Genomic DNA, 57470 nt, shown 5'->3' on the forward strand with positions numbered 1-57470 from the left:
AGTCACCGGGACCGCCCGGCAGGGGGTTAAACTGTGAGCCGCCATGCCCATCCGAATCGGTCGACCGGCTCATGATGACAGCGCAGTTCCAGCATCTCGGGTTCTACCTGCTGGCAGCCCTGGCCGAAATCGCCGGCTGCTTCGCGGTCTGGGCTTGGCTGCGCCGGGACGCCAGCATCTGGTGGCTGGTACCCGGCGTGGCGGCGCTGTTTGTGTTCGCCTGGCTGCTCACGCGCATCGACGTCGAGTTCGCCGGGCGCGCCTATGCGGCTTATGGCGGTATCTACATTGTGGCATCGCTGGGCTGGCTGTGGCTGGCCGAGAACACGCGACCGACGATGTGGGATCTCGGCGGTGCCTCGCTGGCCGTGGCGGGAACTCTGGTTATCCTGGTGGGAGCCCAGATTTCCCGCTGATCTGACGGCTGGAATCATGACCGGATGCTGTGACGAAAACGATGCTTCCCTGGCGGTCCTGCGGGAACGCCAGAGCCGGATGCTCTGGATCGTGCTGGGCATCAACGCGATCATGTTCTGCGTGGAATTCGGGGCCGGCTGGCTGGCGGGTTCCACGGCACTCCTGGCGGATTCCCTGGACATGCTGGGTGACACGCTGGTCTACAGCCTGAGCCTGATGGTGGTGGCCCGTGGCGATCGCTGGAAGGCGATTTCCGCCGCCGTCAAGGGCGTGATCATGCTGGCCTTCGGGCTGCTGGTGCTGGCCGAGGCTACCGGCAAGGCCTACGCGGGTGGCCCACCCGTGGTTGGCTTGATGGCTGGCGTGGGCCTGCTGGCGCTGGTTTCCAATTCCTTCTGCCTTTATCTGCTCACGCGCCATCGCGATGATGACGTCAACTTGCGCTCGTCCTGGGTCTGTTCGCGTAACGATCTGATCGCCAACTGTGGGGTGCTGCTGGCGGCCGGGCTGGTCCTTCTCTCGGGCAGCCGCTGGCCAGACGTGATCATTGGCGTGCTGATCGCCGGCGTGTTTCTACGCTCCGCTATCGGCGTTCTGCGTCAGGCCCGTCGGACTTATCAGGGTGCCGGTGTCGATGGCATATCGTCGACGGTGTCCCGCTGACATCCTGGCAGGCCGGCGTATCATCGCTGACTTGATGCCAGGCCGGAAGTGCTCACCTTGTTGCCTTTGCCACTAACCCGCGCGTTTGCCATGGCAGCCGTACTGCTGCCCTTCCTTGCCGCCTGCGACCAGACCCCCACCGGTCGTAACCAGCTGGCCCTGGTGCCCGAACCGATCATGCGGGATCTGGGGCAGGACGCCTTCGAACAGATGAAACAGGGGCAGACGGTGGTCACCGACGCAACCGTGCGTACCCGGGTGGAATGCATCGCCGGCCGGATCGTCGAGGCCGCCGGGCGGCAGTATCCGCAGAGCGACGCCCCCGGCGTATGGGAAATCGTCGTATTCGAGAACGACACGCCCAACGCCTTCGCCTTGCCGGGCGGGCGGATCGGTATCCATACCGGCGTTCTGGAGGTCGCCGAGACCTCCGGCCAGCTCGCGGCGATCATCGGTCACGAGGTGGGTCATCTGCTTGCCAATCACGGTAACGAACGCCTGACCCAGCAACTCGGCATCAAGGCCGGTATGGTGCTGATCGGCATGTTCGGGGAGATCGAAAGCCAGCAGTTGTTGCAGGCGCTCGGGATCGGTGCCCAGCTGGGCATCGTGCTGCCCTTCAGTCGCGCCCACGAGCGGGAGGCGGATCAGATGGGACTGCAATTGATGGCAGCGGCCGGTTTTCCGCCTGCCGAGAGCGTTGAGCTGTGGCGGAACATGGCGCGCCAGGCCGGCGATCAGCCAATGGAGTTTCTCTCCACCCATCCCGGGCATGAATCCCGCATCAACATGCTGAAGAGCCAGCTGGACACGGTGGATTCGCTTTATCGACAGGCACAACCGGCAGATTGTTGATATATCACGCGGGGATAGCGCGGCGATCTTCTGGCCTGATTCCACGCCGCGGCGTCGCCGCGCCTCACAATGACCGGTGCCGGTTAGAGAATGAATACCAGGGTCACGGGAATCACGATCAGCGCCAGCGCGTTGCCAATGGCCACGATGGCGGCAACCGCCGAGGAATCCCGCCCGGCCTGCTCCGCCAGCATGTAATTCATCACGGCCGGCGGCAGTGCCGCATAGAGAATGATCAGCGCGTCGAGCGGCGGTACCGGTTGGGTCCACCACACCCAGGGCACGGCAATCAGCAGACCGGTCAGCGGCGTCAGCAGACCGCCCACCAGCCCCAGCCGCCATTCATCGATACCGCCCTCGGACAGCCGCATACCCAGCGCGACCAGCATCAGCGGGATGGCCACATCGCCGAGCATGCGGACTCCGGGCTCGATCATCGCGGGCATGCGCCAGTCCAGCGCCAGCGCCACAAGTCCCGCCGCGGTGGCCAGCAGCATCGGGTGCCGGATCAGTCCCGGCAGGTCCAGCCGTCCCTGCAGCACCCACAACCCGACGGTGAACTGCAGGACGTTGGTGACCACCAGCAGCACCACGGCCGCCGGCAGGCTGTCCGCACCGAATGCCAGCACGGCCAGCGGCAGTCCCATGTTGCCGCTGTTGTTGAACATCGCGGGTGGCACCAGCGTTGACGGCTGCCACCCCGCAAGCCGAGCCAGCGGCCAGGCAATCAGACCGGAGCCGAGCACGATCACCAATGTGGCCAGGGTTAGCTGGGTAAAGGGCAGATCCTCGCCGGTCCGCTCGGTCAGAGCGTGGAATATCAGTGCCGGGATGAACAGGACGATATTCAGCCGGTTGGCCGTTGCCATCTCGGTGGGACGCCAACGGCCATAGGCGAAACTCAGCAGCACGATGCCAAATACCGGCACCGTGATTTCGAGTAGTTGGCGGATCATGCTCTGGCGGGTCCCCGCCGGCCGTCAACGACCATCCGGCGCGGCGGGTTGGTCGGACGTCCGGGATGCCAGTAATCGGCTCGCGGTTTCGAACGGCAGCAAAACACAGCCCAGGCGGCGGGGAAACTGCTGGAGCGCGGCAAAGGCGGCCAGCGACGGGAAGCCGGGCGGCGGCGCCCCGCCCTCGCCCGCCGCCAGGCCGCGCAGATAGGTGGCCGCATCGAGGATCGCGCCCAGGTCGGCACCCGGCGCGTCGCGCCGCAGGGCGCCCGCGGCGGCGCGGCTGAGCAGGCAGCCATGCGCCGTGGCATCACAACAGGCGATGCGACCGCCGTCGGTGGCCAGCCAGACAGTGGCCTGATCGGGGCAGAAACGGCCGTCCAGGCTCAGTTCGACCCCCTGCCCCGGCATCGGCGCCTGACCGGGCGACGCCTCGGCCAGCGTTGCCAGATCCGGCGCCGGAGATACCTCGCCGGCGGCCAGCCGCAGCCGGTGCTGAAGGTCGGCAGCGGCCTCGGCAGTGTCGATGTCGATCAGGACGCCATCGTCCGGTACAGCCACTTCGGCAACGCGGGCCTCGAGGCTGCGCAGCAACGACCTGGCGCCATGATCGCCGGTCAGCGCCTGCAATGCCGGAAAATGTCGCCGGTGCCAGAGCACCGGATTACCCCGCCGGCCAAGATGACTGGGCACGCAGGCGGCCAGCGCCGGATTGTCCCGCAGCGTCCGGCATAGTCGAATCAGCGACTCGGCAGACACCAGCGGCATGTCGCCCAGCATGATCAGGGCGCCGGTCACATCCTCCGCCAGACCCGACACGCCGGCGGCCAGCGAATGGGCCATACCTTCGTCGGCATGCAGGCTGACCACGATCTGCACCGGCCAGCCGGCCAGCGCTTGAGCCACCGGGTTATCCGCCGCCGCGACCACCACACGGACCGGATCGGCGCCGGCAGCCAGCGCGGCCCGCACGGCATGAACCACGCAGGGCTGGCCGTCTACCGTGAGCAACAGCTTGTCCAGCGGCCCCATTCGCCGCGACTGGCCGGCAGCCAGAACCACGGCCGCAATGCGCGCCTCAGTCACGGGCGCCCCGGCGCACGGCCACCAGTTCCGCGAGAATGGAAACCGCGATCTCTTCCGGCGTCAGGGCCTTGATGTCCAGCCCGATCGGGGCATGGATGCGGGCCAGCTGGTCCGCGTCGAAACCCTGTTCGCGAAGTCGCTCCAGCCGGGCGGCATGGGTGCGGCGGCTGCCCAGCGCCCCGATGTAGAAGACGTCATCGCTGGTCAGCGCCCAGTTCAGGGCCGGGTCGTCCAGCCGGGGTTCGTGAGTCAGCGTGGTTACGGCAATGCCGCCGCCGCCCGTCAGCCCGGCCAGGGCCTCGCCGGGCCATTCGCCGCGCACGTCAATGCCGCGCAGATTGTCGCTGTCAGCAAACGCGCGCCGAGGGTCGATCACCACGACATCCAGGCCGGCGATGGCTGCCATCCGGGCCAGGGGTTGCGCCACGTGCACCGCGCCCACAATCGCCAGCGTCGGAGCGGGCCGCAACGGCTGAATGAACCAGTCGGCCTGCTCGCGCGATTCCAGCCCTGCCCGGCCGCTGGTAAGCCGGTTGCGGAACTCGTCGGGCAGAGTCTCGGCGTCCGCCCACTCGACCAGGCGTGGCCGCATGGAAACCAGATTGGTCAGCAGCCCCAGCGGCTCGCGCCGGGTCAGCGCCTCGGCGCAGCGTTCGATGATGGCCGGGCTCAGACAGGCCGTGTCGTCGGCCACCGGCTGGACCAGTACCTGCAGGCTGCCCCCGCAGGTCAGCCCCGCCGACCAGGCGTCGTCGTTGTCGATACCGAAATCCAGAACTCGCGACGCGTTGGCGGCAATGGCCTCGGCCGCTGCCATTACCACCTCGCTTTCGATACAGCCGCCGGAGACGGACCCGGCAAAATCGCCCTCATCATCGGCCACCAGCATGCTGCCCACGGGCCGCGGCGAGGCGCCCCAGGTGCGGATCACGGTGGCCAGCGCGACCCGGCGGCCTTCCCCGCGCCAGCGGCTTGCCAGAATCAGCGGATTGATCGAGGCCTCTGCTCCCGTCCCGCCAGCCATCTCAGGGGGCGGGGCAATGGGCGCCGGCGTCGGCCCAGGCGGCAATCAGGTTGCCGAAGGTCTCCCAGTCGCCGGGCACGGGTTCGCGGTCGCCGCCGGGCTCCCAGCCCCATCCCACCAGGCTGTCTTCGGCCATGTGCTCAACCAGCTCGTCCATGCTCATGCCGCCGTTGCGCTCGGTATCCTTGATCTGCTCGCAGATTTCACCCAGCGACTTGCCGTACCAGGCCTGGGATTTTGGTGCCAGATGCCAGGCCGGATTGCCGGGCACGCCGCCGGCCGCCACGTTCTCCGGATTGTGGCAGGTGAAACAGCGCATGCCGGTGACACCAAAATTCGCCGGGCCCCGCCGGACGGGCGGTTCGTGCAGTTCCATCGCCATGCCTTGACGCGGGCTGTCACCCTTTGGATGACAGTTCACGCAGCGGGGGTGCTGAATCACCTTGCCAGCCTCGCCAAACATGGCCCGGGCCCGTTCGGTGTCGTCCTCGATATCGCTGAAGGCATCCGGGCCGCGTAGTTCAGTGTCGTTGTCGGCCGAGTTGGCGGGCAATGCGGTGACAAGAAACAAGCTCAGGACAATCGTCAAACCGAATGTTTTCATTGCTGAATCCTCAGGCCGGTTTGACGAAGGGAAGGTCCCGAACGGACTCGCCGGTCAGACGCCGCCAGGCGTTGGCCACGGCCGGTCCGATGGGCGGCGTGCCGGGTTCGCCGACGCCTGTCGGGTCTTCGTCGGACTTCACGATGGCCACTTCCACCTCGGGCATTTCGTGGATGCGCAGCGATCGGTAACTGTCGAAGTTGGACTGCCTGACGCGACCGCCCTCTTCCAGCGTGATGGCGTCGAACAGGATGGCGCCCAGCCCGTAGCCGATACCGCCTTCCATCTGGGCACGGATCACGTTGGGGTTGACCGCCACGCCGCAGTCCACCGCGCACCAGACCCGGTGCACGCGTGGGCCCTCGTCGCCGCGGGATACCTCGGCGATCTCGGCCACGTAGCTGGAAAACGACTTGTGCAGGGCTACGCCGCGGGCCCGCCCCTCGGGTGCGGGGCCGGCGGCCTTGGCCAGCTTCGCCACTTCCCGCAGCACGCCGGCGTGGCGCGGATGTTCGTCCAGTAGTTCGAGCCGGCCCTCGATCGGGTCTTTGCCGGCCATTTCCAGCAGCTCGTCGATAAAGGTTTCGGTGGAATAGGCCGTGTGCGTGTGCCCTACCGAACGCCACCACAGTACCGGCAGCGGCGACGCCGGGCTGTGCAGCGATACTCGCAGGTTGGGCAGTCTGTACGGCAGATTGCGGGCGCCTTCCACTGATGTGGGGTCGATGCCGTCCTTGATCTGGCCGGCAAATGCCGAGCCGGCCATGATCGACTGGCCGACGATGGTCTGGTCCCAGGCCACGATGTTGCCGTCGTCATCGACGCCGCCGGACAGGCGGTGCACGTTCAGGGGGCGGTACCAGCCACCCTGGATGTCGTCCTCGCGCGACCAGACCAGCTTGAGCGGCCGGGACTTGCCGTGGGCCTTCGCCACCTCGGCGGCCTCACGGGCCAGATGGCTGGCCTGCGTGGCCCGCCGGCCGAAGCTGCCGCCCGCATACATGGTGTGAATGACCACCTTGCCGGGCTCGATGCCGAATACCTCGCCGATTGCCTGCTGGTCCATGGTCTGGATCTGGGATCCGAACCAGGCCTCCACCGAATCGCCCTGCGCCTGGATCACGCAATCCAGCGTTTCCATCGGCGCATGAGCGAGGTAGGGAAAGCGGTAGACCGCATCCAGCCGTTTCGCCAGACGCGACTGCACGCCGGCAACGTCGCCGCGATCCGTGGCGATATCGCCGACTTTCTCCGACAACGTCTCGAAATCCGCCGTGATCTGCTTGGTCGAGCGCGTCTCCGCCCCGGTCTCGTCCCAGTCGATCTTCAACGCCTTGCGGCCCTGCATGGCAGCCCAGGTGTCGCGGGCATAGACCGCGACGCCGCTGGGAATGGTCTGCACGTCCGCTACGCCCGGCACCTTGCGGGCCGCGGCGGCATCCACGCCGGCCACGGTCGCCCCGAACTTCGGCGGGTGCGCCACCACCACCGTCAGCATGTCGTCGCGCATCACGTCGAGCGTGAACTGTGCCTGGCCGTTGCTCTTGATGCTGGTATCCAGCTTGGGCACATCGGTGCCGATCAGGCGGAACTGGTCCGGTGATTTCAGCGTCACGTCTTCGGGCGGCTCGAAGCGGCTCGCAGCCTCGGCAAATTCACCGAACGACGCGCGCTTCCCGCTACCCTCGTGCGTGATCACACCCTTGCTGACGGAGATTTCCCCGGCCGGCACCGACCAGGCCTCGGCCGCGGCCCGCACCAGCAACGCCCGGGCGGCGGCACCGGCCTTGCGCATCTGGTTGTAGGAATTGGCCATGGCGGTCGACCCGCCGGTTCCCTGCACGCCGAACGCCAGGTTCTTGTACAGCTCGGCATCGGCCGGCGCACTGCGGGCCCGCATCTGGCCCCAGTCGGCGTCCAGTTCCTCGGCCACCAGCGTGGCCAGGCCGGTGAACGGCCCCTGGCCGAACTCGATGTGCTTGATCAACACCGTCACCGTGCTGTCCGGGGCGATGCGCACGAAGGCATTGGGCGAAAAATCGGCCCCGCTGCCATCCGGTCGGAAGAAGGCCGCGGCGCCGGAATCGGGGTCAGGCACCTGGGCGCGACCGCGCCCGGGCAGCGTCATGCCGATGATCAGCCCCGCCCCGGCCAGCGCGCTGTGCTTGAGGAATTCGCGGCGTCCGGTATTAATGGGTTGCACGCTCATAGCCCTACCCCGCCAGCTTGTCGGCCGCGTCGTGAACGGCCTGCCGGATACGCACATAGGTAGCGCAGCGGCAGATATTGCCGGCCAGCGCGCCGTCGATGTCGTCGTCCGTGGGATTGGGCTTTTCCGTGAGCAGATTGGTCGCGGTCATCACCTGGCCGGACTGGCAGAAGCCACACTGCGGGACGTCGATGGCGCACCAGGCGTCCTGGATCGCCTTGGCCTGCGGGCTGTCGAGCCCCTCGATGGTGGTGATCTTGCTGTTGCCGAGAAACTTCACCGGCGTCACGCAAGATCGTTTGGGCTGCCCGTCCACATGCACGGTGCAGGCACCGCACTGCGCTACACCGCAGCCGAACTTGGTGCCGGTCAGACCGAGCCGGTCTCGCAACACCCAGAGCAGCGGCATGTCTTTCGGGACATCGACATTGTGAGCGGTGCCGTTGATATTCAACTTCATGGCAAGTCCGGTTAGATCGTCGGAAACACCACTCTAAGCATGGCATCGTCGCCGGACAACCGTGGAAAGCGGCGGCATGGCACCGCCATCTGCCGCCCACGCTGGGCCAATGGCTATTCCGGTGTGATACCGCTTGCCACCAAGACACGCGCGGCCATGTTGTAGGCGGCGATCAGCGCGACGATCTCGACCTGCTGGCGCGGTTGCGGCCAGTGCTCGCGCAGGGCCGCGAACGTGGCCTCGTCGATGGTCACGTGGCGGGTACTGACCACGGCGAACGCTATCAACGCACGCTGCCCGGCATCGAACAGTTGCGTTGCTTCCGCGGCGGCCGCGGCATCGGTCACCAGGGCGTCGAACTGTATCTGGCTGCCGCCGGCCTGCAGGAACAGCGCTTCGTGGTGATGCAGCTCGTAGTCGGCGCCAGTAAGCGACGCCACGGTGCAAATGGCCAGCTCTCGGGTCAGGGCCGGCAATCCGAATTCGCCGCGCACCGCGCCCAGCAGGGCGCCCCAGCCGCGGGCCAGCGGTGGGCTGTGCAACAGGATGCGATCCAGATTCAGCAGCTCGCCGCCGCGGCGCTCGCGGATGGCGGCGACCAGATCGGCCGGGCCGGCCGCGTCATCGTCCAGATAGGGGATACGTGGCATGCGCTTACGGCCAGGGCTTTTCCGGGCGCAGCGCGGCCAGGCGCTTTTCCGGGTCTTCTTCCAGCACCATGGGATCGTGCGTGGGCAAGACCAGGTCGCTACGCTGGCCGATGTCGCGCATGGCGCGCAGCATCTGCTCCAGGTCGTAGTACAAGCCGGGCGGGATGCCCTGCCCCACGTTGAGCTGCACCTTGCGCACGATGTCGCCGACGATGCTCACCACTCCGTCCGGTGTATTCACATAGATGCACTGGCTGCCGGGCGTGTGGGTGTCCGGATAGAGAATGCAGTCGATGCCGGGAAACGGTGTGACATCGCCCTCGATCAGTTCCACCCGTTCCCACAACGGATTGACCAGGGCGGCGATGTCCTCGCGGTCGTAGAACAGTTCGCGATTGCCGATCTCCAGGCCGCGCGGGCCGATCGGTGCGGCGGCGGCGGCGAGCTCACTGCGCTGGACGATGATGCGGGCATTGGGCAGGTCCTCGCAGCCGCCCGCGTGATCGTAGTGCAGGTGGGTGATCAGCACCGTCTTGATATCTTCCGGCCGGTAGCCGAAGCGGGCCAGCTGCGCGGCCAGGGTGTTGTCCTCGCCGATACTGTGCGGCCCCAGCTTGTGGATGTTCATAGCGCGGTCGGCGCTGCGCATGCCGGTGTCCACCAGGATTGGCTCCGAGCCACCTTCGATGAGGAAGGCCAGAACCGGCACCTTCACCGGCGCCGCGTTCTTGGTCAGGCTCCAGAAGATGTCCAGCACCGAGCCCACCTGGGCCTCACCCAGGATCAACGGATGGACCTGGTATTCCTTGGTCTTGCCGGCCTTGGTCATAATGGCGCTCCCTGGCTGCGTGCTGCGTCGATCGCCGCCAGAACCCGTTCCGGCGACAGCGGCAGTTCACTGAGGTGCACGTCGAGCGGCGACAGCGCGTCCTCCACCGCGTTCATCACCGCCGCCGGAATGCCCACCGGACCGCCCTCTCCCATCCCCTTGGTTCCCAGGGGCGTGTTCGGGGACGGACAGACCAGATGACCGATCTCGATGTTGGGCACGTCCGGCGCCTGGGGAATCAGGTAGTCCCAGAAGCCCTTGTTGAGCAGGTGGCCCTGTTCGTCGTAGCACAGTTCCTCGCCCAGTACCGCACCCAGGCCCTGCACGCAGCCGCCGTGCAGCTGGCCGTTGACGATGGTCGGGTTGATCACCGTGCCGCAGTCGTGGGCGGCGTACACCCGGTCCACGCGGATGGCGCCGGTGTCGGCATCCACCTCAACGATCACCGCGAAGCAGCCGCTGGGATGGGTGGCGTAGATACTCAGCGAGCCGGCGTCGTTGGGCACCCAGCGAACCACCGGATTTGTCCAGGTGGCAGTGGCTTCCAGATTCGGTTCCTCGCCTTCCGGCACGATGCCGTGCGGGCCCGGCCACAGCGATACGGCGTTGCCGATGTTTTGAAAGGCCAGGCTGGCCACCCCGTCGGTCCGTTGCACGGCGCCGTCGCGCAGCGTGACAGCGTCGGTGTCGCATTCCATCATGCGAGCGCCGATGGCCCGCATGCGCCGCGCCAGCTTGCGGGCGGCCTCCACGGCGGCGGATACGCCGAAGCTGGCGCCGCGGCTGGACCAGGCGCCCAGGCCGTAGGGCACGCCGTGGGTGTCGCCGAATACCACGTTGATGCGGTCCGGGGTCACGCTGAACTCGTCGGCCACCACCTGGGCCAGGGTGGTTTCCACCCCCTGGCCGATATCCTGCATGCCGGTGAGCAGCAGGAAGTCGCCCTGCGGCATCATGCGCACGGTAGCGGTTTCGTAGGCATTGAAGATGCTGTTGGGCACCGCCCCGCCGGCCGGCTCCAGCATCATGGCGAAGCCCACGCCCAGGTAGCGGCCGGCGGCACGGGCCTCGGCCTGGCGCTTGCGGAACGCGGCCAGATCCACGCCGGCTTCCGCCATCGCCAGCAGCTCGGGGTAGTCGCCACTGTCATAGATCGGACCGGTGAGTATCTCGTAGGGAAACTCGTCGGGCTGGACCAGATTGCGCCGGCGTAGCTCGTTGGCGTCCATGCCGAGCTGGCGGGCCGCGATATTCATGAAGCGCTCGATGCCGTGGTTGGCGATGTCCTTGCCATAGCCACGGTAGGCGCCGTACGGCGCCTTGTTCGAGACCACGCCCACCACGTCCGCGCTATAGGCCGGCACCTTGTAGTTGCCGGGAAAATAGAACGCCCCCACCAGGAGCTGCCCCGCGCCGGCGGCCCGGTTGGTGCCATCGCAACCGCAGTTGCCCAGCAGATGTGTACGCAGGCCCAGGATGCGACCGTCGTTGTCGAAGGCGCCTTCCATGGTCAGGCGATAGTCGCGGGCGTGGATGCCGGAAAGCAGGTTCTCCTCGCGGGTCTCGGCCCACAATACCGGCCGCCCCGTGCGCATGGACAGCAGGCAGGGAATGACTTCCCCGTCCACCTGCAGCTTGAGCCCGAAGCCGCCGCCCACGTCCTTGCAGATCACCTCGATGCGCGCTTCCGGCAGATCCAGGGTCTGGGCCAGCAAGGTACGGCACTGGTGCGGGTTCTGGGTGGACAACCGCAGGGTCAACCGGCCCTCGCTGGACCAGTAATGGGCCAGCGCCACGCGCCCTTCCATCGGTACAGCCGTATAACGGTGGTGGGGAATCTCGGCCACCACGGTATGCGCGGCCTCGGCGAAGGCCTGGTCGAGCGGACCATCGCTGAACTGGTATTCGAGGCAGCGGTTGTCGGGCCAGTCCTCGTAGAGTCGCGGCGCGTCGTCGGCCAGGGCTTGGTCGATGTCCACCACCGGTTCCAGGACCTCGTAATCCACGACGATTTTCGCCAGCGCGTCTTCGGCAATATAGGGGTCGATGGCTGCCACCGCGGCCACCGGCTCGCCGTGATAACGGACCTTGTCCACCGCGATGGCATGCGATTTGTTCATGCGCATGCCGATGTCGATGGTGGGCGGTAGCGGGTGCGAGAACTCGGCCGCCTCGGCGCCGGTGAGCACCTGGGCGACGCCCGGCATGGCGCGGGCCGCGCTGGTGTCGATGCGCCGGATGCGGGCATGGGCGTGCGGGCTTCGCAGGATGGCGGCATGCAGCGTGTCGGCATCGGCCAGGTCGGCCACGTAACGCCCCTGGCCGGTCAGCAGACGGGTGTCCTGAACCCGCTCGGTGGACCGCCCCACCCACTTGTCGCCGTCCGTAGCCGGCCGCGACTCGTCGGCAACCGGCGGCGCGTCGCCGCGCATTTCCGCCGCCGCATCGAGCACGGAGGCGACTATGTTCTGGTAGCCCGTGCAGCGGCAGAGATTGCCCACCAGCGCCGCGCGCACCTCGGCCTCGTCAGGCTCGGAATTGCGTTCCAGCAAAGCCTGGGCGGAGTTGAGCATGCCCGGCGTGCAGTAACCGCATTGCAGGCCGTGCCGGCGGCGGAAGGCGCGCTGCAGCACGCTCAGGCGGTCCGCCGTACCCAGGGCCTCCACCGTCTCCACCGCCCTGCCGTCGGCCTGGCGCGCGAGCATCATGCAGGACTTCACCGGCGCGCCGTCCACACGCACGGTGCAGGCCCCGCAGCGGGCATCGTCACAGCCGGTATGGGTGCCAGTCAGGCGCAGTTCCTGACGCAGATAATCGACCAGCAACAGCCGCGAGGGCACCAGCGCCTCGCGTGTCTCGCCGTTGACCTCCAGCCGGATCGGGGTGCTGTCCCCGGGATTGCCGGTCATGCCGCACCTGCCGTCGCGCGCACCGCGCGGTCCGCGATCACCGGGAGAATCCGGCGGCGATAGGCCGCCGAGGCGTGCGGCGTGTCGGGCGGGGTCAGTTCGCGGGCGAAGGCCTCCAGGGCGGTGCGCAACGCCGCCGAACCGGGCTCGAGGGCCGGCAATGCATCGGCCGCCGGGGCAAAGACATGTCGGTGCACGCCACCGAATGCCAGACCGGGCCGTGCGCCGAGGGTTGCCGCGGCACTGACGATGCCGGGGTCCGCTGCACGCCGGGAAAACTTGACGAAGCCACTGGCCGGCGCTGCCGGCACCCGGATGGCCACGATCAACTCACCCCGGTTGCCGGCCGTCTCCCCGGCCAGAAAGTCTGCCAGTTGCCGGCGATGCTGCTGCCCGGCGCCGGCCACGACGATTTCGGCACCTGCCGCCAGCAGGGCCACCGCAACATCCGCGCTGCCACCGGTGCAGAGGTTGCCCCCTACCGTGGCGCGATTGCGGACCTGCACGTCACCCACCGCGGCGGCGGCAGCGGCGAGCGCCGGACAGTGCCGGCGCACCGCGGCATCGGCCGCCAGCGTGGCCAGGCGGGTGATCGCGCCGATTTCCAGGACATCGCCTTCCGCCCGGATGTAGTCGAGTTCGGACAGTCCGGAGATATCCACCAGGCGTTTGGGGGTGAGCAGGCGCTGGCGCATGTCCTTGAGCAACGCCTGGCCACCGGCCAGCCAGTAGGTATCGGCATCGGGCCGGGCCAGGATCGCGTCGAGCTCCGCCCGACCGTGCGGCCTCAGCAGTTCGAATTCAGCCGGTCGCATGTGTCCTCTCCTCCGCGCCGGTTTTCCGGCTGTCATCGTTTTTTCTGTCGTCGTTACGGCCCACGAACCACATGGACCACGGACCCTAGGCAGCAATCAGTTCCCGTACCGCGGCGGCGATACCTGGCGCATCCGGGATCAGGACCGCCTGCAGGTCCGGCGATGCGGGAACGCGCGTATCCGGTGTAGTCAGCCGCCGGACCGGTGCGCTCAGCAGGGATTCATGCGCCTCGTGAATCCGGCTGGCCAGTTCGGCGCCAAAGCCGCCGCTGCGCACTGCCTCGTGCACAATCAGGACCCGGCCGCCGCCATCGGCCACCGCCTGAGCCACGGCGTTGTGGTCCATCGGGTTGAGCCAGCGTAGGTCGACCACGGTGGTTTCAATGCCTTCCCCGGCCAGCTGCTCCGCCGCCTCCAGCGTGCGAGGCAGCATGCTGCCCCAGGTGAGGATGGTGGCATCCCCGCCGCTGCGATGGCGGCGCGCGCGGCCCACCGGTTCGGCACCGTCGGTGAGCGCCACTTCGCCCTTGTTCCAGTACAGCGCCCGCGCCTCGATGACCACGCAGGGGTCGGAATCGGCCGCGGCTGATCGCAACAGGCTGTAGGCGTCGGCGGGCGTCGCCGCCAGTGCCACCTTGAGGCCGGGGATGTGGGTCAGCAGGCCCTCGATGCACTGCGAGTGCTGCGAACAGGAGCCCGGTGTGGCGCCCTGCTGCATGCGCACCACCATCGGCACCGACGACTGGCCGCGCGTGACATAGCGGATATTGGCGGCCTGATTGATCAGCTGATCGAAGGCGACGAAGACGAAATCCGCCCACATGATTTCGACGATCGGACGCAGCCCGGAAAGGGCGGCGCCGACCGCGGAACCGAGGATGGCATTCTCGGCAATCGGGGTGTCGAACACGCGATCGGCGCCGAAATCTCGCTGCAGCAGCTTGCCCACGCCGAAGATACCGCCGGCCTTGCCGACATCCTCGCCGTAAAAGACAGTGGCCGGCTGGCTTTGCAGCTCGTCACGCAAGGCGGTGTTCACCGCCTCGGCATAGGTCATCTCCCGGGTTTCGCGCACCGCCGGGGCCGGCGCATCGACCGGCGGCGCCAGGACATGATCGGTGGCGGTGGCTGGATCCGGGCGCGGCATGGCCAGTACCCGCTCGGCCAGGGCGTCCACCGCCGTCTCCTGTTCCCGGTGCAGGGCGTCAACTTCATCAGCGCTCATGGCGCCGGCATCGATCAGGCGCTGGCCCAGCAGCGCGAGCGGGTCCTCCGCGGCGGCCGCCTTCTTGTCGGCAGCCGGGCGGTAGTGTTCGACGTCCTTGTTGTAATGGCCCCAGAGGCGGGGCACGCGGCACTCGATGAACATCGGCCCGTCGCCGTCACGCGCACGCTGCGCGGCGACCGCCACGGTGTCGCGCACCACCGCCGGGTCGGTGCCGGCAATGGTGGTGCTCTGCATGCCGTAGCCGCCGGCGCGGCGGGCCAGGCGCGAAACCCTGAACATGTCCCCGGTCGGCGTGAGTTCGGACCAGCCGTTGTGCTCGCAAAGAAAGATCACGGGCAGGGCGCGGGCGGCGGCGAACGCCATGGCTTCATGGGTGGCCCCCTGGTTCATGGCGCCATCGCCGATCGACACCAGCACCACCCGCCCGTTGCCGGCGGCGAGATTCGCCAGGGCCACCCCGCAGGCCTGGGTGGTGCCGGCCCCGACAATGGAGTTCTCGCCGATGAAACGGGTGTGCGGCGCCAGCATGAAGGCCGACCCGGCCCGCCCGCCGTTGATGCCGGCCTCGCGGTGGCAGATTTCGGCGAGGACTGCCTCGTCGCTCAGCCCCGCCGCCAGGGCCCAGGCATGGCCGCGATAGGTGGCGATGACCGGATCATCGTCCCGGAGACCGGCGACCGCGCCATAGGCCACCGCCTCCTGGCCGGCGCAGAGGTGGACCGAGCCGGCGATTCCCGGGGGATCGGTGCGGGTCAGTGCCAGCACCTTCGCCTCGAAGGCGCGCACGAAGCTCGTCCAGCGCAGGGCCTGGCGTATCGCATCGTGATCGAATGGCTGCGGCGACGACTGTGGCGCCGTATCGGCAGTTGCTCTGACCTGACCCATGGTCCCTCCTGGCACCGGTTGGCAGCGGCGGGCGTCGTGCGCCGACCCACTGAGCGTTGATGCTAGCGACCTTGCCAGAATTGTCAAATTATAATGTTCTTCTCATATTATGATTATTCTGATGTGCCTTCATGGGCCGCCACGACGCCCCGCAGGCTGTGCAAATACGCCGCCTGACGCTCGGTCAGGCGGTCCGTGGGTGCAGAGATGCCCAGGGCGAAGGCCGCCGGCATCCGCCCGATGGGCACGGCCAGACAGGACAGGCCTTCGGCAAACTCCTCGCGGTCCATGGCGAAGCCCTGTTGGCGGATTTCGGCGAACTGCGTCTTCAGACCGCTGCGGCTGGCCACGGTATGGGCGGTGCGGCGTGTCCGGGGGTGCCGCTGCAGGTAGGCATCGACCTGGTCCTCCGGACTCATCGCCAGCAGCAGCTTGCCCGAGGCGCGGGCGTGGGCGTCGCCGGCGAAGCCGCGCGGAATTTCCGCTGCCTGTACCGGCAGGCCACCGCGGGCGCTGGCCAGCACCACGATTTCGCCCTCCACCCAACCGACGGCGTAGGCGGTCTCGCCGGTGGCCTCCGCGGCCTCACGGGCGTAGGGCAGCAGGAAATCCGGCGCCTGGAACTGGCGGTTGAAGCCCTGCGCCAGGGTGGCTACCCCCAGGCCCAGCAGATAACGGTTGCCGTTGGTCTTGCGCACCATCTGCAGCGCGGAAAGCGTGTGCAGCAGGTGATAGACCACCTGGCGCGATAAGCCGAGGTCGCGGGCCAGCTCGGTGGCACCGATACCGCCACCGCCGTGCGCGGCGATGGCCTGCAGCAGCGCAATGGCGCGGGCCGCCGACCGCACCCGCGGTTTGGGCTCGCCCGGGGAATCAGCGCCGGCCACGCCACGAATCTCCCGGGCCGCCTTGTTCCGGAGCGTGGCCGGTGGCGGCGTGCGGCGGGGAAAGTTGCATTGTGGTCGCTCCTCTTCTAATTTCGGCAATCTTTCTTTTACGAATTTCCGCGCAAGGGGTGACATCGCATGGCGGCAAAACCCGCCAGTCCCTACTATACGGCCGACCACGAGTTGTTTCGCGATCAGGTGCGGCGCTTCGTGGCCCGCGAGGTCGAGCCGCATATCCATGCCTGGGACGAGGCCGGCCGGGTGCCGCGCGAGTTTTTCAGAACCGCCGCGGAAGCCGGATTGCTCGCCCTAGGCTACCCCGAGGAATTGGGCGGCACCCCAGTGCCCGATTATCACTACCACATCGTGTTTCACGAGGAGATTGCCCGCGCGGGATCGGGCGGCATCATCCCCGCGGTCTGGATTCACGGCATTGCCTGCCCGCCAATCGTGGCCTTCGGTACCGACGAGCAGAAGAATCGCTTCGTCAAACCGGTTCTCGCCGGGGACAAGATTGCCGCGCTGGCAGTCACCGAACCGGGCGGCGGCTCCGACGTGGCCAACCTGCAGACCGTGGCCCGGCGCGACGGCGACTACTACATCATCAACGGCTCGAAGACCTTCATTTCCGGCGGCATGCGAGCCGACCACTTCACCGTGGCGGTGCGCACCGGCGAGCCGGGTCTGGGCGGCGTTTCCATGCTGATCGTCGAGGCGGATTCGCCCGGCTTTTCGCGCACCGAGCTCAAGAAGATGGGCTGGTGGTGCTCGGACACCGCCACCCTGCACTTCGACGACTGCCGCGTGCCCGCGGCCAACCTCATCGGCATGGAAAACGCCGGATTCGCGGCGATCATGCACAACTTCAATCACGAGCGGCTGGGGCTGTCGGCCCAGGCCTACGGGCTGGCGCAGTGCTGTCTCGATGAGGCCACCGACTGGGCAAAACAGCGCCAGACCTTCGGCAAGCCGCTGATCAAGCACCAGGTGATCCGCCACAAGCTGGTGGATATGGCCACGCGCATCAACGCCACCAAAGCCACGCTGGAGGCCCTGGCCTGGCGCGTGGACCAGGGCGAAACGCCGATCGCTGAAATCTGCATGCTCAAGAACCAGGCGACCGGCACGCTGGAATTCTGTGCCAACGAGGCAGTCCAGATATTCGGCGGCATGGGCTACATGCGTGAAACCAAGGTTGAGCGCATCTACCGTGAAACCAAGGTGATGAGCATCGGCGGCGGTGCCACCGAGATCATGAAGGACCTGGCCGCGCGCCAGATGGGTTTCTGAACACCTGACCAGCCATCCCCTCTCCCGCCTGCGGGAGAGGGCCAGGGAGAGGGTCTTCGTCAGAACGCCCCCTCACCCGGACCTTCTCCCTTGGGAAGAAGGCCTCGTACACACCAGATAAATAACGATTCGGAGAGGAGTGACCACCATGAATGCCACCGCCATGCGCGAGAACCCGCCCTGGGCTGCCGCCCTGCCCAGCACCGACATGCCGCCGATTCCCGAAGATTCGCTGGCCGACATCGTCGAGCGCCACGTGGCCGAGGCGCCGGCGGCGCCCTGTCTGGAATACCTGGGGGTATCGATCAACTACAGCGAGATGGACGCCTGGGCCAACCGCTTCGCCAACCTGTTGCGCGATCTGGGCGCGAAGAAAGGTGACGTCATTGGCGTGCACCTGCCCAACACGCCGCAGTACGTGATTGCCCTGGTGGCGGCCTCCAAGCTGGGTTGCGCAGCCTCGGGCGTATCGCCCCTGCTGACGGCCGATGAGCTGGCCTATCAGGTGGACAACGCCGGCATCCGGTTCCTGGTCACCCTGGATCAGCTGTTCAACGGCGCGGTGGCCCCCATCGACGGCAAGGTGCCGGGCCTGGAGGCGGCTATTGTCGCCGGCCCCATCGACTTTCTGCCCGGCTGGAAGAAATTCCTCGCGCGGGTTCTCAAGAAGGTGCCGCAAGTCGATATCCCCGCAACCAAACAGTTCCGCACTATCGACTACTGGCCGGCCGTCAACGGCGCGTCCGCGGATCGTGTTCACACCCAGGTCGCGCCCGACGACGTGGCGCTGATCCAGTACACCGGCGGCACCACCGGCAAGCCCAAGGGGGCGCAGCTCACCCAGCGCAACCTGCAGGCCAACGCCGTGCAGAGCGAGGCCATGGTGACCTACAACGTGGGTGACGAGACCTTCGCCTCGGTGTTCCCCTACTTCCATGCCGCCGGCCTGGCCGTGTGCCTGATGGGCCTGCGCCAGCGCGCCAAGCTGCTGGTGGCGCCGGATCCGCGTGATCTCAAGACCTTCTGCAAGGCCATGCAGGCCCATCCGCCGACGCTGTTCGGCAATGTGCCCACGCTCTACCAGATGCTGCTGGACGAGCCCGAGTTCAGGAAGGTGGATTTCTCGCGCCTGAAGATGGCCATGTCCGGCGCCGGGCCGATGCCGGCCGAGGTGATCCCGAAGGTGGAAGCGGTGGTCGGCGAAGGCAAGTTCTGCGAGGCCTACGGGCTGACCGAAACCAGCCCCATGCTCACCACCAATCCGCCGGGCCGCACCAAGCCCGGCACCGTGGGCGTGCCGATTCCGGGCACCGATATCCGCATCGTCGACGCCGAGAATGGCGACAGGGAAATGCCTTTCAACGAACCCGGCGAGCTGATCGCCAACGGCCCACAGGTGTTCGGCGGCTACCTCGGGCTGCCGGAGGAGTCCGCCAAGGCCCTGCGCGAGTTCGACGGCAAGACCTTCTTCTATACCGGCGATATCGCGAAAATGGATGAAGAGGGCTACATAACCATCTGTGATCGCAGCAAGGACATGCTGATCGTCGGCGGTTTCAAGGTGTTCTCGGTGGAAGTCGAAAACAAGCTCAAGGCGCTGGACGACGTCGAACTGTCTGCCGTGATCGGCACCCCGGACGAAAAACGCCCCGGCAACGACGTGGTGAACCTGTACGTCCAGCTCACGGAGGCCGGCAAGGCCAAGTCCCACGATCAGGTCAAGGACGACATCCTGGCCTTCTGCCGCGAGCACATGTCCGCCTACAAGGTGCCCAAGCACATCCACATCGTCGACGAGATTCCACTGACCCCTGTGGGCAAGGTGGACAAGAAGGCGTTGCGTTGATGGCGTTCGCATCCTGTTTGTAACCCGAGGCGTTACGGGTTGCAGTCATGAGAGATGATCCTTAGCTTCGCGCACAAGCGACTGGAGAAGTTCTGCTGATACACAACCCACCCCATCCGGGTGAAGTACTCAAGGGAATTATGCCTGGATCCGCTGGGGCTGACTGTGACCGATGCGGCCAGTGCGCTCGGCATCAGTCGCAAGACCCTGTCCGCTTTGCTCAACGGTCGGGCCGGCATCAGTCCTGAGATGGCGGTCCGGCTGTCGATCGCCTTCGATACCTCCGCCGAAAGCTGGCTGAGTCAGCAGTCCCAGTACGATCTGTGGCAGGCGGAGCAGTAGCGGGCCAACCTCAGGGTAAAACGGCTGACGCCGGCCTGATCTGCAACTGATGAGATTGATCAGCGACCAGCAAGGCGCCTGTTCACCTCTTCAAGATCGAAGCGTTCAGGATCGAAGTCACTGTCAATCCATTCGGCCAGTTCGTCATGGTCCGGATGACCCGGATCGTCGAGCGCGGCAAGAAATTCCTCGTAACCACCGATGCCCCCGACATCCTCGGGCGGGCATGCACCAGCGCCGCCAATGCAGAGCGGCAAGTCTTGCCGGTCGTCGCTGTCGGTAACATCTTCAAGTGCTATCCGGTGCTCCCACCCATCCCCGAAGTCGTATTCGTAGATCAGGGAGTCGCCAGCTCGAATCAGGAATCTCGCGATGGGCACTCCGACCTCGTCGCTGGTGCCGTCATCGAACTCGGGGTCCGGTATCCCGAACCGTTGCTCACCCGCGATGAACTGATGGAGATGCGAATCGGTCCAGCCCATGGCACGTTGAAGGATATCGTGCAGCGCGGCCAGATCGATGGCACCCGGAATCAGCAGCCTTCGCCAGGCCGATGGCTCCACGCCTTCCAGAACCACCCGGATCTGAAACACAGACTCGTTCGTGATTGTCATATCGTGCTGCTTTCTGGTCGCTTGAATGGACGGCAATGCCAGGCCCGGCCACAAGGTGCCCGACCTGATCCACGTTGTCGATCACGCCCGGCTAGGCAGCGGCACACATTGAGAGACTACTGAAAACCCCGTTTTCCGGCAGTGAGCGCCTGTGCGGTGCAGGGACGTACCGCCCCAGGTCTAATCAGGGCATGTACTGGAAGTACCCGATTCTGGGTAGCGAAACGATAAGCGCGTTTTCGCCTCGCGACGCTGAAAAAGGCCAGGGCAAGCTTTTCAGCAGCGCCTCGGGGGTTTGAACAATCAGGGATAGCCTGTTTATGCCCAGGTGAGCTTGAGATCGCGCCGGGTGGCGGCACAGTCCCGCAGATACAGGTTGATCAGGCTTTGATACGGAATGCCCTTTTCCTCCGCCAGACCCCGGAAATAAGCAATCGTATCCTCGTCCAGGCGAATGGTGATCTGCTTTTTCATCCGCCGGGCATAAGGATTCGGTTTGGACGCCGAGAAATCGTATCGATCACGCATGGATGAAGCCCTCATACTGTTTTCGTTCCTGACGGTCCGCCTTGCGGGCCGAAATGATCCGGATCAGGTCGGGGCCGCGCTCGCAATGGCAGACGATAAGCAGACGAAAACCATTGCTCATGCCGATAAGAATAAACCGCTCTTCATCTTCCGAGTGGTCCGGATCGGAAATGAGCCGACCGTGTTCGTCAGCGAACACGGTCTTCGCCTCCTCGAAGGAAACGCCATGCTTTCTCTGGTTGGCGGCATCTTTCGAGGCATCCCACTCGAAGCGCAGCATCGTCATGAGCGAAATATAACTACAATGTAATGCATTGACAAGCATACCCGCTGCACAGGTATGAAGTGACCATTGATCGAAGCCAAGGCCACTTGCCCACGTCGTGCAAACCATGACCGATCAGCGCCGCCATACGGCGGCTCATGACTTGCCCACTACCGGCAGATGCCACTGCCACCGAATGGCCACCAGCCGCAGGGCAACCACTACGGACATGCCGGCCACGAATGCCGGCGTCCGCGCCATCCCCACCGCGTGCAGGCCCAGATAGACGACGATGCCCAGAATGGCGGCGGTGGCGTAGATTTCCCGGCGCAGCAGCAACGGCACGCGGGCGGTGATCACGTCCCGCAGCACGCCGCCGGTCACGCCGGTCATGGTGCCCATCAACACCGCGATCAACGGCGGGCTGCCGGCGGCTTCCGCGAGTTGCGCGCCGGACAGCGCGAACAATCCCAGACCCATCGCATCGGCCACCATCATGGACGCCCCCGATGTGGATCGCAGTCGTAGCCAGGCGACCGTTGCCAGCGCCGCGGCGATGATGACGATCACGTACCAGATGTCCGAGACCCAGAAGATCGGATGCCGATCCAGCAGCAGATCCCGCAGCGTGCCGCCGCCGATAGCGGTGATTGCCGCGACCACCAGAATGCCGAGAATGTCCAGTTCCCGGTCACGGGCCGCCAGCACGCCGCTGGCGGCGAAAACCGCGACGCCGACGAGGTCGAGATAGTAAAGCAGCATTGCTGGTGTGCCCCGGGGTCGCTGATCACTGCGCGCAACATAACCGCGATGGGAATTCGTCGATAGCCGCCAGGTCAGGTGATATCATTTGATTATCAAACGATATTGGTCATGACATGGTCAGAACCATCATCAGCCTCGATCCGGAAGAGAAGAAATGGCTGGATCAGCAGGCGCAGCGCAGTGGTCGCACCATGACCGCGGTCGTCCGAGAGGCGTTGTCACAATACCGCGAGCGAGAGATCAGGCGTGGTCAACCTTCGCAGGCAGAACTTCTGATCCGCACGCAGGGGCTCTGGACCCGAGGCGACGGCCTCGAGTGGCAGGAGCAGTGGCGCGGGGAATGGACCGAACGTTGAAGGTGCTACCGCATTTCTGGAACAGCAGGCAGCATCCGCCGCAATCTCCGCAATTACCCGCGCTGAAGTCCTGGCCGGGTGTGATGACATGATTTTCGAGCCGGTATCCGCTCTGCTTGAGAGTTTTGTGTTCCTGCCCATGGATAAACCGATTGCCGATCAGGCCGCCCGGCTGCGCCGCGAGACAAGACTCAAGTTGCCGGACGCCATCCGGGCAGCTTCGGCGCTGGTCCACGGTATGCAACTGGCAACCCGCAACACGCGAGATTTCGACCCTGACGTCTTCGATTTCGTCCAGGTGCCCTACCCGTCCTGATGATCGAATCAAAAGCGCCAGCGAAAATCCCGCAGACGATGACGGAAATCGCGATCACCCGGCCGGGCGATGCCGATGTGCTGCAACCACGGGTGGTCGATGTGTCGACGCCCGGCCCCGGCGAACTGCTGGTCCGGGTGGCTGCCGCCGGCGTGAACCGCCCGGACGTCATGCAGCGCGAGGGCAAGTACCCGATGCCGCCGGGGGTGAACCCGACGCCCGGCCTGGAGATCGCCGGCGAGATCGTGGCGATTGGCAGTGAGGTCGCGGCCTACGCCACCGGTGATCGCGCCTGCGGCCTTACCGAAGGCGGCGGCTACGCCGAATATTGCCTGTTGCCGGCGACTCAGGCCCTGCCCGTCCCCGACGGACTGTCGCTGATCGAGGCCGCCGCCCTGCCGGAGACTTACTTCACCGTCTGGGCCAACCTGTTCGACACCGGCGGCGTGAAACGCGGCGATACCGTGCTGATTCACGGCGGCACCAGCGGTATCGGTACCACAGCGCTGGCCCTGTGCCGGGCCTTTGGCGTCACCGCCCTGGCCACCGCCGGTAGTGACGACAAATGCCGGGCCATCGAAAGCCTCGGCGGCATCGCGATCAACTACCGCGAAACCGACTTTAGCGAGGCTGTATCCACGCACACGAATGGTCAGGGCGTCGATGCAATCCTGGATGTCGTCGGTGCGAAGTACTTCAGTCGCAATCTGGCGGCGCTGGCCCGGGACGGCCGGCTGATCGTCATCGGCTTCATGGGCGGCACCACCGCCGAGCAGGTCGACCTGATCAGCCTCGTGCTCAAACGCGCTCACGTAACCGGCTCCACCATGCGGGCGCGCAGCCGTTCCGAAAAGGCGGCGATTGCCACGGCATTGCGCGACCAGGTCTGGCCGCTGCTGGCGTCGGGGGACTGCACCCGCCCGATCATCCACAAGACCTTCCCGCTGGCGGACGCCGCTGCGGCGCATCGTGAAATGGAGAGCGGCCGGCATATCGGGAAAATCGTGCTCGAGGTCAATGCCGAGGTTGCTGGCACATCGGACGTCGCATCTGTCCATCACGGTGCCGGGCAATGACTTGAGAGGCAACCAAAAGAAAACCATAATGCAACCGTCGACTCCCAGCGGTTTGCCGCCATGCCCGCGATCACCATCAAGAACATCCCGGCCGAGCTCTACGATCAGCTCAAAACATCGGCCCACGCCCACCATCGCAGCATCAACAGCGAGCTGATCCACTGCCTGGAAACAGCCCTCATGCCTCGACCGGCGAGCCCGCGGGAACGGCTTGCCGCGGCGCAGGCGTTACGGCAGCGGGTTCGAGCCGAGCGAATCGATGCGGATGACATCCAGGCTGCCAAGGAGCAAGGCCGCGCATGATCGTGGTGGATACCAACACCATCGCGTATCTCTACCTGCCCACGAATGACACGCCGGACGTGGAAAAGCTGCTTGCGCGGGAGCCGGAATGGGCCGCCCCGCTGCTCTGGCGCAGTGAATTCCGCAATATCCTGGCGCTGTACCTGCGAAAGGGGCTTGTTGATTTCGAGACTGCCTGTCTGATGCAGCGTCAGGCGGAGGCCCTCATGGCCGGCGGCGAGTACGAGGTCGATTCGCTTTCCGTGCTTGCCAACGCGGAGGAGAGTCACTGCTCGGCTTACGACTGCGAGTTCGTGGCCCTGGCGAAAAGTCTGAACACAACCCTGGTCACCGCCGACAGAAAGCTGCTGAAAGCCTTCCCGGGTCTGGCATCCACCGCGCGGGCGTACATTGCGAGCCGTTAACCGTCGGCCTATTCCGGCCAACGCTGCCTCCCATGCCTTCATACACCGGGCTCAAGAGAACAAGCCCCCTGGTCAGACGAGAATACCTCCCCGTTTATAGCGCTGCCCGAAACCGTCGCCGGTCAGGCATCACCAACCCAGTTGGCCAGCCGCAAGCGCGGCACGCGGCGGAACTCGCGTTCGTTATTTGTCACCAGCACCGCATCCAGCGCCAACGCGTGGGCGGCGATAAGCTGGTCCAGCGCACCGATGGGCTGACCCTGTCGCTCCAGATGGCTCCGGAGTTCGCCGTATTCCCGCATGGCGGTCTCATCAAACGGCAGAACCACCAGGGGCGCCAGGAACTTGTCCAGCGCGTCCCGGTTCTTCCGGGAGCCGCTCTTGGCTACACCGAAGGTGAGTTCCGCGCCGGTAATGCTGGAAATGGCAACCTCGCCGACTTCCCGACCGGCGAAGTATTCGAACACTTCCGGCGGGCGCCGATTGATGATGTAGATGCAGGTATTGGTATCCAGGAGCGAAACCGAGCGGCTCATTCCGGCCAATCCGGGCGGGTCTGCTGGGCCGGCTGCTCACGCTCGATCTCGAAGCCAGGCTCGAACTCGTCCAGCGCCTCCCGCATGATTTCCCAGGGCGCATCCAGCGGCAGCAGCAACACGCCGTTTCCGAAACGCTTGGCAATGACCTCCGTGCCCTCGAATCGCAATGCCTTGGGCAGGCGCACGGCCTGACTACGTCCCGATTTGAAGATTTTTGCCGCAGTCATGACTTATCCGACACATCAGTTGATAGCTACCAATGGTATTTATCGGCATAGCCAGCGTCAATATCCCGAATGCCTGTAAACAGGCCAGATTACGCCGACAATGGCGCCAAGAGGCTCCTCAAGCCAGCTTGTCATCCGCCACCCGATAGCGCGGGTCCTCGTGGTAATCCACGATGATCATGCGCCGGGCCTTGTCCATCAGCTCGGTGCAATCCCGGCTGAGATGGCGTAGCGACAGGTGCTTGCCGGCCCGTTGATAGCGTTCCGCCAGGGCATTCACGGCGTCGATCGCCGAATGGTCCATCAGCCGGGCGTTACGGAAGTCGATCTCCACCGTATCCGGGTCATCGCGGGGCACGAACTGCTGCTGAAAACCGGCGACCGACGCGAAGAATACCGTGCCCTCCACGTCGTAGATCTTGCGGCCATCCGGCCCCTCGCGGCTGCTCACACGCACCTGCTTGGCGTGCTCCCAGGCGAATACCAGCGCCGAAACGATCACGCCCACCACCACTGCCGCGGCAAGGTCCACTACGACGGTCACGGCCGCGACCAGCAGGCCCACCCGCACATCGGCCCGCGGCACCTTGCCGAACAGCCGGAAGCTGCCCCACTCGAAGGTCTTTTCCGCCACCACCACCATCACGCCGATCAGGGCGGCGAGCGGAATCGCTTCGATCAGCGTGGACCCGAACATGATGAACGACAGCAGGAACAGCGCCGTGGCCACGCCGGAAATCCGGTGCAGCGCGCCGTTACCCACGTTGATCATGCTCTGGCCGATCATCGCGCAGCCGCCCATACCGCCGAAGAAGCCCGTCACCACATTGGCCGCCCCCTGCGCTGCCGAGTCCTTGTTCGGCCGGCCACGCGTCTCGGTCATGTCGTCGATCAGATTCAGCGTCAGCAGCGACTCGATCAGCCCGATCGCCGCCAGAATCAGGGAATACGGCAGGATCACCCGCAGCGTCTCCAGATTCCACGGCACCTGCGGCAGATGGAAGCTGGGAAAACCGCCCGCAATCGAGCCGAGATCGCCCACCGTCCGGGTGTCGATGCCCAGGCCCAGCGTCAGCAGGCTCACCGCGACGATCGCCACCAGTGTGGCCGGCAAGGCCCGCGTCAGACGCGGAAACAGATAGATGATGGCCACGGTCAGCACCGTCAGCCCCACCATCGTGTACAGCGGCAAACCGGAAAGCCAGGTATGCCCGCCATCCGGTCCTGCCACCTTGAAGTGCTGGAACTGCGCCAGAAAGATCACGATGGCCAGTCCGTTGACGAAGCCCAGCATCACCGGGTGCGGCACCATCCGGATGAACTTGCCCAGCCGACAGGCTGCGAAAACCAGCTGGAAAAGCCCCATAAGCACCACGGCGGCAAACAGATACTCCACCCCGTGCGTGGCCACCAGACTGACCATCACCACCGCCAGCGCACCGGTCGCCCCGGAGATCATCCCCGGCCGTCCCCCGAACAGCGACGTGATAAGCGCCACGATGAAGGCCGCGTACAGCCCGGTGAGCGGCGACACCTGCGCCACCAGCGCAAAGGCCACGGCCTCCGGCACCATCGCGAGCGCAACCGTCAGGCCGCTGAGAACATTGATTCGGAACACGGCCGGGGAAATCATCCGGGTACTTTTCTCCAGAAAAAACGGCGTTGCCTCGGCGACGGGGGTCGTCGAGCCAGATGGAAAACGGGAATGGGATGGTTGGGTCAGCGCGCCGGCGCGTGGGGACGAACGAGTGTTGATCCATGCATCGCGTGCTGCGATGCACCATTATGCATGAGTCGTATATCTTTGTCTGTGGCGAAATCAGTGTGTTATGGCTTCATCGACAAACGACCAATGAGAAGAACGCAAGACCCGGCGATGAATCCTTGTCTAGGACCTTGACGGCACAATTTCTTATCATTGAGGTTCAAAGATTCGCCGAGGATCGGGAGTAGATTGATTAAGATATTCTTTCCTCTCTGACTTGGGAAACAGGCCTTTTACTGCTTGAGCACTGGCGATATTCTGGGTGAAATCACCTAAAATTTGATAGGTTTCTTTTAGATACTTCAATATCCGCACTGTCTTCTCGTCTAAATAAGGCTTCTGTCTACCAGTTATTTCTCGAAATAATGTTTGAGGCTTTGAGCTCGGCAATATCTCTTCACACCACTCGCCAAAAAACATTGTTCGCTTTCTCGTTAATAACTCTCGGATACAATCCATCTGAGCATAGAGCCGATTACTAATGCGGGCGGCCTTATTTAGATTGTTATAACTAGGGTTAATCTGAGATGATTGATATACTGGTAAGAAATTCTTGCAAATCTGCTCTCGAATATCAGAAATAAATTCCTCTAAATTCAATTGAATAATTCCAAGCTCACTGTCAAATGGTAGAAATTCATCGGCTTTTTGAAGCTCTTCATCGTTATTATCTATACATTCATATTCGGATCTGTCAAGAATATAAACGGGCTCAAATTTACCACCAATTAACACACGTGACTTGTCCCAACTCAATAATTTACTTCTCAAAGTCGGCGTGCTTGCATCATCAAATATCGGTAACGATGACCAATTATATTCCGACTCCTCGCCTATATGCGCCAGGTTGAGCTGTTCTTTTAAATCATCAAGGCCCGTAATCACGCCAGTATCAGAGAGCCGAAAATCGCTTACCATATCCATGGCGTTTCGGTTCGCTGTACCAGAGTATCGCTCGTAAATAATTGTTGATGCGCCGGAATCTGCTTTTTTTGAAAAAAAGTTTACGTAATGGAAGTCTTTTGACATCAGCATCATTATTTACCTTTATAAATTGACCATCTTACAACTCCATGTCTCCCGTTTGGAATGTGCAACATGCTGCGTTCTTCGTCGTCACTCCCTTATTATCCTAGCGTCTGCCGGGAAATGCCAATGCACAGCAGCGGCAGGTAAAAATACTGCCTTGTTCTATGGTCATTTTTATAGAAATTTATTTCAACTCCTCAAAAAGGTTGGCTAAAGCCTCTGTAGCAAATTTATAGTTGTTCTGTTCTTCACTCAGTTCTTTTGTGGCCCTGAACACTAACCATTCCCAATCCTTTCCATACGTGAGCTGAGCCGGGACAGATAGAAGTAACAGCACCTTGAATTTCGCCTCATTACTGAGATTTGTATTTATATACCAGCCATTGGAAAGCTTTCCATAGTTCGCTTGGCTCTCATGAAGGTGCGGCGAGTTAGGAAACAATAGCTCCGGATTTGGTGCAAAATAGTTTCTCTGCGTACCTCGCGCGAATCGCATGATATGGTTATCAACTCTTTGAAATACGTGTGGAATTAGATGGCTAATCTCCTCGGCAAGCCAGATAAAACCTTCTTTTGCTGATTGAAATTCTTTGGTCTTATTACCAATAACTGCTCGGTTATACTTCCGGCCACCTAATCCACCTTTTGGCTCGACGCCCCATCCAGGGAATTCGGTGTCAAGCCTTTCGAGGACGATATCCTCGAATTCGGGAGCATTTTTTTTTCGAACATTTTTGAGAAGCTTCAATAGCCCTGTCCTGTCTTCTCTCGCGACCATATTTTTAAAATTTTGAATATCCATGGTGAAAATTATTGTGGCCAGCTAACACTGATTAGATGGAATTCGCCTATATGGAGCGTATTTCTATGTAACAACTGTGTTTCCTATAACGGGGCATGGAGTGGTCTATGAACTAAATAAATACCAAAACCAAAGACAGCATAATCGTAAAATATCCCGTACTGCTTTGTCGGTTATCGCGCCACCCCAAACCATCCAAACCGTAAAAACACCGACGGCAAGATCAGCAGATTCAACACCGTAGACGATACCAGCCCGCCGATGATGATGGCTGCCATCGGCCCCATAATTTCGCGGCCGGGGTTATCGCTGCCGATGGCGATGGGGAGCATCGCCAGTGCCGTGACCAACGCAGTGACCAGGATGGCGGTGAGGCGTTCGCGGGCGCCGCGGCGGGCGGTTTCGGCGTTCCAGGGCAGGCCTTCGTCGACCACCAAATGACGGTAATGGGAAGCCAGCATGATGGAGTTGCGTACGGTGATGCCAAACAGGGTGACAAAGCCCACCAGCGACCCGATGGACAGCCAGCCGCCGGTCAGCCAGGCGGCCACCACCCCGCCGACCAGCGAGAACGGCAGGTTGAGCAGGACGAGCGCGGTGTTCCGCAGGTTGCCGAGCGCCACGAAGATCATGATCAGGATGGCGCCGCCGGCGAGCAGCGAATGCAGGATCAGCTCGCGCCGGGCCTCGGCCTGTTCCAGGGCCGCGCCGGTGAATTCGGGATAGGTGTCGGCGCTGAATGTCACGTCATCCAGCACCCGGTCGCGCAGGTCGTCGAAGAACGAGGCGAGGTCGCGGCCATCCACGTCCGCGGTGACCACCTGCACCCGCTGGGCGCCCTCGTGCAGCACGTTATAGCGGCCGGCGACCTGCTCGACCCGGGCGAGGTCGGATAACGGCCGCAGCCGGCCGTCGCCATCGGCGATCGGCAGTTCGGCGACGCTGGCCGGGTTGCGGCGGTCCTCCGGGGCCAGAATCAGATTGACCTCGCGCCGGCGGTTGCCTTCGTAGTAGTGGCCGACCACGTCACCGCGATAGGCCGTGCGGATGGCGGCCACTGCGTCCATCGGGGCGATGCCGTGCCGGGTCAGCCGGGCGTTGTCTAGGTCGACGGCCAGCAGCGGCACGTCGGCCGACGAGCGCACCTGTACCTCGGCGGCGCCGGGCACCTCGCGGATGACCTCGGCCACTTGCGCGGCCAGGCGGTCGAGTTCGCGCAGGTCGTGGCCGAAGATGTTGATCACCACCGGCGCGGTGTAGCCGGAAATGGTTTCGTCGATGCGCTCGGTGAGAAAGGTGTTGGACTCGTAGCTGATGCCGGGGAAATCGCGCAGCACGGCGTTCAGGGCGTCGATAACCGCCTGCTGTTCGGGGCCTGACAGGCCTTTTTCGAAGTCGATCTCGTATTCGCTGTAATGGGTGCCGTAGGTGTCGGCGCCCCGCTCTGCCCGGCCGGCCCATTGCGACACCGAGCGGATGCCGGGGATCTCCCGCCATTGTTCGGTCAGCTGCTTGCCGTGGCGGATGGATTCATCCAGCGACGTGCCCGGCAGACTGGTGGTATGGACGATGTAGTGGCCCTCGCGCAGTTCCGGCAGAAACGCCCCGCCGAACAGCGGCAGCAGGGCAATGCCGCCGGCACTGACCGCCAGGGCCACGCCAAGAGCCAGTCGCGGTCGGGTGCCGATGCGTGCCAGCGTCCGCTCGTAACGGGGTTTGAGCCAGCGGGTGACAGGCGGTTCGTCGCTGCGCTGGCCCTTTCCGGTCAGCAGCATGGCGGCCAGCGCCGGGGTGATGGTCAGCGCCACCACCAGCGATACCAGAATCGCCAGGATGTAGGCCATGCCCAGCGGGGCGAACAGCCGTCCTGCCACCCCGCCCAGCGTCAGCAGCGGCACGAAGGCCAGGACAACGATGAAGGTGGCGTAGACCACCGAGCCGCGCACCTCCATGGAGGCGTCATAGATCACGGCCAGGAACGATCGCGGCTGCGCCAGCGCCCGGTTTTCGCGCAGCCGGCGGGCGATGTTCTCGGTGTCGATGATAGCGTCGTCCACTACCTCGCCCAGGGCGATGGCCAGCCCGCCCAGCACCATCACGTTGAGGTTCACGCCGAAGGCCAGCAGCAGGATGGTGGCGCCCAGCAGCGACAGCGGAATGGCCAGGGCCGAGATTACCGCCGCCCGCCAGTTGTACAGGAACAGCAGCAGCACGATGACCACGAAGCCGGCACCAATCATCAAATGCCCGGCAATGCTGGCAAACGAGGCCTCGATGTAGTCCGCCGGCCGGAACAGGTGATCGTGCAGTTCGATGTCGTCGGCGGCCAGGGCCACGTCGAGATCATCCAGCGCCGCCTCGATGTTGCGGGATACGGTCAGGGTGTTGGCCTGGTACTGGCCGATGACCATCATCACCACCCCCGGCTCCCCCATGACCTGGGCGGCGCCGAAGGCCGGCTCGGGAGCCTCCTCCACGGTGGCGATATCCGCCAGTTGCAGGCGACGGCCGCCCGGGCCGGTCTGCACGGTCACCTCGCGCAGTGAAGCGGCCGTCTCCGGCGTGCCTGTAACGGTGATCGGTAACTGCTGATTCCGGTTGGCCAGAAAGCCGGCCCCCTGCACCCCGGTGGCGCGCATGGCGGCGGTCCGGACCTGTGCCAGGGAGACGCCCTGCGCCTGCAGCGCCTCGGGGTCGACCTGGATCTGTAGCTGGAGGATGTCGCCGCCGAATACGTTGACGTCGGCCACGCCGGGCACGCTGAGCAGCCGCGGCACCAGCGTGCCGTCCACGGCGTCCCGCAGGTCCATCAGCGAGCGGCTCGGCGAGGTCACGCCGATGGTCATCACCGTGGCCGACGACGAGGACAGCGGATTGATCACGGGCGCCGCGACGCCGGGCGGCAACCGGCTGTCCACCGTGCCCAGCCGCTCGGCCACGATCTGCCGGTTGCGGTAGATGTCGGTATGCGGCTGGAAGATCAGGGTGACCACGGACAGCCCCTGCATGGACTGCGAGCGGATCAGCTTGAGGTCATTGAGTCCGGCCAGGGCGTTCTCGATCGGCTGGCTGACCTGCACCTCGGCCTGCTCGGCGGTCAGGCCGGGGGCCTCGGTCTGGATCACCACCTGCTTGGGCGAGAACTCCGGGAAGATGTCCAGCCCGGCCTGGCTGAGCATCCAGCCGCCGTAGCCGAACAGCATCACCGCCAGAGCCAGCACCACCCCGCGCAGGCGCAGGGCCAGATCGATGATGACGCCCAGCATCAGGCCTGCCCTGCCCTGGCCACTCTATCCATCAATCGTCGTCCTCTTCCGGAATGCTGGCGCGCCGTTCCTGGGCCAGCATCAACTGGGCGCCGGATATGACCACCGCATCGCCGGCCGAGAAATGCTTCTCGACCAGCCAGTCGCCGCCCGGTCCGGCCCGGCCACTCACCGGCCGGCGCTCGAAATCGTCGCCACCGGCGTGCACGAAGGCCCAAGGCTGGCCGGCATCCCACACCACGGCCGCCGCCGGAATCCGGATGCGGCGTTGTTCGTCGCCGTTCACCGGCACGCTGGCGGTCAGGCGCATGCCGGTGCGTAGCAGCCCGGCGTCGGCGCGGGCGTACCAGGTGGGGCCGTTGCCGATGGCCGACAGGCCCGGGGCCGGGCCGATCAGCGTGCCGCCCAGTCTGTCGCCCTCGACAACGAGATCGATCGCCGCGCCGGTTTCCGGCCGGCCCGCGCGCCGCGGCAGACTGACCAGCAACAGTAGCTGGCGGCGAGACTGCAGCGTCTGCCAGGCGGCCGGGGGCTCGTCGGCCGTGGCCCACTCGAACAGGGTGTCGCCCCACTGGTCGCGGAATCCGGCCTCGCGACCGGCCAGGGTGGCCCGGGCGGCGTCCAGCCGGGCCGCGTCCGTGCGCTGTTCGGCCCGGGCGGCAGCCAGTTCGCGGGCGGCGACGTTGGCGTTGCCGCTCTGAAGCCGGCGCAGCCGCTGATAGTTCTCGTTGCTGACCTCGCTGCGTGCGCTGGCGGCGCGGACATCGGCGCGGGCCTGCAGCAGTTGCGCCTGTTGCGTCAGTAACGGCTGCAGGCTGAGCACTTCGGCGGTAGCCGTGACGGTGGGTACGCCCGCCTCTGCCGCCAGCCCGGTCAACTCGATGCCGGCCAGGGTCCGGACGTCTTCTTCCATCGTGACGCGCAGCGGCGTGTACTCACCAATCGGTGGATCGTCGTCATCGTCATCGGCGTGAACCGGGCCGATCAGCAGCACGGCCAGGGCGAATGCAGCGAGGGTTTTCATGGGCCGGACTCCGGTGGCCGGTCGGCGGCGGACTGATTGACGAAGCGGCGGATGGCTGGCTGCAGGTCGTCATCGCGGACCGGCAGGGTGGTTTGCGCGGTGGTTTCCAGCCGTGCCCGGGCCAGCAGGGCATTGCGCCAGGCATCCAGCCGGGCACGCCGGGCCGCCAGGGTCTCGATCTGGGCGGTTAGCAGATCCAGACGGTCGACATAGCCGGCGGCGTGGCGCTGTCGGACCTCGGATTCGTAACCCCGTTGTTCGGCCAGCAGCTTGTTGGCGGTTTCCAGCACTCGGCGCTGGCCGCGGTAATGGGCCACGGCCTGATCCAGGTCCCCGATTACCCGGGCCTGCAGCGCCCGGAATCGGGCGGCGGCGGCGTCACGACGCGCCCGGGCGGCGGCAATCGGACCGTCGTTGTAGCCGCGCAGCAACAGCATCCAGGAGGCTTCCAGCAACCAGACGGCATCGCCCTGATCGTAGATGAAACCCGGTGCCAGGGTGACGTCCGGATACTGGGCCGCCACCGCGCCGCGCAGGCCCGCATCGGCCGCGGCGAAGGCGGCCAGTTCCCGCTGCAGGTCGTAGCGGCCGGTCAGGGCACTGCGGCGCAGGCGGATTTCATCCACGGTCGGTAGTTCCTCGGCCGGCTTGCCGAGGCGGTTGCGGATGGCTTCGATGGCGCCCGTGGGCACGCCCATGGCGGCGGCCAGGCCCATGCGGGCGGTGATGACCTCGTTGCGGGCAGCTACTTCCTCTAGTCGGGCCCGCTGATCGCGCAGGCGCATCACGCTGACTTCAAGGCCACCCGTCACCCCGGCGCGCTGGCGTTCAACCAGCAGCGTGGTGGCCTGGTCGGCGGCCAGCCGCTGCAGGGCTGCCAGACGGACCCGCGTGCTGCGGTCCTGCCATTCGACGTAACGGCGAAGCACCCGCTCGCGCAGCTGCCAGGCGGAATGGCCCAGCTGCTGGCGGGCGGCATCGATGCGGGCGCGGGCGGCGGCGACCCGGGCATCGCGCTTGCCGGGGGCCTCGAAGGTCAGGTTGAGCAGTCCGCCCAACGACCAGTTCGAGGCGCCCTGCTCTTCCGGATCGGTATCGTATTCGGATTGCAGCTGAACACCCGGCGGGGGGCGTCGTTCGGCGGTCTGGCCGGCGGCCTGACGGGCCTGCCATTCGGCGCGCTCGACGGCGAAATCCGGGTGATGGAACAGTGCGGCCAGGAACAGCGAACGTTCGTCCCAGCGCGACGGCGGCCAGTCCGCCCGGTCGGGATTCAGTGCCGTAACGAACTCGGCCAGGGCCGGGGCATCCAGCCGCTTGTCCAGAAATTGCTGCGCGTTGTCCGCGGGATCGAGTGGCGCGGGCTCGTATTGCTGGGTGGCACAACCGGCCGCGAGCAGCGCCGAGACCGCAAGGCCGAGAAACCGTGCCGGAAGCTTCACCGCCGCCAAGCGCGCGGGGCTTCCATGACAAAACTGGGAAGTTTTCCCGACCATGCCGGCAGTATAGCGGTCGCGTTACCGCCCGCAGCAAATGGGGCGCAACCGGGACTCTCTGATTCATTCCGCGCGGCCTGCGCCGGAGTCCTTTGCGCGTGCCTGGCAAGGAATGAGGAGTGCAGTTTGCTAGATGCAAATAAGCGACGAATGACGCCGTCCAGGCGCGCGCAAAGGCCCGGCCCGAAGGGGTTTGGCCCAAGCCACGCCACACCGGCGTTGCGAGGCCCGTCCTTGGGCCTCGCCCTCCGGGCCGGCCTGCGGCCGTCTCGATTCGCTCCCGGCGAATCGATGCCCGGCTTGGCCGTGGGGCCTGCCACGGCCGGCGCCGGGCGCCTTGTTGTGACGCGGCTTGGGACGCACACGCAGGTCGCGGGGAATAAATCAGAGAGCCCTTACCGTCTCTCTGACGCCTCGATCCCAATTTCCCAGTGCTCGACGGATGTCTCGAGAATCTCGCCGGTCACGGCATGTACCTCGATCTTGCGTTCCACTCCGTCGCCGTCGCGGATGTCCAGTTCGAAGACCGGATCGCCGTTGGCGTCCACCTCGTACTCCACCTCCAGAATCCGCCCGGGGACCAGCGCCAGGGCCCGTGCTTCGGCGTCGGCCGTGGTCAGCTTGGCGGTGCCGGCAAAGCGGGGATCATCGGGGCCGGCGACCTCGCTTTCGATCTCGTAAATGGCGCCGGAACGGGCGTCGCAGCTCAGTTCCCACGAGTCGCTCGCCTCGTTGCGCACTTCGATGACGAAGGCTGGTACGCCTTCGGCCGAGGGGTCCAGATATTCCACCTTGGCGAATTCCCCGGGCTTTACCGCCGCGGCGGCGTCCAGGCACGTGGTGATGGGGACATTTCCGGCGGCGATGGCTGCCACCGAAGACAGCATCATTGCCAGTCCGGCCGAAACCGTACCGATGGTCCCTGCCTGACCTGGCGCGGCGCGAGCGCGAGCGGCCTGTGCAGTGGCGGCATCGGAAACGGGTGGCGGTTTCGGCTCGATCATGGGCCGAATGCTATCAGGCGGATCGGCGTCGGGCTCAGTCCAGTTCGCGGATACTGCGGGACAGTATCTGGCTGAGCACACTCAGAGGCTCGTCGGTTTCATCCGCCCAGTCATTGAAGATGATCTGAACCTCGCGCTGGGCGGTCTTCGACTTGAACGGCCCCGGGTGTGCCTGCCACTGGCGTAGCCCGGCCATCACCCAGTCGGTAAGCAGGAACGTGTCCTTGCCGGCCATGCGCAGGAAGGCCGGGCCGGAATTGCCGCCGAGCTGGGAAAAGCGCTGGTTCAACTCCAACCAGAGTTCCACGATTTCGTCCTCCGGCCAGCGTGCCAGCCAGACGCCGAAACTGCCGAGTTCCTCGCGGATGGCCTGCATGGCCATGGCGTTGCTGCGCACCGCAGCCAGCTTGCGCGGATGACGGATCAGGGATTCGTCCTGGGTCAGACGCTTGATATCGCCCTCGTCCAGCGCCGCGGCCTGATCGAGATCGAAATCGGCGAACGCGGCTTCGAATGCCGGCCAGCGGGCATCGACCATGCGGTGCTGCAGGCCGGCACGGAAGATACGACGCGTCATCAGCGACAGATAACGGTCATCGCCCACCATCGCCAGCCCCTCGGGCGGCTCCGGCTGTTTCAGGTCGGCCCGCAGTGCGGCCTCATCGCCGGCACGATCCACCGCGGCCGCGAGGATCGGGGCGAATGCGCTCATTGTCCGCCTCCGATGTCGGATTCGAGTGCTTCAACAGGCATACATCTGTCCTGCAACAACTTGTTTACCCACCTCAGACGCCACCTGGTCTGTTAGCGTGGCCGAAAGGCGTCAGGTCACCTCGACGCCCGATTTTCCCGATCATGGTTGAAATCCTGCTGCACCGCCTCAGAGTGCCACGATCATGCGATAAGGCATGGGTCGCGCCTCGCACCGCGTTCGGTGTGGTGAAGCAATCCATGCTCGGGCCTCACCTGGCGCCCGGTTCCTCCGAGGAGAGTCAAATATGTGGATCGATTGGTTCGCTCCGGCAGCGACGCCGGTGGTCTGGGTCGTACTGTCCACCCTGGGCATGTACATCACCATCCTGCTGTTCGCGCGCTGGTCCGGGGTACGCAGTTTCGCCCAGATGTCGGCCTTTGATATCGCGGTCACCATCGCTATCGGCTCACTGCTGGCGACCACCGTGGCCAGCCGTAATCCGCCGCTTATCCAGGGCATGGCCGCGCTGGTGACGCTGTACGGCATCCAGCTGCTGGTCTCGCGTCTGCGCAAGCGCTTCCGCGCGGTGGAACGGGTAACCGACAACCGACCCATCCTCCTGATGGGCCCCGGCGGCAAACTGAAACCGGCGAACCTGGCCGTGGCCCGTGTCACCGAAGACGATCTGCGAGCCCACCTGCGCGCCGCCAATGTGGAAGAAATCGCGTCCGTGCAGGCGGTGGTGATGGAGGGCACGGGCAGTATCAACGTATTGCATGGTGCCGGGCGGGTGGATCCGTGGCTGTTGCAGGGGGTGCGCGATCATGGCGGTCGGGCCTAGCCGCCAACCCGATTGCGTCTGCCGCCGGGTTTCGAATCTCACGCGGCATCATCCGCCGCTGCTGCTTTCCTGTTTCAAGGTCTCGATGCGGGCGTTCTTTTCCTGCCACAGAGCATCAACCCACTTCTTGAGTTCGCCCCGGAAGGCCGGATCACTCGCGTAATCACCTTCAAACAGAGGCGTGGGAATGCGCACCTGCTTCACCTCGATAATCACCCGCCGCATCTGTCCGGACATGAGCTGCCACAGTCCCTTTGGCGCCCCGTCCGGGTAGACAATGGTCACATCCAGCATGGCATCCAGTCGCGGCCCCAATGCCGACAGGGCGAAGGCAAAACCGCCGGCGCGGGGACGCAGCAACTGCGGATACGGGGATGCCTGGCGCTGGTGCTTGGCGGCGGTGAAACGAGTGCCCTCGAGGAAATTCAGAATGGTCACCGGCTGGTTGCGGTACTTCTCGCAGGCGCGTTTGGTGGTCTCCAGGTCCTTGCCGCGCAGCGACGGATTCTTCGCGATCTGGGCGGCGGAATAGCGTTTCATGAACGGGAAATCCAGCCCCCACCAGACCAGCCCCAGAATGGGTACCCAGATCAGTTCCTGCTTGATGAAGAACTTGAAGAACGGCGCCCGGCGGTCGAAGGCGGCCATCAGCATGGGGATATCCACCCAGGACTGGTGATTGGCGATCACCAGATACTGCCCCTCACGATCGAGGTCGGACACGCCGCGAATCTGCCAGTCGATATCCACTAGCCGGCGCCATACCCAGACGTTGATGGCCGCCCACTGCTGGGCGGCACTGGCGATCCACCGCGACACCCGATCCCGCGCCGCCCCGCGAACGAACAGCTTGACCAGGATCAGCGCGTAGACCGGCACCATCCAGACAAGCAGGTTGATCAGCAGGATCAGGGAGGTCACGGCGCCGAGAATCGGCGTGGGTAGCCACTGGAGCATGGGTCGGCTTCTGGTGGAAAACAGCGCGGATTCTAGCGTGTATTGGTTGCTGATCGTATTTGCAAGGCCGGATGAATCCGGCCCTACACGTAACCTCGTCATCCTACCGTGGGGCGGAATTCATTCCGCCGACTAGCGGAGCAGCGCGACACGAAAAAGGAAAGGTATAATTCCTGAATCATGCCTATGGACGCCGCCGTGCCCGCAACGCCCTACCCCAATCTTCTTGCCCCACTTGATCTCGGCTTTACACAGCTACGCAACCGCGTGCTCATGGGCTCCATGCACACGGGGCTGGAGGATTTCTTCTGGCACTACGACAAGCTGGCCGCCTATTTCGCGGAACGCGCGGCGGGCGGTGTGGGGCTGATCGTGACCGGCGGCATCGCGCCCAATCGGGCCGGCTGGGTATCGCCGCTGGCTGGTGAGATGTCGAAGCGCTGGCATGTGTGGCCGCATCGCAAGATCACCCGGGCGGTGCACGCCGAGGGCGGGAAGATCTGCATGCAGATTCTGCACGCCGGGCGCTACGGCTATCACCCGTTCGTGGTGTCGGCCTCGGCGAAGAAGTCGCCCATTTCCCCGTTTACCCCGAAGGCCCTCACCGCAAGCGGGATCGAACAGACGATCCGCGATTACGCCCGGTCCGCGGCTCTGGCGCGCGATGCCGGCTATGACGGCGTCGAGGTGATGGGCTCCGAGGGATACCTGATCAACCAGTTTCTGGCCCCGCGCACCAATCAGCGCACCGATGCCTGGGGCGGCAGCGCCGACAACCGCCAGCGGCTGGCGGTGGAGATCGTGTCGCGCATACGCGAGGCCGTTGGGCCGGATTTCATCCTGATCTACCGGCTTTCGATGCTGGATCTGGTCGAGGACGGCCAGACCTGGGAGGAAATCGTGTCGCTGGCGAAAAAGGTGGAAGCCGCCGGCGCCACCATCATCAATACCGGCATCGGCTGGCACGAGGCGCGTATCCCCACCATCGTTACCCGGGTGCCGCGGGCCGGATTCGCCTGGATCACCCGGCGGCTCAGGGACGAAGTCGCTATCCCGCTATGCACCACCAACCGCATCAATGCACCGGACGTGGCCGAGGGCCTGCTGGCCGACGGCGTGGCGGACATGGTGTCGATGGCCCGGCCGTTCCTGGCTGATGCCGATTTCGTGCGCAAGTCGGCCGATAATCGGGCCGACGAGATCAACACCTGCATCGCCTGCAACCAGGCCTGCCTGGACCATACCTTCAAGTGGAAGCATGCCAGTTGTCTGGTGAATCCCCGCGCCTGCCGGGAAACCGAGCTGGTCTACACGCCGGCCGAAACGCCGAAACGCATCGCGGTGGTGGGAGCCGGGCCCGCGGGGCTGGCCGCGGCCACGGTACTGGCCGAACGCGGGCACCAGGTGACGCTGTACGAGGCCGGCGCCGAGATCGGCGGCCAGTTCAACATGGCCAAGCGCATTCCGGGCAAGGAGGAATTCCATGAAACCCTGCGCTACTACGCCCGGCAAATCGAACTGACCGGCGTGGATCTGCGACTGAAACAGCCCGCCGTCGCGTCGCGGCTGGCCGGGGCCGGTTATGACGAGATCATCGTGGCCACGGGCGTGACGCCCCGCACGCCGCCGATCCAGGGCATCGATCATCCGATGGTGCGCAGTTACGTCGACGTCCTGCTCAAGGGTGCGGATATCGGGCCTCGCGTGGCGGTCGTCGGCGCGGGAGGCATCGGGTTCGACGTCAGCGAATTCCTCACCCATGACCGCTCGCCGGCCATGGATGCCGACCTGTTCAACGCCGAATGGGGCGTGGATGTGTCGCTGAACAGCCGCGGCGCGGTGGGCGAGCCGCAACCAGCCCCCTCCCCGCGCGAGATCTATCTGTGCCAGCGAACCGACGACAAGCCCGGACGCAAGCTCGGCAAGACCAGCGGCTGGGCCCACCGTGCCTCGCTACAGCACAAGGGCGTGACCATGCTGGCGGGCGTCGAGTATCAGGGCATCGACGACCGGGGCCTGACCATCGTGCGCAACGGCCAGACGCAGTGCCTGGCGGTGGATAACGTGGTGACCTGCACTGGGCAGGAGCCGCGCCACGAGCTTGCCGACGCCCTTACCGAAAGCGGTTGCAGGCCGCACGTCATCGGCGGTGCCCGACTGGCCACGGAACTGGATGCGAAACGGGCGATCCGGGAAGCCAGCGAGCTGGCGGCGCGGCTCTAGCGCGGCCTCACTCCACCAGCCCGAGGTGCTGCGCCGCACGAATGGCCGGCACCCGGCCGCTGACCCCGAGTTTGCGGTAGATGTTCTTGAGGTGAAATTTCACCGTGTTCTCGGATACGAACAACTCGCGCGCGATATCCGCGTTGCCGGCCCCGTCGGCCAGCCGTGCCAGCACCCCGCATTCCCGATTGGTGAGTACCGGCGTGGCCTCGCCGGCCGTCTCGGTATCCGGCGATTCGTCCGCTTCCGTTCGGCCGGCGACGAAGAAGCGCTCGTCCTGCAGGGCCCGCTCGCGCCACACGCTGGGCGGCATGCCGTGCCGGGCGCGAAAAATGTGGCTGAAGCGGGCAGCGTCGGAAAACCCGAACTCGTAGGCAATATCGGTGATGGTCTGCTGAACCCGCGCCGGATCGGCCAGCGCGCGCCGGCAACCGGCCAGCCGCATGTCGGTGATCAGCCGGGCGGGTGTCAGACCCTGACGCTCGAGCGCCAGATACAACCCGCGTCGGGACAGGCGAACCGCCCTGGCCAGGGCCCCGGGTGACAGATCCGGTTCATGCAGATGCCGCCGGATGTACCCGTAGATATCCGCAATGACGTCGCCGGCACTCTGGCGTATCGTTCCGGCATGTCGGCTGGCGGGTGCAGCCGTTCGCTGCAGGGAATCACAGAGCATTGTCTGCACCGAGTTCACGACGCCGTCGATCGCCGCCGCGTCGCCATTGCCTGGCTCGTGGCGCATCGCCGACATCAGCGCCGACAACGCAGCCCGGGCTGTGATTTCGTCCCGCAGGCGCGTGGCAACCAGATCGTCGGCGATGCCCGGCCAGCCGGGACAGGCATCGTAGGGAAGCAGCAGCACGGCGAAGTGGGCGTCGTCGCTTATCCGCAGGTCATAGCCCCGTGCGGTATCGCAGACGGTGGTGTCCCCGGGGTGCATGGTCACGCTCTGCCGGCCCTGCGCCAGCTCGGTCATGCCGGACAACTGCCAGAAGAACTTGATGTAGGCGTGGCCCTCCGCCTCGGCCCGGCGTTTCGGCCGCGTCACATGCAGGGCGTCCATCCGCAACTGCACTGCCAGATGTTGCGTACCCGCGTAGCCCGTGGCCTCGGCGGCAAAGTTCGTCCGCCGTGAGCCGTCGAATTCCAGCCACGGAAACGTGAGATTCACGAACTCCTTGAACGGGCTGAACCGGCGAAAACGATGGGTGGCGAGCGCGGTTTCAGCGGCCGGTCGATTGATCATCTCTGCCATGAGCCAGCCTCCGGAACGGGGTCCACGGTACGATGCCGGTCTTGCACTTCAAAGCAAATATCTGTGCACCGAAGCGCAAGCCAGGCGGGCCGTTTTTGACTACCCTTAAGTGTGGTGGCCCCCTGATGGGGCGTCAACAACAGAACCACCCGTGGAGGAGCAGCATGCACATTCGCAAATACGATTTCGACTACGGTCGCCGAATGCTCATGGAAAAGGCCGCCAAGGGCATCGGCTCGGCCGGCGTCCTGACCAGCCTCTGGCCCATGATCACACGGGCCGACACACCGGACATCAAGATGGCCTACCCGGAGGAGCTGACCTCCATCGAGGCCCACACCAAGGGCAAGATCAAGCCCGGTGACGTGATTACCGCCGATAATCTCGAGCACGTCGAACACCTGCTCGATCCGATCGAGGTCATGGAGATCCGCGACGACGGCCGTCGGATCAAGATCCAGGAAACCACCACGGACATGACCGACCTGTTCGAGGACCCGTTCCTCGAAGCCACCCTGCGCAACCAGGGTCGGGCGATGGTGGACAGCGACGGCAACGTCTGGGACCAGAAGAAAGGCAACCCCCTGCGCGGCGGCCTGCCCTTCGTGGAGCCGGATGACGGCTACCAGGCTCAGGCCAACATCAACCTGAGCTGGGGCCGGCACAATTACCAGCAGTATGGCGTGCGCGACTGGGATCTCGGCCCTGATGGCGAACTCCAGTATCAGTACGACCTGGTCTGGTGCGAACTGCAGGTCAACGCCCGGCCGGACGACACCAGCTGGAACGGCGAAAAGGACATGCTGCGTTACCAATCGGTGTTCTTCACCGCCCCCAACGAGCAGGCCGGCACCTCGTTCCTGAACACCTGGCCGTACGATCAGCGCCAGTTCCCGGGCCTGGTCGGCTACCTGCCGGCCTTCAAGCGCGTGCGTGAATACCCGACCAACCAGCGTTTCGAGCCGCTGGTGCCGGGCATTACCGTGTTCCTGTCCAATGCTTGGGCCGCTGGCGATCCGCTGGCCACCTGGGGCAAGCACAAAATCGTGGAGCGCAAGCCCATGCTGGGTGCCGCCCGTGACGCCTGGGTCAAGGACGACCCAAACTGGGAACCGGCCGTCCATGGCGGGCCAAAGGGGCAGACCTACTGGGACAGCGTGCGCGAGCTGGTGCCGGAGACGATCGTCGTCGAGCTGGAACCCACCGGTTACCCCCGCTCGCCGGTAGGTAAACGCCGCACCTGGCTGGATGCCCGCAACTTCACGCACGTGCTCAGCGTCGATTACGACCGCAAGGGCAAGGTGTGGAAGAACTGGGATGCCGGCTACTCGAAGTATGAAGGCATGAAGACGCCGGACGGCCACACGCCCTGGAGCTGGGCCTACGTAACCAGTCACGACATCCAGAGCGGCCGCATGAGCCGCTTCCATCAGGCCAAGGAAGTCACCGGCGGCTACAAGTCGGAATGGGGTACCGATGGCGATGCCGCCTACGACAAGTACCTGACTACCCAGGCGATGCGGCGGCTGGGTGCATAAAGCCTGACCCGGTTGAGCTGTTTACCGAGCCCGCGGCCATCCGGTCGCGGGCTTTTTTGCGGCCGCAACCTATGCTTTTCTGGCGGCCGCCAGAAACCGATCCAGCTCATTGGCAAAAGCCTGACGCTCGGGTTTTCCCAGCGCCGCCGGGCCACCGGTATGAATGCCGCTGCCGCGCAGCGTATCCATGAAGTCCCGCATGTTCAGACGTGCCCGGATGGTGTCGGGCTGATAGCGCTCGCCGCGTGGGTTCAGGGCGTGTCCTCCCTTCTCAATGACTTCCGCGGCTAGCGGGATATCGCCGGTGATCACCAGGTCACCCGGGTTCAGCCGCTGGACAATGACGTTGTCGGCCACGTCGAACCCGGCGGCTACCTGCAACGTGTGGATATGCGGTGAGCGCGGCACGCGCAGGGGCTGGTTGGCCACCAATGTAACCGTGATACCGGTCCGCATGGCGGCACGAAAGAGGATGTCGCGGATTACCGCCGGGCAGGCATCGGCGTCCACCCAGATCGCCATCGTGGATTCGGCGTCAGCCACTAATCCGCGACCTCGGCGAGCCCCTCGATCATCTCGGCGAGAAAGTCACCGCCGTAGGACTCAAGCTTCTTCTGCCCGACCCCGTCGATGGCCAGCAGGGCCTGTTCGGTGGTCGGCTTGTGCGTGACCATCGCCAGCAGCGTGCGGTCGTGGAAGATCACGTAGGGCGGTACTTCCTGGGCCTCGGACAGCCGCTTGCGCAGGTCGCGGAGGCGGTCCCAGAGTCGGCGATCCGCGGCATCCAGGTCTTCCGCCGCACTGCCGGCGGCACGGCGCGCCGGCCGGTCCTCGGTGCGCAGCTGACGCAGTTGCAGGCGAGTTTCACCCTTGAGCAGCGCGCGGCAATTATCGCCCAGCCGCAGACCGCCGTAGCCGTCGATATCCATGGTCAAATAGCCCAGCGCCACGAGCTGGCGCAGCACCGCGCGCCATTCCTTGACCCCCAGATCATCGCCAACGCCGAAGGTGGATAGCCGTGTATGGCCCTGGCGTTCCGCGCGCTCGTCGGCTTGCCCCTGCAGATGATCGATGACGTAGCCGGTGCCGAATCGCTGGCCAGTGCGGTACACCGCGGACAATGCCTTGCGCGCGGTATCGGTGGCATCCCAGGTCTGTGGCGGGTTGAGACAGGTATCGCAGTTCCCGCAGGCATGGTCACGGTTTTCACCGAAATAGGCCAACAGATGCTGGCGGCGACAACTGGTGAGTTCGCAGTAGGAGAGCATGGCATCCAGCTTGTGGCGCTCGACCCGTTTGCGCGCCTCCGGGGCATCGCCCTCCTCGATCATCCGGCGGCGCTGGACCACGTCCTGAAGCCCGTAGAGCATCCAGGCGTCCGCCGGCTCGCCATCGCGACCGCCGCGCCCGGTCTCCTGATAGTAGGCCTCGATGCTGGCGGGCAGATCGAGGTGAACCACGAAGCGTACGTCCGGCTTGTCGATGCCCATCCCGAAGGCCACCGTGGCGACCATGACGACTGCCTCGCCGCGCTGGAAACGGGCCTGATGCGTCGTTCTCTGTTCGCGATCCAGGCCGGCGTGATAGGCCAGCGCGTCGATGCCCTGCTCTCGCAGCCAGGCAGCGATGTCATCGGTCTTGCGACGCGACAGGCAGTACACGATACCCGCCTGATCGGGATGTTCGTCACGCAGGAAACGCAGAAGCTGTTGCTTGGCATTACCCCGCTCGGCCACCCGGTAACGGATATTGGGTCGGTCGAAGCTGTGCACGAAACCGGCCGCCCGCTGCAGGGAGAGGCGCTGGCGAATCTCTTCCCGGGTACGCGGATCGGCGGTGGCGGTCAGCGCGATGCGGGGTATGTTGGGAAAGCCTTCCGCCAGTCCGGAAAGCTGCATGTATTCGGGCCGGAAGTCATGCCCCCACTGGGAGACACAATGGGCTTCGTCAATGGCGAAAAGGGCCAGTTCGCATTCGCCCAGCAGCGATAGCGTGCGCGGCTGCATCAGCCGTTCCGGCGCGATGTAGACGAGATCGAGCGAACCGGCCTGCATGTCCCGCTCGATGGCAGCCTGATCCTCGGCGGACAGACTGGAATTGAGCACCGCCGCGGCCACGCCGAGCTGTCGCAGGGCCGTCACCTGATCGGCCATCAGCGCGATCAGCGGCGATACCACCACCGCCAGCCCCGGCCGCAGCAGCGCCGGAATCTGGTAGCACAGCGACTTGCCGCCGCCGGTGGGCATGAGCACGAAGGCATCGTTACCGGCCGCGACCGCGGCCACGATCTCGGCCTGGCGGCCGCGAAAGCTCTGATAACCGAAGGTCTCGCGCAGAATGCGCTCGGCCTCGGGATTGGCCGGAATGCTGGATTCGGGATTATTCACGGCGTGAGGACAGGCGCAGACGGAGAACCGCAGCCGCGGACTGTAGCCTTTTCCACGGCGCGGCATCGAGCCCGCGCCAAGAGTCGCCTCGACCGAATGTCAGCCCTCGGCATCGTTCGGCGTGATTCGCACCAGTAGTTGTCGCGCGCCAACCTGATCCCCGGCCGCGACCGCCACCTCGGCGATCTCGCCGTCCACATCGGCGGCCACCTGGAATTCCATCTTCATCGCTTCGAGCACCAGTAGCGTCTGGCCGTGTTCGACCCGATCGCCGGTAGCCACCCGGACCTCGATGATCTTGCCATCGCTGTTGGCGATGATCTCGCCGGAGCCCTGAACATCACCGCGGGTTTCGGCGGCTGCAAGCGTGACGTCGTAATAGGCCAGCGTCAGGCCCAGCAGGTCCAGCCAGAGGGCGTCGTCGCAACGGGTGAAACGGGCCCGGTGGTCGGCGCCGTCGATCCGGCAGCGCAGGTGGCGGTCAGTCAGGTCGTCGAGAGCGATTTCGTGGTCAACGAACTGCTCCCCATCGCCCGTGGTAACGCGGTATTGCCCCGGCCCCTGGGCGTGCACCCACAGACGAATCTTGTCCTGCGCCTGCCCGGCGCGCAGCACCAGTGGCGCCGGACTCGGATTGGCGCTGTGCCAGGTCAGCAATTCCTCGCTGAGTCGCCGCTCGCCGGCCAACCGGTGGAGATCACCATGGAAACAGAGCGCGGCGGCGAGCGCGGCATGGCGGGTGTCGGCGACCGGCAGGGACGCCGCAACATCCGGAAAATGGGTGGGCACGAAGCCGGTATCGAAGACGCCGTCGGCGAACGCAGGATGCGCCAGGGTCAGCCGCAGGAAGTCCCGGTTGCTGGCCACGCCGAAGAGAATGGTGTCGTCCAGTGCCCGCAACAACCGCTGCCGGGCAATGTCGCGGGTCTCGCCGAAGGCGATGATCTTGGCCTGCATGGAGTCGTAATGCGGGCTGACCTCACCTCCGTCGAGCACGCCGTGGTCCACCCGGATGCCCTCGCCGGCTGGCGGCTGCCAGGCCAGTATCGGCCCGGTCTGCGGCAGGAACTGGTTGGCCGGTTCCTCGGCACAAAGGCGCACTTCGATGGCATGGCCACGCAGCCGGATATCGTCCTGGGTCAGCGTAAGGTGTTCCCCATTCGCGACCCGCAGCTGCCAGGCCACGAGATCCACGCCGGTCACCAGCTCGGTCACCGGATGCTCGACCTGCAGGCGGGTATTCATCTCCAGGAAGTAGAACTTGCCGTCGGCATCCAGCAGGAATTCGACCGTACCGGCGCCGCGATAGTCGATCGCCTGCGCCGCGGCGACCGCCGCCGCACCCATGGCGGCGCGCAATTCCGGGGTAGCCACCGGACAGGGGCTTTCCTCGACGATCTTCTGATGTCGGCGCTGGACAGAGCAGTCGCGTTCGCCCAGGTGAATCACATGGCCATGGGTGTCGGCCAACACCTGGATTTCCACGTGGCGGGCGCCGGTGACCGCCTTTTCGATGATGATCTCGTCGTTGCCGAAGGCGCTCCTGGCCTCCGAACGGGCCGACTTGATTGCATCAGCCAGGCCGGCGGCCTCTTCCACCAGACGCATCCCGCGCCCGCCGCCGCCTGCTGCCGCCTTGATCATCACCGGCAGGCCGATCTCTCCGGCTTTTGCCGCCAGTTGTTCGACGTCGTCGCTGCCCTTGAAGCCGGGAATGCAGGGCACGCCGGCGGCTTCCATGCGCTCCTTGGCCGCCCGCTTGTTACCCATGAGGTCAATGGCCTCGGGCTGCGGGCCGACGAAGATCAGACCCGCTGCCTCCACCGCCCTGGCGAAGTCGGCGTTCTCGGCCAGGAAGCCGTACCCCGGATGCACGGCGTCCGTGCCGGTGGCGCGCGCCGCCTCGATGATCGCCGGAACCGACAGATAGGAATCGCTGGCCGCCGGCGGCCCGATGCGTACGGCCTCATCGGCCACGCGGACATGGCGCGCGTCGGCATCGGCATCGCTGTAAACGGCCACCGTGCGGTAGCCGAGATCTGCCGCACCCTGCAGCACGCGGACGGCAATCTCGCCACGGTTGGCGACCAGTATCTTGTTCATGGCGTACTTCCCGATCCTTTGGTAACCACAGGCCACGCCGAAACGCTGTCTGCCGGTGTTTCCGCGTTGCTTGCCTTGCGATTGGTCACTCTGCCCAGCCCGGCAATCGTTTCTCGATGAACGCCGCGGTGCCCTCCTTGCCTTCGTCACTGCGCACGCATTCGGAAAACTGGCGAGCCGCATCGTCCAGCAGAGGTTCGAGCTCTTCGTTACCCACCCGCAGCATCAGGGCCTTGGTGATGGCGTTGGCGTTGGGGGCACAGCGCCGGATCTGTCCGAGGGTTTCATCCAGCCGCACCGCCACGGCCGACTCATCCGACTCGCAGAAATGCACCAGCCCCAGGCGGCGGGCCTCCTCGCCATCGAAGCGGCCGCCGCACACGCCCAGGCGGCGCGCCTGCGTCAGGCCGATGCGGGCGACCACGAACGGGGCGATCTGGGCCGGCGGCAGGCCCAGACCCGTTTCCGGCAGGCCGAATTTTGCGTCCCTGTGGGCGATGGCGACATCCGAGATGCAGGCCAGCCCGAAGCCGCCGCCCAGCACCGCACCTTCCAGCACCGCAACGACCGCCGCGCGAGTCCGCGACAGGGCGGTGAGCATGGTCCCGAAGCCTCGGTTGTAGTCGGCCGCCGGGTCGCCGCTGCCGTCCGCCTGCCGGATGCGGGCCATGTCCTTGATGTCGCCGCCGGCGCAGAAATTGCCCGCCGCGCCCCGGATAACCAGTGCCCGGACGTCCGCGTGTTCGTTGGCGAATCCGGCGAGTTCGGTGAGCTCCCGCACCATCGCCACATTCATCGCATTGCGGGCCTCGGGACGATTGAGGGTGGCATGGAGCACACCCTTGTCGGTCTCGACACTCAGGGTTTCAAATACTGGATGTTTCATTGACTTTCCCGGCTCTCAATTTAGAGCCGCAAAGCGCGCAAAGAACGCAAAAACAGCCTCATTACCTTCGCGCTCTTTGCATCCTCTGCGGTTACAGCGATCAACGTGCGCCCAGGCCGGCGATCAAGCGCTTGCTGATGATCGACAGCATCACCTCGTCGGCGCCGCCGCCGATCGAGTGCAGCCGCAGGTCACGGTAAAACTGGGCCACCTGGTTGTCCCACATGAAGCCCTGCCCGCCCCAGAACTGCAGGCAATCATCGGCCACGTCGCGGGCAACCCGCGCGCTCTTGAGCTTGGCCATGGAAGCCAGCAGCGTGACGTCCTCGCCGGCCAGCAGCTTTTCCGTGGCCTGATAGACCAGCGCCCGGGTGGCTTCCACCTCAGTGGCCAGTTCGGACAGGCGGTAGTGCACATACTGCTGGTTGAGCACGGTGCCGCCGAAGGCCTTGCGCTGGCCGGCGTACTCGGCGGTTTCCGCGATGCAGCGGTCCATGGCCGCCAGGATGCTGGCGGACAGGAACAGACGTTCCTCCTGGAACTGCTGCATCTGGTAAACGAAACCCTTGCCCTCCTCGCCAATCAGGTAGCGGGCCGGCACCCGCACGTCCTCGAAGAAGATGATGGCGGTATCCGAGGAGCGCTGCCCCAGCTTGTCGAGCTTGGTCTTGCGGTCGATACCCGGTGTGTCCAGCGGCACCACGATCAGCGACTTGTTGCCGTGCCGGTTGCCGTCGCCGGATTCGCCGGTATTCACCAGCAGGCAGATCCAGTCGCCCTGGACGCCGTTGGTGATCCACATCTTCTGACCGTTGATCACGTAGTCGTCGCCATCGCGGCGGGCGGTGGTCTTGATGCTGGCCACATCCGAGCCGGCGCCCGGTTCGGACACGCCGATGCAGGCCACCTGCTGGCCCGCGATGGCCGGCATCAGGAAATCGCGCTTGAGCTCGTCCGAGCCGTAGCGCGCCAGCGCGGGCGTTGCCATGTCGGTCTGCACGCCAATGGCCATGGGTACGCCACCCACGCGGCAGTGGCCCAGGGCCTCGGCAAACAGCATCTGATAGGAATAATCGAGCCCCAGCCCGCCGACCTCCTCGGGCTTGGCGATGCCCAGCAGGCCAAGATCACCCATCTGCCCGAGAATGTCGTGAGCCGGCCACATGCCGGAGGCTTCCCAGTCATCCACATGCGGATTGATCGTCTCCTCGACGAACTTCCGGGTGGTGTCGAATATCTGCTGATGCTCGTGCGTAATTTCCATCTTGAAGACCTGAAGAAGAGGAACTAACCGCAGATTTCGCAGATGACCGCAGATGGCTCGTTGCTCTGAAACGTCACCTTTTCAAATCTGCGCTGATCTGCGAAATCTGCGGTTCCTGTCTTAAAACCGCGCCACCCCGAAACTGCTGGGCTGCAGCTCGCGCGTCTCGGCGTCACGACAGACCGACAGCGTGAAAGCCAGCACCCGGCGCGTGTCGCGCGGGTCGATCAGCCCGTCATCGAACAGCCGCGCGGTGGCGGCCAGGGCGTCGGACTCGGCGTCGAACTGGTCGATGATCTTCTGCTTCATCGCTGCCAGCTTGTCCTGGTCGACCGGCTGGCCGGCCTTGGTCATCTTCTCCTCGGTGATGATGGCCATCACGCCGGCGGCCTGCTCCCCGCCCATCACGCTGGTGCGCGAATTCGGCCAGGCGAAGATGAAGCGCGGACCGAAGCCCCGGCCGCACATGCCGTAGTTGCCGGCCCCGAACGAGCCACCCATGACGATGGTGATCTGCGGCACGCTGGCGTTGGCCACTGCCTGGATCATCTTGGAGCCGTGCTTGACCATGCCGTTCTGCTCGGACTCCGTGCCCACCATGTAACCGGTGGTATTCATCAGGTACACGATCGGCGTATTCGACTGGCAGCACAGCTGAATGAACTGGCCGGCCTTGTTGGCCCCCTTGGTGGTAATCGGCCCGTTGTTGCCGATGAAACCCACGGTATGGCCCTCGATCCGCCCGCGGCCGCAGATGGTCTGCTGGTCCAGGTCGGCCTTGAATTCCATGAATTCCGAGCTGTCCACCACCCGGGCGATGACCTCCCGGCAGTCGAACGGCTTGCGATAGTCCGCGGGCACGATGCCGCAGAGTTCGTCGATGTCGTGATGGGGCGGCGTGAAGGCCGGCGCCGGTAACGGCGCCTGCCGCTCGTTCCAGCCCAGCCCGGCCACGATCTCCCGGGCCAGCCGGATACCGTCAACGTCGTTCTCGGCCAGATACTCGGTGGTGCCGGCCTGGGTGCCGTGCATGTCGGCGCCGCCCAGCTCCTCGTCCGTGGCCACTTCACCGGTTGCGGATTTGAGCAGCGGCGGGCCGGCCAGGAACACCTTGGCGTTGCCGCGCACCATTACCACGTGGTCCGACAGCCCCGGCATGTAGGCGCCGCCCGCGGTGCTGGAACCGTGCACCACGGTAACCTGCGGAATACCCATCGCCGACAGCCGCGCCTGGTTGGCGAAGGTCTTGCCGCCAGGAATGAACAGCTCCGCCTGATAGAGAAGATTCGCCCCGCCGGATTCGATCAGCGAAACCACCGGCAGCTTGTTCTCCATGGCGATTTCCTGGCAGCGCAGCGTCTTCTGCACGCCCCAGGGAGTCATGGTGCCGCCCTTGATGGCACTGTTGGAGGCCACGATCAGGCAGCGCACGCCGGTAACGTAGCCGATGCCGATGATGGTGTTGCCGCCGGCCAGGGAACCGTCGGTATCGTCGTGATGGCCGTAGCCGCAGAGGGTGGAAATCTCCAGGAACGGGGAGCCGCGATCGAGCAGCAGGCTCACCCGTTCACGCGGCAGGATCTGGCCGCGTTCGTCGTAACGGCCGCGCCGGGCTTCCTCGCTGGCCCGGACCTTGTCCTCCACGTCGCGGAAGCGCTGGATGCAGGCCAGCATTTCCTCGCGATTGCGGACGAACGTCTCGCCGCTGCGGTCAACGGTCGATTCAATCAACGGCATGGGAATCTCGCGGGTGGATCACAGTCGTGCCCGGGTCAGGGCGTGTCGTCGAAATGCAGGGCCGGGCTTTCGCCGCGACGCGGCACCTTCGCGGGAATGATGAAGCCGTAGTCGTTGGCGGCATGACAGGCAATACATTCCCCGCGCATGCTCTCGAAGGCGGATTCGAAGCGATCCCAGTCGCGGCTTTGCACCGCCTCGGTCAGTTCGGGATACACGCGGTCGACGAACCGCGCCGCTGTCTCCGCGCGCTTGTCGCGGGCCAGCGGCACGGTCTCGTCCAGCAGGCCGTGCAGCTTGTCCGCCTGATAGGCGGCGAACTCCCATTGTTCCAGCTTTGCCGCCCAGTAGAGATTGCGATAGCGCTCGGCCACGTCAAGCATCCAGTGCGACGTGCCGGGCAGGATCTCGACCAGCGTCTCGACCTTCTCGTCGGTATCCGCGGTCTTGCGCCAGTCGGCGCTCGCGGTGGTGGCCGTCAGCATCAGCAGCAGAATCAGAACACGGCGCATGGCTTACTCCCCGCCGACCAGCGCGGCCGGCGCCTGATAGCGGTGAAAACCCTGATAGGGACGGGATCGGCCGTTGTCGGTCAACGGATAGGTCCGGCTGTTGCAGGGGGCGCCACCGTCAACCCGGATGCAGGCACCGGAAATGAACGCGGCGCCGGGGCTCAGCAGAAAGCAGATCGCCGAGCTGATTTCGGATTCCGTGGCCAGCCGCTGGAGCGGCACACTCTCCTTGAGTTTCGGGATCATCTCCTTGATCGCCGGATCCTCATAGGTATCCAGGCCACTGGAGGCCACCCAGCCCGGGGCTACTGCATTCACGCGCACGCCGGCACCGCCCCACTCCACCGCACAGGTCTCGGTGAGATTCAACATGCCGGCACGCGCCGCGCCCGAGTGACCCATGCCGGGCATGCCGCCCCACATGTCGGCGATGATGTTGACGATGGCGCCGCCGTTCCGGTTCATGTGCTGGTTGAACACCTCCCGGGCGACCAGGAAGCCCCCGGTGAGGTTGGTGCGCACCACCGTCTCGAACCCTTTCTGGTTGATCCCGGCCAGCGGTGACGGGAACTGGCCACCGGCGTTGTTGATCAGGCCATCCAACCGGCCGTGCTCGACAAGTATCTCGCCGACGACTCGCTTGACGTCGTCTTCCTGGCGGATGTCCAGCGCATGGCAGGTGGTCTGACCGCCGTCCTCGGCAATCTCGGCCGCCACCTCGGCGAGCTTCTCGCCACGCCGACCGACCAGCGCCACGATCGCGCCGAGGCTGGCCAGCTCGTGGGCCACGCAGCGGCCAATGCCACTGCCGCCGCCGGTCACGAGAATACGCTGGCCGGCGAACAGATCAGGCTTGAAGATCGAGTCGTATTGCACTTTTGCGCTAATCCTGAAGAACTGGAACCGCAGATTTCGCAGATGGACGCAGATGATTCACAGGAAGCTCCTGTACACGGCAGTTGTGTGTTTCAAATCGTGCATCCGCGGAAACAACTCGCACTGCTCCAGCAGAACTGGCTCCGAGGCATATACCTTTCCGCCTCTCACTAATAATCGGCGCAATCTGCGAAATCTGCGGTTTCTGTCTTGATCTTCGGTTCGCCGATCTACTTGCCCACCGCCTGTTCCAGGTCCGGCAGCACCTTGAACAGATCACCCACCAGCCCGAAGTCGGCCACTTCGAAGATCGGGGCTTCCTCGTCCTTGTTGATGGCGACGATGGTGCCGGCATCCTTGATGCCGGCCAGATGCTGGATGGCGCCGGAGATGCCGAAGCACATGTACAGCTCCGGGCTGATGATCTTGCCGGTCTGGCCCACCTGCATGTCGTTGGGCACGTAACCGGCGTCCACCGCCGCGCGTGACGCGCCCACCGCGGCGCCGATCTTGTCGGCGAAGTCGTAGATGACCTTGAAGTTCTCCTCGCTGCCCACGCCACGGCCGCCGGAGACCACCTTGCCGGCGGTCTGCAGATCGGGCCGGTCGGAACTGCTGGCCTGGAGCTCGACGAACCGGGTGTGGCCCGGAAGCTCGGCATCGAGGCTCAGGGCTTCCACAGCGGCACTGCCGCCCGCGCCCACGGCGCCGTAGGAGGCACAGCGGACCGAGGCCACCAGCGTCTGGCCGTCCGGGGCTTTGACGGTGTTCACTGCGTTGCCGGCGTAGATCGGCCGCTCGAATTCGTGCGGGCCGTGCACGGCAGCAATATCCGTCACCATGGCCACGCCAAGCTTGGCGGCCACCCGGGGCATGAGGTCCTTACCGAAGGTGGTGTTGGGGCCGAGCACGTGGCTGTACTCGCCCTGTGCGGCCGCGGCGGCGATCTGCGGGGCGTAGATGGCCGCCAGCGGGTGGGCGTTCTCGGCCCGCTCGACCGTGAGTACGCGGCTCACACCGTCCAGCCCGGCCGCGGCCTCGGCGATGGGGCCGGCATTATCAGCCAGCACCAGGATGTCGATATCACCGCCGATTTCCGCGGCACAGGCCACGGTCCGGGCGGTGGAGCTGTTGAGCTGGCCATCGAGATGATCGGCCACAATAAGAATCTTGCTCATCGTTTCGAATCTCCAGAAGAATTCTGTCGGGTGTCGTTAAGCGTCGTCAGCCGTCGCACAAGAGTATGTATCCGCAGATTTCGCCGATGACGCAGATTGGTCGAAATCAGCGATGAGTCTTTCTTCCGAATCGGCGCAATCTGCGTAATCTGCGGATCTTCTTGTCTTACAACAGACCCTTGTCCTTGAGCTTGCCGACCAGGTCGTCGACCGACTCCACCATCACGCCGGGCTCGCGCTCGGGCGGCGGCGCGGTCTTGCTGACGGTGATGGCGGCGGCGGCCTCGACGCCCAGTTCGCCGAGATCGGTTTCATCCAGCGGCTTCTTCTTGGCCTTCATGATGTCCGGCAGCTTGAGATAGCGTGGCTCGTTGAGACGCAGATCGGCGGTGATCACGGCCGGCAGGTCGACGTCGATGACTTCCAGGCCGGCGTCGATTTCGCGAGTCACCTTGGCGCTGCCGTCACCCATGTCGATTTCGGAGGCGAACGTGGCCTGCGGCCATTCCAGCAGCGCGGCGGTCATCTGGCCGGTCTGGTTGTTGTCGTCATCGATGGCCTGCTTGCCCATCAGGAAGACGCCGGGTTCTTCCTTTTCCGCCAGCGCCTTGAACACCCGGGCGGCGGTCAGCGGCTGGACTTCCTCGTCGCTGGCGACGTGAATGGCGCGGTCGCAGCCGAACGCCAGCGCGGTGCGCAGGGTTTCCTGGCTGGCCTTGGGGCCGATGGTCACGGCCACCACTTCGTCGGCCACGCCGGCTTCCTTCCAGCGGATTGCCTGCTCAACGGCAATCTCGTCGAAGGGGTTCATGCTGTGCTTGACCCCGTCGGTGACCACGCCGGAACCGTCCGACTTGATCTGGATGCGCACGTTGTAATCAATCGCGCGCTTCACCGCTACCAGTACTTTCATGCCTTTCCGTCTCTTGTCGTTGATCTCGAAAACTTAACCGCAGATTACGCAGATAGACGCAGATTGTAAGAAAGTGGTCGGGTAAGGCGCTCCTGATGCCAGTCCGAGCTTTCCGGCCGGGAGGGTCGCCATCCGCCTACCTCCTGCATCTGTGTAAATCTGCGTAATCTGCGGTTCCTCTCTTCTCTTACCCGTTCTACATGTTCGAATAGTTGGGCCCGCCGCCGCCCTCGGGCGCCACCCAGACGATGTTCTGGGCCGGGTCCTTGATGTCGCAGGTCTTGCAGTGCACGCAGTTCTGGGCGTTGATCTGGAACTGCGGCTGACCGTCATCACCGTCGACCACTTCGTACACCCCGGCCGGGCAGTACCGCTGGGCCGGCTCGGCGTACGTCGGCAGGTTCTGCTCGATCGGTATGGACGGGTCCTTGAGCTGCAGGTGCACCGGCTGATCTTCCTCGTGGTTGGTGCTGGAAATATGCACCGAGGACAGCTTGTCGAAGCTGAGCTTGTTGTCGTGCTTCGGGTACTCGATCTTCTCCGCCTGATCGGCCGGCTTGAGCGTGGCGTGGTCCGGGGTACGGTCGTGCAGGTGCCAGGGCGCCTTGCCCCGGAACCAGTTCTGCTCGATGTAGTTGATCGCCCCGCCCCGCAACGCGCCGTACTTGTGGATAGCGGGCCCGAAGTTGCGGCTGGCGTGCAGTTCCTCGTGCAGCCAGCTGGCCTCGAAACGCTGGGTATAGCCGTCCAGCGCATCGTGGGCGCGGTCCGCGGCCACGGCGTCGAATGCGGCCTCGGCGGCCAGCATGCCGGACTTCATCGCGGTGTGATTGCCCTTGATCTTGGCGAAGTTCAGCGTGCCCGCATTGCAGCCAATCAACGCCCCACCGGGCATGACCATCTTCGGCAGGGAATTCAGCCCGCCCTTGCAGATGGCGCGGGCCCCATAGGAAAGCCGTTTACCACCGTCCAGATACTGCGCGATCTTCGGGTGGTGCTTGAAGCGCTGGAATTCGTGAAACGGGCTCAGCCAGGGGTTTTCGTAGGACAGATCCACGATCAGCCCCACGGCGACCAGGTTGTCGTCGAAATGGTAGAGAAACGAGCCGCCCGGATTGGCGTTGTCCAGCGGCCAGCCGGCGCCGTGAACCACCAGACCGGCTTCGAATTTGGCCGGCTCGATCTCCCACAGCTCCTTGAGGCCGATCGCGTAATGCTGGGGGTCGGCCTCTTCATCCAGCCCGTACTCGCGAATCAGGCGCTTGCCGATATGGCCGCGGCAGCCTTCGCCGAACAGGGTGTACTTCGCCCGCAGCTCGATGCCGGGGGTGTGCATGCCCTCCTTGGCCTCGCCCTGACGGTCAACGCCCATATCGCCGGTGAGAATGCCCTTGATCACGCCATCCTCGATGATGGCGTCGGCGGCGGCGAAACCTGGGTAGATTTCCACCCCGAGCTCCTCGGCCTGCTCGCCCAGCCAGCGGGTAAGCTTGCCCAGGCTGATGATGTAGTTGCCGTGGTTGTGCATCGGCCGCGGCACGAACGGGCCCGGCGTCTTCACGGCTTTCGACTCGCTGGTGAAGAAATAGACGTCGTCGCGGGATACCGGCGTGTTCAGCGGCGCGCCCTTGTCCTGCCAGTCCGGAATCAGTTCGTTCAGGGCGCGCGGCTCGAACACAGCGCCGGAGAGAATGTGGGCGCCGACCTCGGAGCCCTTCTCCACCACGCACACGTCGATCTCGCTGCCGGCTTCCGCCGCCATCTGCTTGGCGCGTATCGCCGCCGACAGGCCGGCCGGGCCCGCGCCGACAATGACGATGTCGTATTCCATGACATCGCGCTCGATTTCACTGCTTTGGTCACTCATAAACGCTCCGCCAATGCCCGGGGAACCGGGATCGGGTGATCCAGCAACATCTGCCCGTAGCACTTGCCCTGCGGGTCGACCCGCAGGCTGGCAATACCGCCGCCGCCGAGCACCCGGGTGAGCAGGAAATTCAGACCACCGATACCCGGCAACTCGAAGCGAAACACCTCGCCTTCGACGTAATGCCGGAAATAATCGGCCACCGCCGCCTCGCTCAGTGCCGCGCGAATATGGGGCAGATAGTCGCGCTTGCGCGCCATGATACCGATGTTTGCGTTGTCGCCCTTGTCACCGCTGCGCGCGATGGCCAGCCGAATCAGGGGAACGCTGACACTGTCCTCGTCGATGCTGGCGGTGTCGCCGGGCGCATCAGAGGCCAGTGCCGGGGCCTGTCCGCCGCCGGCGGGAATGTTGATATCACGGGCGCTTCCGTCGACGTCGATGCGCACCGGCAGGGCCTGCTTGTCCACCAGCGCGGAATACAGCCGGATCACCGGACTCGGCC

54 protein-coding genes and 1 pseudogene (2 of these 55 only partly in view) are annotated in these 57470 nt (G+C 64.9%); 15 read left to right on the forward strand and 40 right to left on the reverse strand.

The features are described 5' to 3' along the window. From RM531_RS03335 to RM531_RS03350, 4 genes are all read left to right on the forward strand, one after another. Positions 1-30, forward strand: partial view of an efflux RND transporter permease subunit gene (locus RM531_RS03335; RefSeq protein ID WP_311657290.1) — the end only. Its footprint begins 3075 nt before the window's first position; the window shows 30 of its 3105 coding nt (coding positions 3076-3105); its start codon lies beyond the left edge, outside the window; it ends in the stop codon at positions 28-30. Positions 31-71: 41 nt separating this feature from the next. Beyond that, the gene (locus RM531_RS03340) at positions 72-416 is read left to right on the forward strand and encodes a YnfA family protein (protein ID WP_311657292.1); all 345 of its coding nucleotides are present in this window, start codon (positions 72-74) and stop codon (positions 414-416) included. A gap of 16 nt (positions 417-432) precedes the next feature. After that, positions 433-1080: a cation diffusion facilitator family transporter gene (locus tag RM531_RS03345; protein ID WP_311657294.1), complete on the forward strand. Its 648-nt coding sequence runs from the start codon at positions 433-435 to the stop codon at positions 1078-1080. 90 nt (positions 1081-1170) lie between these two features. Then, positions 1171-1935, forward strand: coding sequence for a M48 family metallopeptidase (locus RM531_RS03350; RefSeq protein WP_311657295.1), 765 nt, complete (start codon positions 1171-1173; stop codon positions 1933-1935). A gap of 83 nt (positions 1936-2018) precedes the next feature. Here the strand turns inward: RM531_RS03350 and RM531_RS03355 are convergent, their stop codons facing one another. From RM531_RS03355 to RM531_RS03410, 12 genes are all read right to left on the reverse strand, one after another. Next, the gene (locus RM531_RS03355; RefSeq protein ID WP_311657297.1) at positions 2019-2891 is read right to left on the reverse strand and encodes an AEC family transporter; all 873 of its coding nucleotides are present in this window, start codon (positions 2889-2891) and stop codon (positions 2019-2021) included. 24 nt (positions 2892-2915) lie between these two features. Beyond that, on the reverse strand, positions 2916-3977 hold the full coding sequence (locus RM531_RS03360) for a nucleotidyltransferase family protein (RefSeq protein ID WP_311657298.1): 1062 nt from the start codon (positions 3975-3977) through the stop codon (positions 2916-2918). After that, positions 3970-5001, reverse strand: coding sequence for an XdhC family protein (locus RM531_RS03365; RefSeq protein WP_311657299.1), 1032 nt, complete (start codon positions 4999-5001; stop codon positions 3970-3972). The genes RM531_RS03360 and RM531_RS03365 overlap by 8 nt, the downstream gene beginning before the upstream one ends. A 1-nt stretch (position 5002) precedes the next feature. Further along, entirely contained in the window at positions 5003-5605 is a 603-nt protein-coding gene (locus tag RM531_RS03370; protein WP_311657300.1) for a hypothetical protein, read from the reverse strand. 10 nt (positions 5606-5615) lie between these two features. Then, a complete protein-coding gene (locus RM531_RS03375) occupies positions 5616-7814 on the reverse strand; it encodes a xanthine dehydrogenase family protein molybdopterin-binding subunit (protein WP_311657301.1) in 2199 nt (732 codons plus the stop codon). Positions 7815-7818: 4 nt separating this feature from the next. Further along, entirely contained in the window at positions 7819-8274 is a 456-nt protein-coding gene (locus RM531_RS03380) for a (2Fe-2S)-binding protein (protein WP_311657303.1), read from the reverse strand. Between the two features lie 113 nt (positions 8275-8387). Beyond that, the gene (locus RM531_RS03385) at positions 8388-8924 is read right to left on the reverse strand and encodes a carboxymuconolactone decarboxylase family protein (RefSeq protein WP_311657305.1); all 537 of its coding nucleotides are present in this window, start codon (positions 8922-8924) and stop codon (positions 8388-8390) included. Positions 8925-8928: 4 nt separating this feature from the next. Next, positions 8929-9753, reverse strand: a complete 825-nt coding sequence (locus RM531_RS03390; RefSeq protein WP_311657306.1) for an N-acyl homoserine lactonase family protein — start codon at positions 9751-9753, stop codon at positions 8929-8931. Next, positions 9750-12662 (reverse strand): molybdopterin-dependent oxidoreductase, encoded by a 2913-nt coding sequence (locus RM531_RS03395; RefSeq protein WP_311657308.1) that lies wholly within the window; start codon positions 12660-12662, stop codon positions 9750-9752. The genes RM531_RS03390 and RM531_RS03395 overlap by 4 nt, the downstream gene beginning before the upstream one ends. Further along, on the reverse strand, positions 12659-13477 hold the full coding sequence (locus tag RM531_RS03400) for an FAD binding domain-containing protein (protein WP_311657310.1): 819 nt from the start codon (positions 13475-13477) through the stop codon (positions 12659-12661). Before RM531_RS03400 ends, RM531_RS03395 begins: the two co-directional genes overlap by 4 nt. Before the next feature lie 85 nt (positions 13478-13562). Next, positions 13563-15590, reverse strand: a complete 2028-nt coding sequence (locus tag RM531_RS03405; protein WP_311657312.1) for an alpha-ketoacid dehydrogenase subunit alpha/beta — start codon at positions 15588-15590, stop codon at positions 13563-13565. A gap of 113 nt (positions 15591-15703) precedes the next feature. Beyond that, positions 15704-16477: an IclR family transcriptional regulator gene (locus RM531_RS03410; protein WP_311657314.1), complete on the reverse strand. Its 774-nt coding sequence runs from the start codon at positions 16475-16477 to the stop codon at positions 15704-15706. Between the two features lie 138 nt (positions 16478-16615). Here RM531_RS03410 and RM531_RS03415 point away from each other — a divergent pair, with 138 nt between their 5' ends. The 3 genes and pseudogenes from RM531_RS03415 (at position 16616) to RM531_RS03425 (ending at position 19955) form a co-directional block, all read left to right on the forward strand. Next, entirely contained in the window at positions 16616-17767 is a 1152-nt protein-coding gene (locus RM531_RS03415; RefSeq protein WP_311657316.1) for an acyl-CoA dehydrogenase family protein, read from the forward strand. 148 nt (positions 17768-17915) lie between these two features. After that, positions 17916-19613 carry a class I adenylate-forming enzyme family protein gene (locus tag RM531_RS03420; RefSeq protein ID WP_311657318.1) on the forward strand — a complete coding sequence of 566 codons (1698 nt, stop codon included), beginning with the start codon at positions 17916-17918 and terminating at the stop codon, positions 19611-19613. A 92-nt stretch (positions 19614-19705) separates the two neighbouring features. Continuing rightward, a pseudogene (locus RM531_RS03425) lies at positions 19706-19955 on the forward strand (HigA family addiction module antitoxin). 59 nt (positions 19956-20014) lie between these two features. Here RM531_RS03425 and RM531_RS03430 read toward each other — a convergent pair. The 4 genes from RM531_RS03430 to RM531_RS03445 form a co-directional block, all read right to left on the reverse strand. Then, positions 20015-20569: a plasmid pRiA4b ORF-3 family protein gene (locus RM531_RS03430; RefSeq protein ID WP_311657322.1), complete on the reverse strand. Its 555-nt coding sequence runs from the start codon at positions 20567-20569 to the stop codon at positions 20015-20017. A gap of 318 nt (positions 20570-20887) precedes the next feature. Continuing rightward, positions 20888-21097: a BrnA antitoxin family protein gene (locus RM531_RS03435; RefSeq protein WP_311657323.1), complete on the reverse strand. Its 210-nt coding sequence runs from the start codon at positions 21095-21097 to the stop codon at positions 20888-20890. Beyond that, positions 21090-21383 (reverse strand): BrnT family toxin, encoded by a 294-nt coding sequence (locus RM531_RS03440; RefSeq protein ID WP_311657325.1) that lies wholly within the window; start codon positions 21381-21383, stop codon positions 21090-21092. Before RM531_RS03440 ends, RM531_RS03435 begins: the two co-directional genes overlap by 8 nt. A 135-nt stretch (positions 21384-21518) precedes the next feature. Continuing rightward, positions 21519-22124 (reverse strand): trimeric intracellular cation channel family protein, encoded by a 606-nt coding sequence (locus tag RM531_RS03445; protein WP_311657327.1) that lies wholly within the window; start codon positions 22122-22124, stop codon positions 21519-21521. Positions 22125-22240: 116 nt separating this feature from the next. Here RM531_RS03445 and RM531_RS03450 point away from each other — a divergent pair, with 116 nt between their 5' ends. Genes RM531_RS03450 through RM531_RS03470 form a run of 5 tightly spaced genes read left to right on the forward strand, consistent with a single transcriptional unit; the run spans position 22241 to position 24582 of the window. After that, positions 22241-22483: a ribbon-helix-helix protein, CopG family gene (locus RM531_RS03450; RefSeq protein WP_311657328.1), complete on the forward strand. Its 243-nt coding sequence runs from the start codon at positions 22241-22243 to the stop codon at positions 22481-22483. 43 nt (positions 22484-22526) lie between these two features. Then, entirely contained in the window at positions 22527-22799 is a 273-nt protein-coding gene (locus RM531_RS03455; RefSeq protein WP_349255386.1) for a PIN domain-containing protein, read from the forward strand. Between the two features lie 38 nt (positions 22800-22837). Further along, positions 22838-23875, forward strand: coding sequence for an NAD(P)H-quinone oxidoreductase (locus tag RM531_RS03460; RefSeq protein ID WP_311657330.1), 1038 nt, complete (start codon positions 22838-22840; stop codon positions 23873-23875). A gap of 60 nt (positions 23876-23935) precedes the next feature. Next, positions 23936-24178, forward strand: a complete 243-nt coding sequence (locus tag RM531_RS03465; RefSeq protein WP_311657331.1) for a FitA-like ribbon-helix-helix domain-containing protein — start codon at positions 23936-23938, stop codon at positions 24176-24178. Continuing rightward, on the forward strand, positions 24175-24582 hold the full coding sequence (locus RM531_RS03470) for a type II toxin-antitoxin system VapC family toxin (RefSeq protein WP_311657332.1): 408 nt from the start codon (positions 24175-24177) through the stop codon (positions 24580-24582). Before RM531_RS03465 ends, RM531_RS03470 begins: the two co-directional genes overlap by 4 nt. 122 nt (positions 24583-24704) lie before the next feature. Here the strand turns inward: RM531_RS03470 and vapC are convergent, their stop codons facing one another. The 10 genes from vapC to RM531_RS03520 all read right to left on the reverse strand — a co-directional run bounded on the left by vapC (position 24705) and on the right by RM531_RS03520 (position 36446). After that, a complete protein-coding gene (gene vapC / locus RM531_RS03475; RefSeq protein ID WP_311657333.1) occupies positions 24705-25118 on the reverse strand; it encodes a type II toxin-antitoxin system tRNA(fMet)-specific endonuclease VapC in 414 nt (137 codons plus the stop codon). Continuing rightward, positions 25115-25348, reverse strand: a complete 234-nt coding sequence (locus RM531_RS03480) for an antitoxin (protein WP_311657335.1) — start codon at positions 25346-25348, stop codon at positions 25115-25117. Before RM531_RS03480 ends, vapC begins: the two co-directional genes overlap by 4 nt. A 118-nt stretch (positions 25349-25466) precedes the next feature. Beyond that, entirely contained in the window at positions 25467-26981 is a 1515-nt protein-coding gene (locus tag RM531_RS03485; protein WP_311657337.1) for a SulP family inorganic anion transporter, read from the reverse strand. A gap of 282 nt (positions 26982-27263) precedes the next feature. Next, positions 27264-28148: a hypothetical protein gene (locus RM531_RS03490; RefSeq protein WP_311657338.1), complete on the reverse strand. Its 885-nt coding sequence runs from the start codon at positions 28146-28148 to the stop codon at positions 27264-27266. A gap of 178 nt (positions 28149-28326) precedes the next feature. Then, complete coding sequence (locus tag RM531_RS03495; protein WP_311657340.1) at positions 28327-28944, reverse strand: hypothetical protein; 618 nt, start codon at positions 28942-28944, stop codon at positions 28327-28329. 173 nt (positions 28945-29117) lie between these two features. Further along, positions 29118-32210 carry an efflux RND transporter permease subunit gene (locus RM531_RS03500; protein WP_311657341.1) on the reverse strand — a complete coding sequence of 1031 codons (3093 nt, stop codon included), beginning with the start codon at positions 32208-32210 and terminating at the stop codon, positions 29118-29120. Positions 32211-32241: 31 nt separating this feature from the next. Continuing rightward, positions 32242-33234 (reverse strand): efflux RND transporter periplasmic adaptor subunit, encoded by a 993-nt coding sequence (locus tag RM531_RS03505; RefSeq protein ID WP_311657342.1) that lies wholly within the window; start codon positions 33232-33234, stop codon positions 32242-32244. Continuing rightward, complete coding sequence (locus tag RM531_RS03510) at positions 33231-34676, reverse strand: TolC family protein (protein WP_311657415.1); 1446 nt, start codon at positions 34674-34676, stop codon at positions 33231-33233. Before RM531_RS03510 ends, RM531_RS03505 begins: the two co-directional genes overlap by 4 nt. A 449-nt stretch (positions 34677-35125) precedes the next feature. Continuing rightward, complete coding sequence (locus RM531_RS03515) at positions 35126-35620, reverse strand: PepSY domain-containing protein (RefSeq protein WP_311657344.1); 495 nt, start codon at positions 35618-35620, stop codon at positions 35126-35128. A 148-nt stretch (positions 35621-35768) separates the two neighbouring features. After that, on the reverse strand, positions 35769-36446 hold the full coding sequence (locus tag RM531_RS03520) for a DNA-3-methyladenine glycosylase I (protein ID WP_311657346.1): 678 nt from the start codon (positions 36444-36446) through the stop codon (positions 35769-35771). A gap of 286 nt (positions 36447-36732) precedes the next feature. Between RM531_RS03520 and RM531_RS03525 the strand changes: the two genes are divergently transcribed. Then, positions 36733-37269 carry a DUF421 domain-containing protein gene (locus RM531_RS03525; RefSeq protein WP_311657347.1) on the forward strand — a complete coding sequence of 179 codons (537 nt, stop codon included), beginning with the start codon at positions 36733-36735 and terminating at the stop codon, positions 37267-37269. Positions 37270-37317: 48 nt separating this feature from the next. Here RM531_RS03525 and yihG read toward each other — a convergent pair whose 3' ends face one another. Then, positions 37318-38226 (reverse strand): 1-acylglycerol-3-phosphate O-acyltransferase, YihG family, encoded by a 909-nt coding sequence (gene yihG, locus RM531_RS03530; protein ID WP_311657349.1) that lies wholly within the window; start codon positions 38224-38226, stop codon positions 37318-37320. A 186-nt stretch (positions 38227-38412) separates the two neighbouring features. Between yihG and RM531_RS03535 the strand changes: the two genes are divergently transcribed. Then, positions 38413-40449 carry an FAD-dependent oxidoreductase gene (locus RM531_RS03535; protein WP_432280497.1) on the forward strand — a complete coding sequence of 679 codons (2037 nt, stop codon included), beginning with the start codon at positions 38413-38415 and terminating at the stop codon, positions 40447-40449. 7 nt (positions 40450-40456) lie between these two features. Here RM531_RS03535 and RM531_RS03540 read toward each other — a convergent pair whose 3' ends face one another. Next, complete coding sequence (locus tag RM531_RS03540; RefSeq protein WP_311657352.1) at positions 40457-41704, reverse strand: LuxR C-terminal-related transcriptional regulator; 1248 nt, start codon at positions 41702-41704, stop codon at positions 40457-40459. A gap of 164 nt (positions 41705-41868) precedes the next feature. On the opposite strand from RM531_RS03540, the gene RM531_RS03545 reads away from it, so the two are divergent. Next, complete coding sequence (locus RM531_RS03545) at positions 41869-43242, forward strand: DUF1329 domain-containing protein (protein WP_311657354.1); 1374 nt, start codon at positions 41869-41871, stop codon at positions 43240-43242. Between the two features lie 69 nt (positions 43243-43311). Here RM531_RS03545 and RM531_RS03550 read toward each other — a convergent pair whose 3' ends face one another. The 12 genes from RM531_RS03550 to RM531_RS03605 form a co-directional block, all read right to left on the reverse strand. Then, on the reverse strand, positions 43312-43764 hold the full coding sequence (locus RM531_RS03550) for a YaiI/YqxD family protein (protein ID WP_349255387.1): 453 nt from the start codon (positions 43762-43764) through the stop codon (positions 43312-43314). 20 nt (positions 43765-43784) lie between these two features. Beyond that, positions 43785-45629 (reverse strand): DNA helicase RecQ, encoded by a 1845-nt coding sequence (recQ, locus tag RM531_RS03555; RefSeq protein WP_311657358.1) that lies wholly within the window; start codon positions 45627-45629, stop codon positions 43785-43787. A 99-nt stretch (positions 45630-45728) separates the two neighbouring features. Beyond that, positions 45729-47732 (reverse strand): acetyl/propionyl/methylcrotonyl-CoA carboxylase subunit alpha, encoded by a 2004-nt coding sequence (locus tag RM531_RS03560; RefSeq protein ID WP_311657359.1) that lies wholly within the window; start codon positions 47730-47732, stop codon positions 45729-45731. 85 nt (positions 47733-47817) lie between these two features. Beyond that, entirely contained in the window at positions 47818-48618 is an 801-nt protein-coding gene (locus RM531_RS03565; protein WP_311657360.1) for an enoyl-CoA hydratase/isomerase family protein, read from the reverse strand. A gap of 100 nt (positions 48619-48718) precedes the next feature. Next, on the reverse strand, positions 48719-49882 hold the full coding sequence (locus tag RM531_RS03570; RefSeq protein ID WP_311657361.1) for an acyl-CoA dehydrogenase family protein: 1164 nt from the start codon (positions 49880-49882) through the stop codon (positions 48719-48721). A gap of 120 nt (positions 49883-50002) precedes the next feature. Further along, a complete protein-coding gene (locus RM531_RS03575; protein WP_311657362.1) occupies positions 50003-51619 on the reverse strand; it encodes an acyl-CoA carboxylase subunit beta in 1617 nt (538 codons plus the stop codon). A gap of 35 nt (positions 51620-51654) precedes the next feature. Next, positions 51655-52131 (reverse strand): hypothetical protein, encoded by a 477-nt coding sequence (locus RM531_RS03580; RefSeq protein ID WP_311657364.1) that lies wholly within the window; start codon positions 52129-52131, stop codon positions 51655-51657. A gap of 3 nt (positions 52132-52134) precedes the next feature. Then, a complete protein-coding gene (locus tag RM531_RS03585; protein WP_311657366.1) occupies positions 52135-53007 on the reverse strand; it encodes an SDR family oxidoreductase in 873 nt (290 codons plus the stop codon). Between the two features lie 230 nt (positions 53008-53237). Next, on the reverse strand, positions 53238-54185 hold the full coding sequence (locus RM531_RS03590; protein WP_311657368.1) for an electron transfer flavoprotein subunit alpha/FixB family protein: 948 nt from the start codon (positions 54183-54185) through the stop codon (positions 53238-53240). A gap of 166 nt (positions 54186-54351) precedes the next feature. Continuing rightward, the gene (locus tag RM531_RS03595; protein ID WP_311657370.1) at positions 54352-55098 is read right to left on the reverse strand and encodes an electron transfer flavoprotein subunit beta/FixA family protein; all 747 of its coding nucleotides are present in this window, start codon (positions 55096-55098) and stop codon (positions 54352-54354) included. A gap of 196 nt (positions 55099-55294) precedes the next feature. Then, the gene (locus RM531_RS03600; RefSeq protein WP_349255388.1) at positions 55295-56944 is read right to left on the reverse strand and encodes an electron transfer flavoprotein-ubiquinone oxidoreductase; all 1650 of its coding nucleotides are present in this window, start codon (positions 56942-56944) and stop codon (positions 55295-55297) included. Positions 56945-56961: 17 nt separating this feature from the next. Further along, positions 56962-57470, reverse strand: partial view of an acyclic terpene utilization AtuA family protein gene (locus RM531_RS03605; RefSeq protein WP_311657373.1) — the final stretch only. 1270 nt of this gene lie beyond the right edge of the window; the window shows 509 of its 1779 coding nt (coding positions 1271-1779); its start codon lies off the right edge, out of view; the stop codon is at positions 56962-56964.

Origin of the sequence: Spectribacter acetivorans, assembly GCF_031846305.1 — a bacterium.
GTDB lineage: Bacteria > Pseudomonadota > Gammaproteobacteria > Nevskiales > Salinisphaeraceae > Spectribacter > Spectribacter acetivorans.

Coding starts and splice junctions, on each gene's coding strand:
- RM531_RS03340 (WP_311657292.1), top strand. CDS start 72: ATGATGACAGCGCAGTTCCAGCATCTCGGGTTCTACCTGCTGGCAGCC.
- RM531_RS03345 (WP_311657294.1), top strand. CDS start 433: ATGACCGGATGCTGTGACGAAAACGATGCTTCCCTGGCGGTCCTGCGG.
- RM531_RS03350 (WP_311657295.1), top strand. CDS start 1,171: ATGGCAGCCGTACTGCTGCCCTTCCTTGCCGCCTGCGACCAGACCCCC.
- RM531_RS03355 (WP_311657297.1), bottom strand. CDS start 2,891: ATGATCCGCCAACTACTCGAAATCACGGTGCCGGTATTTGGCATCGTG.
- RM531_RS03365 (WP_311657299.1), bottom strand. CDS start 5,001: ATGGCTGGCGGGACGGGAGCAGAGGCCTCGATCAATCCGCTGATTCTG.
- RM531_RS03370 (WP_311657300.1), bottom strand. CDS start 5,605: ATGAAAACATTCGGTTTGACGATTGTCCTGAGCTTGTTTCTTGTCACC.
- RM531_RS03375 (WP_311657301.1), bottom strand. CDS start 7,814: ATGAGCGTGCAACCCATTAATACCGGACGCCGCGAATTCCTCAAGCAC.
- RM531_RS03380 (WP_311657303.1), bottom strand. CDS start 8,274: ATGAAGTTGAATATCAACGGCACCGCTCACAATGTCGATGTCCCGAAA.
- RM531_RS03385 (WP_311657305.1), bottom strand. CDS start 8,924: ATGCCACGTATCCCCTATCTGGACGATGACGCGGCCGGCCCGGCCGAT.
- RM531_RS03390 (WP_311657306.1), bottom strand. CDS start 9,753: ATGACCAAGGCCGGCAAGACCAAGGAATACCAGGTCCATCCGTTGATC.
- RM531_RS03395 (WP_311657308.1), bottom strand. CDS start 12,662: ATGACCGGCAATCCCGGGGACAGCACCCCGATCCGGCTGGAGGTCAAC.
- RM531_RS03400 (WP_311657310.1), bottom strand. CDS start 13,477: ATGCGACCGGCTGAATTCGAACTGCTGAGGCCGCACGGTCGGGCGGAG.
- RM531_RS03405 (WP_311657312.1), bottom strand. CDS start 15,590: ATGGGTCAGGTCAGAGCAACTGCCGATACGGCGCCACAGTCGTCGCCG.
- RM531_RS03415 (WP_311657316.1), top strand. CDS start 16,616: ATGGCGGCAAAACCCGCCAGTCCCTACTATACGGCCGACCACGAGTTG.
- RM531_RS03420 (WP_311657318.1), top strand. CDS start 17,916: ATGAATGCCACCGCCATGCGCGAGAACCCGCCCTGGGCTGCCGCCCTG.
- RM531_RS03430 (WP_311657322.1), bottom strand. CDS start 20,569: ATGACAATCACGAACGAGTCTGTGTTTCAGATCCGGGTGGTTCTGGAA.
- RM531_RS03435 (WP_311657323.1), bottom strand. CDS start 21,097: ATGCGTGATCGATACGATTTCTCGGCGTCCAAACCGAATCCTTATGCC.
- RM531_RS03440 (WP_311657325.1), bottom strand. CDS start 21,383: ATGACGATGCTGCGCTTCGAGTGGGATGCCTCGAAAGATGCCGCCAAC.
- RM531_RS03445 (WP_311657327.1), bottom strand. CDS start 22,124: ATGCTGCTTTACTATCTCGACCTCGTCGGCGTCGCGGTTTTCGCCGCC.
- RM531_RS03450 (WP_311657328.1), top strand. CDS start 22,241: ATGGTCAGAACCATCATCAGCCTCGATCCGGAAGAGAAGAAATGGCTG.
- RM531_RS03460 (WP_311657330.1), top strand. CDS start 22,838: ATGACGGAAATCGCGATCACCCGGCCGGGCGATGCCGATGTGCTGCAA.
- RM531_RS03465 (WP_311657331.1), top strand. CDS start 23,936: ATGCCCGCGATCACCATCAAGAACATCCCGGCCGAGCTCTACGATCAG.
- RM531_RS03470 (WP_311657332.1), top strand. CDS start 24,175: ATGATCGTGGTGGATACCAACACCATCGCGTATCTCTACCTGCCCACG.
- vapC (WP_311657333.1), bottom strand. CDS start 25,118: ATGAGCCGCTCGGTTTCGCTCCTGGATACCAATACCTGCATCTACATC.
- RM531_RS03480 (WP_311657335.1), bottom strand. CDS start 25,348: ATGACTGCGGCAAAAATCTTCAAATCGGGACGTAGTCAGGCCGTGCGC.
- RM531_RS03485 (WP_311657337.1), bottom strand. CDS start 26,981: ATGATTTCCCCGGCCGTGTTCCGAATCAATGTTCTCAGCGGCCTGACG.
- RM531_RS03490 (WP_311657338.1), bottom strand. CDS start 28,148: ATGCTGATGTCAAAAGACTTCCATTACGTAAACTTTTTTTCAAAAAAA.
- RM531_RS03495 (WP_311657340.1), bottom strand. CDS start 28,944: ATGGATATTCAAAATTTTAAAAATATGGTCGCGAGAGAAGACAGGACA.
- RM531_RS03500 (WP_311657341.1), bottom strand. CDS start 32,210: ATGCTGGGCGTCATCATCGATCTGGCCCTGCGCCTGCGCGGGGTGGTG.
- RM531_RS03505 (WP_311657342.1), bottom strand. CDS start 33,234: ATGAAAACCCTCGCTGCATTCGCCCTGGCCGTGCTGCTGATCGGCCCG.
- RM531_RS03515 (WP_311657344.1), bottom strand. CDS start 35,620: ATGATGCTGTCTTCGGTGGCAGCCATCGCCGCCGGAAATGTCCCCATC.
- RM531_RS03520 (WP_311657346.1), bottom strand. CDS start 36,446: ATGAGCGCATTCGCCCCGATCCTCGCGGCCGCGGTGGATCGTGCCGGC.
- RM531_RS03525 (WP_311657347.1), top strand. CDS start 36,733: ATGTGGATCGATTGGTTCGCTCCGGCAGCGACGCCGGTGGTCTGGGTC.
- yihG (WP_311657349.1), bottom strand. CDS start 38,226: ATGCTCCAGTGGCTACCCACGCCGATTCTCGGCGCCGTGACCTCCCTG.
- RM531_RS03535 (WP_432280497.1), top strand. CDS start 38,413: ATGGACGCCGCCGTGCCCGCAACGCCCTACCCCAATCTTCTTGCCCCA.
- RM531_RS03540 (WP_311657352.1), bottom strand. CDS start 41,704: ATGGCAGAGATGATCAATCGACCGGCCGCTGAAACCGCGCTCGCCACC.
- RM531_RS03545 (WP_311657354.1), top strand. CDS start 41,869: ATGCACATTCGCAAATACGATTTCGACTACGGTCGCCGAATGCTCATG.
- RM531_RS03550 (WP_349255387.1), bottom strand. CDS start 43,764: ATGGCGATCTGGGTGGACGCCGATGCCTGCCCGGCGGTAATCCGCGAC.
- RM531_RS03560 (WP_311657359.1), bottom strand. CDS start 47,732: ATGAACAAGATACTGGTCGCCAACCGTGGCGAGATTGCCGTCCGCGTG.
- RM531_RS03565 (WP_311657360.1), bottom strand. CDS start 48,618: ATGAAACATCCAGTATTTGAAACCCTGAGTGTCGAGACCGACAAGGGT.
- RM531_RS03570 (WP_311657361.1), bottom strand. CDS start 49,882: ATGGAAATTACGCACGAGCATCAGCAGATATTCGACACCACCCGGAAG.
- RM531_RS03575 (WP_311657362.1), bottom strand. CDS start 51,619: ATGCCGTTGATTGAATCGACCGTTGACCGCAGCGGCGAGACGTTCGTC.
- RM531_RS03580 (WP_311657364.1), bottom strand. CDS start 52,131: ATGCGCCGTGTTCTGATTCTGCTGCTGATGCTGACGGCCACCACCGCG.
- RM531_RS03590 (WP_311657368.1), bottom strand. CDS start 54,185: ATGAGCAAGATTCTTATTGTGGCCGATCATCTCGATGGCCAGCTCAAC.
- RM531_RS03595 (WP_311657370.1), bottom strand. CDS start 55,098: ATGAAAGTACTGGTAGCGGTGAAGCGCGCGATTGATTACAACGTGCGC.